Origin of the sequence: Janthinobacterium psychrotolerans, assembly GCF_001677885.1 — a bacterium.
In the GTDB taxonomy this organism is placed as follows: domain Bacteria; phylum Pseudomonadota; class Gammaproteobacteria; order Burkholderiales; family Burkholderiaceae_D; genus Janthinobacterium; species Janthinobacterium psychrotolerans.
This window is the reverse complement of the sequence record NZ_LOCQ01000058.1, coordinates 225,656-281,183: the sequence shown is the minus strand read 5'-3', so window position 1 is coordinate 281,183 and position 55,528 is coordinate 225,656. Positions and strand designations below refer to the sequence as shown.

Annotated in this window: 50 protein-coding genes and 1 pseudogene (2 of these 51 cut by a window edge); 16 read left to right on the top strand and 35 right to left on the bottom strand. The window is 63.6% G+C overall.

Annotated elements, in window-relative coordinates; all coding sequences use genetic code 11:
- The 3 genes in view from ASR47_RS18120 to ASR47_RS18110 are tightly spaced (at most 10 nt apart) and all read left to right on the top strand, a layout consistent with a single transcriptional unit that may run on beyond the window.
- Positions 1-1,180 carry the 3' portion of a porin family protein gene (locus tag ASR47_RS18120; protein ID WP_245714397.1) on the top strand. It extends 62 nt beyond the left edge of the window, so the window shows 1,180 of its 1,242 coding nt (coding positions 63-1,242); its start codon lies off the left edge, out of view; the stop codon is at positions 1,178-1,180.
- A 10-nt stretch (positions 1,181-1,190) separates the two neighbouring features.
- Positions 1,191-1,622, top strand: coding sequence for a type 2 periplasmic-binding domain-containing protein (locus ASR47_RS18115; protein WP_065309282.1), 432 nt, complete (start codon positions 1,191-1,193; stop codon positions 1,620-1,622).
- Complete coding sequence (locus ASR47_RS18110) at positions 1,622-3,505, top strand: sensor domain-containing diguanylate cyclase (protein ID WP_065309174.1); 1,884 nt, start codon at positions 1,622-1,624, stop codon at positions 3,503-3,505. Before ASR47_RS18115 ends, ASR47_RS18110 begins: the two co-directional genes overlap by 1 nt.
- A gap of 26 nt (positions 3,506-3,531) precedes the next feature.
- Here the strand turns inward: ASR47_RS18110 and ASR47_RS18105 are convergent, their stop codons facing one another.
- Both ASR47_RS18105 and ASR47_RS27120 read right to left on the bottom strand, forming a co-directional pair.
- A complete protein-coding gene (locus ASR47_RS18105) occupies positions 3,532-5,814 on the bottom strand; it encodes a TonB-dependent receptor (RefSeq protein WP_065309173.1) in 2,283 nt (760 codons plus the stop codon).
- On the bottom strand, positions 5,814-6,146 hold the full coding sequence (locus tag ASR47_RS27120) for a hypothetical protein (RefSeq protein ID WP_150127864.1): 333 nt from the start codon (positions 6,144-6,146) through the stop codon (positions 5,814-5,816). Before ASR47_RS27120 ends, ASR47_RS18105 begins: the two co-directional genes overlap by 1 nt.
- Before the next feature lie 144 nt (positions 6,147-6,290).
- Here ASR47_RS27120 and ASR47_RS18100 point away from each other — a divergent pair, with 144 nt between their 5' ends.
- The gene (locus tag ASR47_RS18100) at positions 6,291-7,694 is read left to right on the top strand and encodes an HD-GYP domain-containing protein (protein ID WP_065309172.1); all 1,404 of its coding nucleotides are present in this window, start codon (positions 6,291-6,293) and stop codon (positions 7,692-7,694) included.
- Between the two features lie 6 nt (positions 7,695-7,700).
- On the opposite strand, the gene ASR47_RS18095 is transcribed toward ASR47_RS18100, so the two are convergent.
- On the bottom strand, positions 7,701-7,913 hold the full coding sequence (locus tag ASR47_RS18095) for a hypothetical protein (RefSeq protein ID WP_065309171.1): 213 nt from the start codon (positions 7,911-7,913) through the stop codon (positions 7,701-7,703).
- A gap of 72 nt (positions 7,914-7,985) precedes the next feature.
- A complete protein-coding gene (locus ASR47_RS18090) occupies positions 7,986-8,429 on the bottom strand; it encodes a DUF2939 domain-containing protein (RefSeq protein WP_065309170.1) in 444 nt (147 codons plus the stop codon).
- A 109-nt stretch (positions 8,430-8,538) separates the two neighbouring features.
- On the opposite strand from ASR47_RS18090, the gene ASR47_RS18085 reads away from it, so the two are divergent.
- Positions 8,539-9,378, top strand: coding sequence for a hypothetical protein (locus ASR47_RS18085; protein ID WP_065309169.1), 840 nt, complete (start codon positions 8,539-8,541; stop codon positions 9,376-9,378).
- A gap of 115 nt (positions 9,379-9,493) precedes the next feature.
- Complete coding sequence (locus ASR47_RS18080) at positions 9,494-10,042, top strand: thymidine kinase (RefSeq protein ID WP_065309168.1); 549 nt, start codon at positions 9,494-9,496, stop codon at positions 10,040-10,042.
- Positions 10,043-10,119: 77 nt separating this feature from the next.
- Here ASR47_RS18080 and ASR47_RS18075 read toward each other — a convergent pair whose 3' ends face one another.
- Positions 10,120-11,715: a methyl-accepting chemotaxis protein gene (locus ASR47_RS18075; RefSeq protein ID WP_082989004.1), complete on the bottom strand. Its 1,596-nt coding sequence runs from the start codon at positions 11,713-11,715 to the stop codon at positions 10,120-10,122.
- Positions 11,716-11,871: 156 nt separating this feature from the next.
- Between ASR47_RS18075 and ASR47_RS18070 the strand changes: the two genes are divergently transcribed.
- Entirely contained in the window at positions 11,872-12,444 is a 573-nt protein-coding gene (locus ASR47_RS18070; protein WP_065309166.1) for a TetR/AcrR family transcriptional regulator, read from the top strand.
- Between the two features lie 53 nt (positions 12,445-12,497).
- Here ASR47_RS18070 and ASR47_RS18065 read toward each other — a convergent pair whose 3' ends face one another.
- A complete protein-coding gene (locus ASR47_RS18065) occupies positions 12,498-12,770 on the bottom strand; it encodes a putative signal transducing protein (RefSeq protein ID WP_065309165.1) in 273 nt (90 codons plus the stop codon).
- A 57-nt stretch (positions 12,771-12,827) separates the two neighbouring features.
- Complete coding sequence (locus tag ASR47_RS18060) at positions 12,828-14,798, bottom strand: methyl-accepting chemotaxis protein (protein ID WP_065309280.1); 1,971 nt, start codon at positions 14,796-14,798, stop codon at positions 12,828-12,830.
- A 563-nt stretch (positions 14,799-15,361) separates the two neighbouring features.
- On the opposite strand from ASR47_RS18060, the gene ASR47_RS18055 reads away from it, so the two are divergent.
- On the top strand, positions 15,362-17,629 hold the full coding sequence (locus ASR47_RS18055; protein WP_065309164.1) for a carboxy terminal-processing peptidase: 2,268 nt from the start codon (positions 15,362-15,364) through the stop codon (positions 17,627-17,629).
- A gap of 268 nt (positions 17,630-17,897) precedes the next feature.
- Complete coding sequence (locus ASR47_RS18050) at positions 17,898-18,743, top strand: hypothetical protein (protein WP_065309163.1); 846 nt, start codon at positions 17,898-17,900, stop codon at positions 18,741-18,743.
- Positions 18,744-18,770: 27 nt separating this feature from the next.
- Here ASR47_RS18050 and ASR47_RS18045 read toward each other — a convergent pair whose 3' ends face one another.
- Positions 18,771-19,694 carry a LysR family transcriptional regulator gene (locus tag ASR47_RS18045; protein ID WP_065309162.1) on the bottom strand — a complete coding sequence of 308 codons (924 nt, stop codon included), beginning with the start codon at positions 19,692-19,694 and terminating at the stop codon, positions 18,771-18,773.
- A gap of 119 nt (positions 19,695-19,813) precedes the next feature.
- Here ASR47_RS18045 and ASR47_RS18040 point away from each other — a divergent pair, with 119 nt between their 5' ends.
- A complete protein-coding gene (locus ASR47_RS18040; RefSeq protein ID WP_065309161.1) occupies positions 19,814-21,043 on the top strand; it encodes an MFS transporter in 1,230 nt (409 codons plus the stop codon).
- Between the two features lie 167 nt (positions 21,044-21,210).
- Here ASR47_RS18040 and ASR47_RS18035 read toward each other — a convergent pair whose 3' ends face one another.
- Positions 21,211-21,894: a pentapeptide repeat-containing protein gene (locus tag ASR47_RS18035; protein ID WP_065309160.1), complete on the bottom strand. Its 684-nt coding sequence runs from the start codon at positions 21,892-21,894 to the stop codon at positions 21,211-21,213.
- A gap of 305 nt (positions 21,895-22,199) precedes the next feature.
- Here ASR47_RS18035 and alaC point away from each other — a divergent pair, with 305 nt between their 5' ends.
- Entirely contained in the window at positions 22,200-23,420 is a 1,221-nt protein-coding gene (gene alaC / locus ASR47_RS18030; protein WP_150127863.1) for an alanine transaminase, read from the top strand.
- Positions 23,421-23,611: 191 nt separating this feature from the next.
- Here the strand turns inward: alaC and ASR47_RS18025 are convergent, their stop codons facing one another.
- The 13 genes and pseudogenes from ASR47_RS18025 to araD form a co-directional block, all read right to left on the bottom strand.
- Positions 23,612-24,373 (bottom strand): TSUP family transporter, encoded by a 762-nt coding sequence (locus ASR47_RS18025; protein ID WP_065309159.1) that lies wholly within the window; start codon positions 24,371-24,373, stop codon positions 23,612-23,614.
- Between the two features lie 13 nt (positions 24,374-24,386).
- Positions 24,387-26,411: pseudogene (locus ASR47_RS18020) on the bottom strand (alpha-glucosidase); the annotation flags it as partial.
- A gap of 16 nt (positions 26,412-26,427) precedes the next feature.
- Positions 26,428-27,843: a porin gene (locus ASR47_RS18015; protein ID WP_065309157.1), complete on the bottom strand. Its 1,416-nt coding sequence runs from the start codon at positions 27,841-27,843 to the stop codon at positions 26,428-26,430.
- 108 nt (positions 27,844-27,951) lie between these two features.
- A complete protein-coding gene (locus ASR47_RS18010) occupies positions 27,952-29,406 on the bottom strand; it encodes an NAD-dependent succinate-semialdehyde dehydrogenase (RefSeq protein ID WP_065309156.1) in 1,455 nt (484 codons plus the stop codon).
- Between the two features lie 30 nt (positions 29,407-29,436).
- Positions 29,437-30,222: an SDR family NAD(P)-dependent oxidoreductase gene (locus tag ASR47_RS18005; RefSeq protein ID WP_065309155.1), complete on the bottom strand. Its 786-nt coding sequence runs from the start codon at positions 30,220-30,222 to the stop codon at positions 29,437-29,439.
- Positions 30,219-31,151: an SMP-30/gluconolactonase/LRE family protein gene (locus tag ASR47_RS18000; protein ID WP_065309154.1), complete on the bottom strand. Its 933-nt coding sequence runs from the start codon at positions 31,149-31,151 to the stop codon at positions 30,219-30,221. Before ASR47_RS18000 ends, ASR47_RS18005 begins: the two co-directional genes overlap by 4 nt.
- Positions 31,144-32,040: an aldose 1-epimerase gene (locus ASR47_RS17995; RefSeq protein WP_150127862.1), complete on the bottom strand. Its 897-nt coding sequence runs from the start codon at positions 32,038-32,040 to the stop codon at positions 31,144-31,146. Before ASR47_RS17995 ends, ASR47_RS18000 begins: the two co-directional genes overlap by 8 nt.
- A gap of 3 nt (positions 32,041-32,043) precedes the next feature.
- Positions 32,044-32,874 carry a carbohydrate ABC transporter permease gene (locus ASR47_RS17990; protein WP_065309152.1) on the bottom strand — a complete coding sequence of 277 codons (831 nt, stop codon included), beginning with the start codon at positions 32,872-32,874 and terminating at the stop codon, positions 32,044-32,046.
- A complete protein-coding gene (locus tag ASR47_RS17985) occupies positions 32,871-33,785 on the bottom strand; it encodes a carbohydrate ABC transporter permease (RefSeq protein WP_065309151.1) in 915 nt (304 codons plus the stop codon). The genes ASR47_RS17990 and ASR47_RS17985 overlap by 4 nt, the downstream gene beginning before the upstream one ends.
- A gap of 73 nt (positions 33,786-33,858) precedes the next feature.
- Positions 33,859-35,118, bottom strand: coding sequence for an ABC transporter substrate-binding protein (locus ASR47_RS17980; protein ID WP_065309150.1), 1,260 nt, complete (start codon positions 35,116-35,118; stop codon positions 33,859-33,861).
- Between the two features lie 43 nt (positions 35,119-35,161).
- Positions 35,162-36,265: an ABC transporter ATP-binding protein gene (locus tag ASR47_RS17975; RefSeq protein ID WP_065309149.1), complete on the bottom strand. Its 1,104-nt coding sequence runs from the start codon at positions 36,263-36,265 to the stop codon at positions 35,162-35,164.
- Positions 36,266-36,326: 61 nt separating this feature from the next.
- A complete protein-coding gene (locus ASR47_RS17970; protein WP_065309148.1) occupies positions 36,327-37,139 on the bottom strand; it encodes an HpcH/HpaI aldolase family protein in 813 nt (270 codons plus the stop codon).
- A gap of 43 nt (positions 37,140-37,182) precedes the next feature.
- A complete protein-coding gene (gene araD / locus ASR47_RS17965) occupies positions 37,183-38,919 on the bottom strand; it encodes an L-arabinonate dehydratase (protein ID WP_065309147.1) in 1,737 nt (578 codons plus the stop codon).
- A 285-nt stretch (positions 38,920-39,204) separates the two neighbouring features.
- Between araD and ASR47_RS17960 the strand changes: the two genes are divergently transcribed.
- A complete protein-coding gene (locus ASR47_RS17960) occupies positions 39,205-40,239 on the top strand; it encodes a LacI family DNA-binding transcriptional regulator (protein WP_065309146.1) in 1,035 nt (344 codons plus the stop codon).
- Positions 40,240-40,616: 377 nt separating this feature from the next.
- Here the strand turns inward: ASR47_RS17960 and ASR47_RS17955 are convergent, their stop codons facing one another.
- Positions 40,617-41,201 (bottom strand): hypothetical protein, encoded by a 585-nt coding sequence (locus ASR47_RS17955; RefSeq protein ID WP_150127861.1) that lies wholly within the window; start codon positions 41,199-41,201, stop codon positions 40,617-40,619.
- Between the two features lie 251 nt (positions 41,202-41,452).
- Here ASR47_RS17955 and ASR47_RS17950 point away from each other — a divergent pair, with 251 nt between their 5' ends.
- Genes ASR47_RS17950 through ASR47_RS17935 form a run of 4 tightly spaced genes read left to right on the top strand, consistent with a single transcriptional unit; the run spans position 41,453 to position 44,734 of the window.
- A complete protein-coding gene (locus ASR47_RS17950; protein WP_065309144.1) occupies positions 41,453-42,643 on the top strand; it encodes an acyl-CoA dehydrogenase family protein in 1,191 nt (396 codons plus the stop codon).
- 17 nt (positions 42,644-42,660) lie between these two features.
- A complete protein-coding gene (locus ASR47_RS17945) occupies positions 42,661-43,806 on the top strand; it encodes an acyl-CoA dehydrogenase family protein (protein ID WP_065309143.1) in 1,146 nt (381 codons plus the stop codon).
- Positions 43,803-44,279, top strand: a complete 477-nt coding sequence (locus tag ASR47_RS17940) for a MaoC family dehydratase (RefSeq protein WP_065309142.1) — start codon at positions 43,803-43,805, stop codon at positions 44,277-44,279. The genes ASR47_RS17945 and ASR47_RS17940 overlap by 4 nt, the downstream gene beginning before the upstream one ends.
- The gene (locus ASR47_RS17935; RefSeq protein ID WP_065309141.1) at positions 44,279-44,734 is read left to right on the top strand and encodes a MaoC family dehydratase; all 456 of its coding nucleotides are present in this window, start codon (positions 44,279-44,281) and stop codon (positions 44,732-44,734) included. Before ASR47_RS17940 ends, ASR47_RS17935 begins: the two co-directional genes overlap by 1 nt.
- A gap of 6 nt (positions 44,735-44,740) precedes the next feature.
- Here the strand turns inward: ASR47_RS17935 and ASR47_RS17930 are convergent, their stop codons facing one another.
- The 12 genes in view from ASR47_RS17930 to ASR47_RS17875 are tightly spaced (at most 55 nt apart) and all read right to left on the bottom strand, a layout consistent with a single transcriptional unit that may run on beyond the window.
- Entirely contained in the window at positions 44,741-45,313 is a 573-nt protein-coding gene (locus ASR47_RS17930) for a prepilin-type N-terminal cleavage/methylation domain-containing protein (protein ID WP_065309140.1), read from the bottom strand.
- A gap of 55 nt (positions 45,314-45,368) precedes the next feature.
- Complete coding sequence (locus ASR47_RS17925; RefSeq protein ID WP_065309139.1) at positions 45,369-46,103, bottom strand: hypothetical protein; 735 nt, start codon at positions 46,101-46,103, stop codon at positions 45,369-45,371.
- Positions 46,103-46,849, bottom strand: a complete 747-nt coding sequence (locus ASR47_RS17920; protein WP_245714395.1) for an ABC transporter permease — start codon at positions 46,847-46,849, stop codon at positions 46,103-46,105. Before ASR47_RS17920 ends, ASR47_RS17925 begins: the two co-directional genes overlap by 1 nt.
- A gap of 17 nt (positions 46,850-46,866) precedes the next feature.
- Positions 46,867-47,580, bottom strand: coding sequence for a prepilin-type N-terminal cleavage/methylation domain-containing protein (locus ASR47_RS17915; RefSeq protein ID WP_065309137.1), 714 nt, complete (start codon positions 47,578-47,580; stop codon positions 46,867-46,869).
- Entirely contained in the window at positions 47,577-48,272 is a 696-nt protein-coding gene (locus tag ASR47_RS17910; RefSeq protein WP_217270585.1) for a hypothetical protein, read from the bottom strand. The genes ASR47_RS17915 and ASR47_RS17910 overlap by 4 nt, the downstream gene beginning before the upstream one ends.
- Positions 48,269-48,661, bottom strand: a complete 393-nt coding sequence (locus tag ASR47_RS17905; RefSeq protein ID WP_065309136.1) for a hypothetical protein — start codon at positions 48,659-48,661, stop codon at positions 48,269-48,271. The genes ASR47_RS17910 and ASR47_RS17905 overlap by 4 nt, the downstream gene beginning before the upstream one ends.
- Complete coding sequence (locus tag ASR47_RS17900; RefSeq protein ID WP_065309135.1) at positions 48,658-49,323, bottom strand: hypothetical protein; 666 nt, start codon at positions 49,321-49,323, stop codon at positions 48,658-48,660. Before ASR47_RS17900 ends, ASR47_RS17905 begins: the two co-directional genes overlap by 4 nt.
- On the bottom strand, positions 49,320-50,891 hold the full coding sequence (locus ASR47_RS17895) for a hypothetical protein (protein WP_065309134.1): 1,572 nt from the start codon (positions 50,889-50,891) through the stop codon (positions 49,320-49,322). The genes ASR47_RS17900 and ASR47_RS17895 overlap by 4 nt, the downstream gene beginning before the upstream one ends.
- An 18-nt stretch (positions 50,892-50,909) precedes the next feature.
- Positions 50,910-52,115, bottom strand: coding sequence for a type II secretion system F family protein (locus ASR47_RS17890; protein WP_065309133.1), 1,206 nt, complete (start codon positions 52,113-52,115; stop codon positions 50,910-50,912).
- Positions 52,115-53,818: a GspE/PulE family protein gene (locus ASR47_RS17885; protein ID WP_065309132.1), complete on the bottom strand. Its 1,704-nt coding sequence runs from the start codon at positions 53,816-53,818 to the stop codon at positions 52,115-52,117. The genes ASR47_RS17890 and ASR47_RS17885 overlap by 1 nt, the downstream gene beginning before the upstream one ends.
- 7 nt (positions 53,819-53,825) lie before the next feature.
- A complete protein-coding gene (locus tag ASR47_RS17880) occupies positions 53,826-55,187 on the bottom strand; it encodes a tetratricopeptide repeat protein (RefSeq protein ID WP_065309131.1) in 1,362 nt (453 codons plus the stop codon).
- Positions 55,184-55,528, bottom strand: partial view of a type II secretion system protein GspD gene (locus tag ASR47_RS17875; protein WP_065309130.1) — the 3' end only. Its footprint extends 1,611 nt past the window's final position; the window shows 345 of its 1,956 coding nt (coding positions 1,612-1,956); its start codon lies beyond the right edge, outside the window; the stop codon is at positions 55,184-55,186. The genes ASR47_RS17880 and ASR47_RS17875 overlap by 4 nt, the downstream gene beginning before the upstream one ends.

Below are 55,528 nucleotides of genomic sequence, written 5' to 3'. Positions count from 1 at the left end.
CCTGGCCATATCCGGCACTGCGGCGCAGGCCGCGTCATTGCCTGAATGGACCTTGGGCGGCTTTGGCACGGCCGGCCTCGTGCATTCGAGCGAGCGGCAGGCCGATTACAGCGCCAATGTGATCAATCGCGGTGGCGCCGGCAGGACGGACCGATGGAGTGGGTCGGTCGACAGCCGCCTCGGCGCGCAGCTCGGGGTGGAATTCACGCCGCGGTGGTCGGCGGTGCTGCAGGTGATTGCCGAGCACAACCTGCAAAATTCCTGGCTGCCCGTGGTGGAGTGGGCCAATCTCAAATACCAGGCGACACCGGAGCTGAGCCTGCGGCTGGGACGGATCGCCTTGCCGATTTACCTGGCGGGCGATTATCGCAAGCCCGGCTATGCGCTGGAATGGGTACGTCCGCCGGTCGAGGTGTACGGTTCGCTACCGGTCAGCAACAGTGATGGCGTCGACGCCAGCTACCGCTGGCAGGCTGGCGCGACCAATAACCTGACCCAGGTTTTCTATGGACACACCAGCATCGAAACCGATGACGGCGGCAAGCGGGCCAGGGGGCGCCAGCTGGCCGGCTTGTCCAATACCACCACCTATGGCGCGCTGACCATCCGTGCCAGCGCGCTGACGGCCGAGCTGACGGTCGATCTGGTGCGGCCGCTGTTTGACGCTTTCCGGCAATATGGCCTGCGGGGCGGACAGATCGCCGATCGCTACGACGCCGACCACAAGCGTGTGGCAATTGCCAACCTGGGCGTCAGCTACGATACCGGTGACTGGTTCCTGCAGGCCGAGGGCAGCCGCTTGAATACGCGTTCGTTTCTCGGCGACAAAAGCAGCATGTATCTCGGCGGCGGCTACCGGCTCGGCGCCTGGACGCCGTATGCGACCTATGCCAAAGTGAAGGCCAATGTGCCGAACCGCGATGCGGGCATCGACAGCGCGCAGCCCGGCGCCGCCTACCTCAACGGGCAACTGAACGCGCTGCTGCAACGCATTTCTTCGCAGCACACCATCAGCACGGGCGTGCGCTGGGATTTTTTGCCGGACCGCGCCGTGAAGCTGCAGTACGACCGTCTGCGCCCGACGGGGGCCTCATCGGGCACCCTGGTCAATGTGCAGCCGGGCTTTCGCACCGCCCATCCGATTCACGTCGTGAGCATTGCGCTCGACTTTGTGTTCTAGGATGGCCGCCATGCCGAGACATACATTGCCGAGCCTGTTGCTGGCGCTGGCCTGCTGCCAGCCCGCCTGGGCCCTGAGTGGCGAGATGGTCGTGATCGTTTCCGCGCGCAATGCCACCGATGCTTTGCGGGCCGACCAGGTGGCCGACATTTTTCTCGGCCAGAGCGGGCGCTTCCCGGACGGCGCCCAAGCCAGTGCCGTCGACCAGCCCATCGGTGCGGCGCAGCGCGATGCGTTCTACCTGAAGGTGGCGGCCAAGTCGCCGGCGCTGCTGAAAGCCTACTGGACCAAGATGATCTTTACCGGGCGCGGCCAGCCGCCACGGGAAGTGCCCGACAGCGCTGCGGTGCGCAGGCTGGTGGCCGACAATCCCGGCCTGATCGGCTATATCGACCGCGATGCGCTGGACGCCAGCGTCAAGCCGGTGCTGGTGGTGCGCTGATGCCTTTCCAGACCGTCACGCCGGACACGCCGCGCGCACCCGCAAGTCGCTTCGGCAAACTGCTGCGCCTGAGCACCGACACGCATTTTTCGCTGCCACTGTTCGTGCTGTTGCTGCTGGCGGCCATCTGGGGCAGCACCTTGCGCATCATCGGCGCCGAACACGTGGGCGCCAAAAAAGCGCTGCACGACTCGGTGCGTGAATTGATGGATACCTACGAGGCCCAGGTGGCGCGCAATATCGGCGATATCGACCAGACCCTGAAAGTGGTGGCCTATGCCGTCAGCCTGAAGGGCGCTGACGGCGCATTGCCCGAATTGAAACGCCAGGACTTGTTACCGCCGGCCATGATCTTTACGGTGGCGATTGCCGATCGTAGCGGGCGCGTGATCGCCAGCAGTCCTGCGGCAGTGTCCAGGTCGCTTGCCGGCCAGGATTATTTCCAGCACCACGCCACGCATCCCGGTGACAGGACCAACGTCAGCGCGCCGCTGCCAGACCGTGCCGGTGGTGCACCGGTGCTCCATTTCACGCGGCGCCTGGACGACGCCGCCGGCCGTTTCAACGGCATCGTGATGGTGCAGGTGGACCCGGCTTACTTTACCAGCGGCTATGAGCGCTCGCGCCAGGGCGAGCATGGCTTGCTGGCCATCTATGGCGCCGATGGACGGGCAAGGGCCTTTCGCGTGGGCGCACGCGAGGGCTGGCAGGGCGCCGCGCCGTCGCTGGCCGGTCTGCGCGCGCAGCCGGCCTGGGATGGCGTCGCGCGCGAGACCCTGGTGCAGCCGGCGCTGGGCGGACGGCTGAGCGTGGTGGTCGGCCTGGGGCGCGAGGAGCAGATGGCGCAATTCATGCATCACCGGCAAGCCAACGTGGTGCTGGCCGCCGCCGCCAGCGCCGTGTTGCTGCTGTTTGCCACCATGGCCTGGGCCTGGCTGTGGCAGCGCGCCAAGGCGCAGCGCCTGATGCGGCGCGCCCAGGCAACCTATGCCGCGGCCGCCGAGGCCAATCTCGATGCCTTTTTCATGCTGCACAGCCTGCGTGACAAAGAGGGCGCGGTGATCGATTTCCAGGTCACCACCGCCAACAGCCGCGCCGAATCGATGACGGGCAAGAGCAAGCTGGAAATGCAGGGCGCCAGCTTGTCGCGGCTGCTGCCGCTCAGCCTCAGCAACGGCCTGTTCGACCAGCTCAAACGTGTCACCGAGGAGCGCGCCGTGCATGAGGAGGAGTGGGAAAACGACCGCGCCGAAGCGCATGCGCGCTGGCTGCACCTGCAGCTGGTCGGCGTGGAAGACGGCGTGGTGGCGATCGTGCGCGACATTACCGACCGCAAGCAGGCCGAAGCGCGCATCCTGACCATGGCCATGTACGATGGCCTGACGGGTTTGCCCAACCGCAGCCTGACCATGCAGCGCCTGGAACTGGCGGTGGAACAGGCGCGTGACAGCGGCGGCACGCTGCTGGTCTGCTTCATCGACCTCGACGGCTTCAAGCAGGTCAACGATGGCCTCGGTCACCAGGCCGGTGACGAGTTGCTCAAGATTACCGCTGGCCGCATGCGGCAATGCGTGCGCCAGCACGATACGGTCGGCCGCCTGGGCGGCGACGAGTTCGTGCTGATCCTGCCATGGCGCCGGGACGACACGGCCGCCGCCCGCGCGCTGCTGGGCCAGCTGCTGGCCGCCGTCACCCAGCCCTTGACACTGGCCGGCCAGCAGGCACAGATCAGCTGCAGCATCGGCGTGGCCATGTATGAGCGCGATGGCGACAGCGCCGACAAGCTGCTGATGCATGCCGACGCCGCCATGTACCGCGCCAAGTCGGCGGGCAAGAACAATTTCCAGTTTTATGAGGCCGGCGTCGGCCACAGCGGCAAGTAGCCGGGCCGCGCCAGCGCCTCACGCCATCAGAACGTCGCCTTCAGCTGCACGCCATATGTGCGCGGCTCGTTGATGATGCCCGTCAGGTTGTCAAAATCGATGGCGCCCAGCGACTGGATCTGGTTGGTGATATTGCGTCCGTACGCGGACAGCTCGTAGCGGTCCCATTTGTAGCCCACGCGCAGGCCGCCTTCGAGCAGCTCCTTGGCCTTGTATTCCTTCGCTTGATACAGAAAGAAGTTGTAGCTGGTGCGGTAGGCCCAGTCGGTGTACGCATAGAACTCGCCATTGGCCAGCGGAACGCTGTATTTCAGGGTGAAATTGCCCTGCCATTCGGGCGCGCGCGGCAGCGGGTTGCCGTCGATGTAGGCGGTGCCGCGAAACGGTCCCACCGGGTCGGTGACGGTGCAGCCGCTGGCCGGGTTGTTCTGCGCATTGCCGCAGCTTTGCACGAACAGGCTCTTGTCCTTGATTTCCGTGTGGTTGTAGCTGCCGCCCAAGGTCATGCTCAGCGCATCGCTGAGGTTGGCCTGGAAGTCCAGTTCGACGCCGCGGCCGATGGCCTTGTCGGCGTTGATCAGCTGGTTCATGTTGACGGCGCCGCTGCCGGCGGTCAGCTGCTTGTCTTTCACGCGGTATTCGAACACGGCCAGGCTCAGGCGGGCGCGCTTGTCGAACAGGTCCTGCTTGATGCCGGCTTCGACCGACAGCGCTTTTTCGGCGCCGGCGAACGACGGCCGGTCGGCCAGGCCGTTCAGGCGGCCCTGCATCGACGGCGCGCGGTAGCCGGTGGCGACGCGGGCGTAGGCGTTGGTCGATGGCGTGAGCACATAGGTGCCGCTCAGGTCCCAGCTGATATTGTGCGAAGTGTCGCTCAAGGGGAAGGGGCCGGCCGTGGTCGCTTCCACCCTTTTGGCCGAAAAATCTTTCTCGTCGCGCGTGTAGCGCACGCCGGCGCGCAGTTTGAGCGCGTCAGACACCGTGTAGTTGAGCGAACCAAACGCCGCGTACGACTTCGAGCTTTGATTTTGCGTGGCGTAGTTCGGGCTTTGCGGGTTGCCTGGCGACAGGCTGTCGAAGCTGATGCTGTCGATCCGGATATCTTCCTTGAAGTAGAACAGCCCGCCTATCCATTGCAGCGGGCCTTTCGCGCTTGATTCCGCGCGGAACTCCTGCGACACCTGCTTGTGATTCGGAATCACGTCGGCCGTTTCCACCACGAAGGGGATGAAGCCGGGTCCCATCGGTGGCGCATACACCGCGCCATAGCCGCCGTCGACGTCGGCGCGGCTGAAGAAATCGAGTTTTTCGTAGCCGGTGATCGAATGCAGGGTGACGCCCGGCAAGTCCCATTTCAGGCGCATGCTGCCGCCCTTGGTCTTCAGGTGCTGGCGGTTGATGCCGTCGGTCGGATAGTTGTCGTAGTCAAAGCCGTCGACCAGGTCGTTGGTGCCTTGCTTGAGGATATTGGCGCGGAACAGGGTGGCGGTGCCGTCGAGGTTGCGCGCATGCACATTGAACAGGGCGCTGAAGTCGCGCGTCGGCTTGACCAATACCTGCAGGCGGCCGGCGCTGTCTTCATAGCCTTCGAAGTCGCGCGTGCCGGTCGGGCGCGGATTGTGCACGCGGTCGTCGCGGCGCTGGGTCTGGCCCGAAAAGCGCAGCGCCACCGTATCGCTGACGGGCACGTTGAAAGCGCCTTCCACATTCCTCAGGCCATCCTTGCCGAAGCCGCCGCTCAGGTAGCCTTCGGTCTTGAAGACCGGCTTGGCCGAATCGAACTTGATCACGCCGGCCGGCGAATTGCGGCCGAACAAGGTGCCTTGCGGGCCGCGCAGCACTTCCACCTGGTCGACGTCGAATACGGGAAAACCTTTCAGCATCGCGTTTTCCATCACCACGTCATCCATCACCAGGCCGACCGGCTGTGACGCGTTCAGGTCGAAGTCGGTATTGCCCAGGCCACGGATATAGAAGCGCGGAAAGGTGCGGCCATAGTCGGACTCGACCGACACGCTGGGCGAGCGGCTGTTCAGGAAGCGGATGTCGGCGCCGCCGGCCGTCAGCACGTCGAGCTTGTCGCCCTTCAGCGTGGCGATCGACATCGGCACGTCCTTGATGTTCTCGGCGCGGCGCTGGGCGGTGACGATCACGGTTTCCAATTGGCCCGCACTGGAGGTGGTCGTGGCGGCGGGCTTCTCGGTGGCTGCCGGCGCGGTCTCCTGCGCCATGGCCTGCAGCGGAAAGGCGGCGGTAATTGCCAGGGCGATCAAGGTGCGGCGCACCATGCCTGCATGCTGTGTCATCATCAACGACTCCTGTTGGTCTGGTTTTGGGAAAAGGAAGGCGGGCTAGCACCGTCATTGAAAGTCATGCTAGCACGGAAAGTTTTGCCATTCGGACCATTTTGCTCATCGTCTGATTCATAGCGATTTCCTCTGAATCCGCCAATAAAATCGTATTTGTCGTCTTTCACAGGCTGCGGCATAGTGGGGAGCCAGCGCGTTCGCGCCAGCCCCGGCAAGCAGGCTGTTTGCCCCTTGCCAGCCCAGCGGTCAGCCAGCTGCACCCGATTGCGCAGCGGGAAAACAACAGCCCGGGATGCTGGCAGGCCAGGTGTGGCATGTTGTTGCAATGCCACATGCTCTCGTCTTGAAAGTCGTCGCTGCCACGGCGTTCACTCTGCCGTGTCAGGACAGGGACCAGACAGTCGGGACTCGTGCAGCACGGCAACACATCGCGTAGAATATTAAATAATTTCACTCAAGAAATTTTTATTTCTATCATGTCAATCTCAAACGCCACACCGCTCCCTGCCAGCAGCATCAAGCTGTCCGAACTGATCGCCGCCCTGAGCCAGGCGCTGGACATCACCGAAGGGCAGCCGGAGGGGCACTGCATCCGCTGCTGCTGGATCGGCATGCATCTGGGCCGCGAGATCGGCATGAGCGACGCAGACTTGTGGAATCTGTACTACACCTTGCTGCTGAAGGATTTGGGTTGCAGCAGCAATGCGGCGCGCATCTGCGAGCTGTACCTGACCGATGACCTGGCCTTCAAGCAGGATTACAAGACGGTCGGCGACAGCCTGCCGCAGGTGCTCAAGTTCGTGCTCAAGCACACGGGATTGAAAGCCGGCCTGGCCGAGCGTTTCCGCGCCGTCATGACGATCCTGCGCGACGGCCCGCGCATTGCCCAGGAACTGGTCGCCACGCGCTGCCAGCGCGGCGCCGATATCGCGCGCCTGCTGCGCTTTCCTGAAAGCGTGGCGGCCGGTATCTACAGCCTTGACGAGCACTACAATGGCCAGGGCAAGCCCGACAAACTGGCGGGCAACGATATTCCCCTGTTCGCGCGCATCGCGCTGATGGCGCAGGTGATCGATGTGTTTCACACGGCCGACGGCGCCCGGGCGGCGCGCGCCGAGGTGCGCCATCGCGCCGGCAGCTGGTTCGATCCGCAGCTGGTGGACGCGTTCGAGCGCGTGGCCGAGTCAGGCGAATTCTGGTCCATGCTGCGCTCGGAAACCATCGGCGCGGCGGTCGCGGCGCTGGAGCCGGCCGCGCGCATCGTGCCGGTCGATGAAGATTACCTCGACGATATCGCCGCCGCCTTTGGCCAGGTGGTCGACTCGAAAAGCCCGTACACCAGCGGCCACAGCGAACGGGTGGCGCTGTACACCGACATGATCGGCGAGGCGATGGGGCTGTCGCTGGAACGCCGGCGCTGGCTCAAGCGCGGCGCCCTGCTGCACGATGTGGGCAAGCTCGGTGTCAGCAATAGCGTGCTCGACAAGGCAGGCAAGCTCGATGCCGACGAGTGGCTGGCGGTGCAGCTGCATGCCGGCTATACGGAAAAAATCCTGTCGCGCATCGACGCCTTTGCCGAGCTGGCCATCGTGGCGGCCGCCCACCATGAGCGGCTCGACGGCAAGGGGTATCCGCGCGGGATTGCGGGCGACGCCATTGCGCTCGAAACGCGCATCATCACCACCGCCGACATTTTTGATGCGATCACGGCTGACCGGCCTTACCGCGGCCCGATCCCGATCCCGAAAGCGCTCGACATCATGGCCGAAACCGTGGGCACGGCCATCGATGCGCAATGCTTCGACGCGCTCAAGGCGGCGCTGGCGCGCCTGCCTGAACTGGAGACGGCGCCGGCCGTGCCGGCGGCGCTGGCCGCTTGACGGCAGTTAAATAGGAAAGGCGCCGGCGCCCGAGACATTCAGGCAAGCCACCTTGTCGCTGGAAAAATACTTGGTTTGTCCCAGGCCGATGGCGTAGCAGCCATTGGCCAGTGGCGAAATCGGCCCCGTCAGTTTTTCGCCATTGACCAGTGTGACCACCCACGGCGTGCTCGCCGACTTGCCCGCGTGGGCCAATGCTTGTTGTACCAGATCCGACATGCTGACTCCGATGCAAAGTTGAAAATCAGATCATAGCAGCGCGCCGTCATTTCATGCGTCGGCCAGCCAATATCACAAATCGGCAGGCAGGGACAGGTCCGCCAGTTGCCACTCCCACATGCCGCGCCGGCGCAGCATGAAGCCGCTGGCGGCGTCACCGGCGCCGGCGCGGCGCAGCTCCACCTCGTTCCAGGACCGGTAGGACAGGCGGAAATCGTGGCGCTTGCCATCACTGCCTTGCTTGCCGTGCATGATCAATAACGTCAGGCCGGGCGGCGAGACGATGGCGCCGAGCATTTGCTCCAGTTCTTCCGCGTTGCCCGCTACACCGGCCGCGCGCAGTTGCCTGGCCACGCTGGCACGCAGGGCCGGCAGGTCGGCCTGCCGCGCCAGGCTGGACGTGTTCACCGAGCGGGCCGCCATGCTGATACGGTACATGGCGATATACGGGCTGGCATAGGTGATGCCAACGGCGGCAACCGTAAAAATCGCCGCGACAGCGTGCTTTCTTTTCATGTCTCGATACCGGGATGATGGGCGCGGCCGTGATTTTACCCGGTGAGGCCCGGCAGATGGTGTAGCATGCGTGCCGGCGCGCGCCAAGCGCCGCACTACCGGGGACAATATGAATATCATTATCAATCAGGTGCTGCAGTCGTATGTCGACCCGCTCACCGAGAGCGAATACGCCGCGCTCGAGCGCAGCCTGCTGGCCGAAGGCTGCCGCGATGCGCTGGTGCTGTGGAACGACGTGCTGATCGACGGCCACAATCGCTACGCCATTTGCCGCAAGCACCATATCGCGTTCAGGACCATCCAGAACACCAGCTTCGAGTCGCTCGACGACGTGATGCTGTGGATGATCGACAATCACCTGGCGCGGCGCAGCGTGTCCGACTTCCAGCGCGGCGTGCTGGCGCTGCGAAAAAAGGAAATCGTCGCCGCGCGCAGCCCGGCGCCTGTGGCGGCGGATGATGCGGCCGATGGCGAAAGCCTTGCCAAGCCTGCCATGAGCACGCGCGAAGACGTGGCCAGGGCCGCGCGCCTTTCCAGCAACCAGATCAGCCAGATCGAAAAAATCCAGAAGGCCGCCACGCCGGAGCTGGTCGAGGCCGTGCGTTCTGGCACCATTTCCATCAATGCGGCGGCGACGGTGGCGTCCTTGCCGCAGCACGAGCAGGTGGCGGCCGTGGCCGGTGGCAAGAAGCTGCTGCGCCAGGCGGCCAAGGAAATTCGCGAGCAGCGCGCCGCCACGCGCACGCCGCGCGAACCGAAGACGCCGCATGTGTCGCAGGATACGCCGGAGACCGGCAACGAACCGTGGGCCGAAAACGCCGCGCAGGCGCCGAGCGAAGTGGAGCGTTTGCGCGGCGAACTGGCCAGCATGAAGCAGCGCGTAGCGCAGCTGCAGGCGGAAAATGTGGAGTTGAATCAAAGGATTGCGGCGTTGATCGACGGCTCCTGATTTCACCGCCATGCCAGCATCGCCACTTCAAGAGAGGCTGTCGCAACGCTGTCAGGCGAATTATAATGGCGCCTCGCAGAACGTGATAAATCGATACCAGACAGGGCAGGCGGCAGTGGCAAAACTTTATTTCCGGTATTCCGCAATGAACGCGGGCAAGTCGACGGCCTTGTTGCAGGTCGCGCACAACTATGAAGAGCAGGGCCAGCAAGTGCGCCTGTACACGGCCGCCATCGACAGCCGCTACGGCGTGGGCCGCGTCACGTCGCGGCTGGGGCCGCAGCGCGTGGTCGATATTTTCGACGCCGACACCAATTTCCTGGTCGATATCCCGCAAGTGGCCTGTTTGCTGGTCGACGAAGCGCAGTTCCTCAGTACGCAGCAGGTGCAGCAGCTGCACCAGCTGGCGCAGGTGAAGGGCGTGCCCGTCATCTGCTATGGCCTGCGCACCGACTTCAAGGGCGAGCCGTTCCCCGGCTCGGCCTATCTGCTGGCGCTGGCCGACGATATCGAAGAGCTGAAGAACATCTGCACCTGCGGCAAGAAGGCGACCATGAATATCCGCGTCGACGAGCAGGGCCGCCGCATCAAGGAAGGCGAACAGATCAGTATTGGCGGCAATGAATCGTACCGCCAGGCGTGCGGACGCTGTTTCTATTCCTAGGTCCGCTTACCTCCGTTCCAGCGCTCGGGAACCTTCGCCCGGTGAACATGGCGTATGTGTTCGCGCACGCGACCAGCTTAGTTGAGCAGGGCCAGTGCCTGTGGCTTGTCCAGCGTAGCAACCGTGAAACGCGCCACCGTGGCGCGCAGACCGGCGGCCTGATTGGCCAGGGCATGTGCGGCGGCGGTGGCTTGTTCGACCAGGGCGGCATTTTGTTGCGTGACGTCGTCCATGCTGATGATGGCGGAGTTGACCTGTTCGACGCCGGCACGCTGCTCGACCGAGGCCGTCACCACTTCACGCATGATGCCGCTCACGCGCGAGATCGATTGCGTGATCTCGGCCATGGAGCGTCCGGCTTCCTGCACGGCCACCGAGCCGATATCGATGTCGGATGCCGACCCCATGATCAGGCCGCGTATCTCCTGTGACGCCGCAGCGCAGCGCTGTGCCAGCGCACGCACTTCGCTGGCGACCACCGCAAAGCCACGTCCTTGCTCGCCCGCGCGCGCCGCTTCGACGGCCGCATTGAGCGCCAGGATATTGGTCTGGAAAGCGATGCCTTCAATCGTGGCGATCACCTCCGTCATGCGTTTGCTGCCATTGGACACCTTGCTCATCGCGGCAAGCACCCGCTGCACGACTTCACCGCCGCTATTCGAGTTGTGCAATGCCTGTTCCGCCACGACCTGGCCTTGCAGCGCGTTGTTGCTGTTGTTGCCGATGGTCGACGTAATTTCTTCCATGCTGGCGGCGGTTTCCTCCAGCGAGGCGGCTTGCTCTTCGGTACGGCGCGACAGATCGTTATTGCCTTCGGCGATTTCACCGGCGGAATTGGCGATGGCGTCGGCCGAGCCTTTGATCTCGGCCACCATCTGGTTCAGGCTGATGCGCATCTGCTCCAGCGAGGCGATCAGGCTGCCACTGGGCACGTTCAAGGTATGGACGGAAAATGCCAGGTTGCCGGCAGCAATTTCGCGGGCAATGGCCTGCGCATCATCGGGGTCGCCACCGAGCTGTTTCATGGTACCGCGCGTGAGACGGATGCTGACGATCACGCTCACCACCAGGGCCGCGAGCGAGAGCAGCAATATCGTCGAATAGGTGGTCGAGGCATTGCTTTTCGCCGCGACGCTGGCCTGTTTGTTCAGCGCGATTTCCATGTCCTTCAGCGCAACTGCGGCGCCTGTCCATTTGCGTTGTTGTGGCCGCAGCTCGGTAAGCGCCAGCTGCACCGCCCGTTCGACATCATTTTTCACTGCCGCTTCCAGCACCGCATTGAATGCGGGCAGCGCCGCGGTCTCATATTCGCCGAGCTGCGCAAACAGGCGCTTTTCTTCTTCGCTGGTGCCTGGTTCATGGGCGAACATCTGGCCCAGCTTCTGATACGCGTCGCGGTAAATCGCTTCCTGTAATCTGATGCGTTCAACTTCCTGCGCCACCAGTTGCGGATCGGTAAACAGCATGACATTGCGCACCGCAATCAGGCGATCCTGGATGGAGACCTGCAATTGCACGGCATACAGCATCTCGGGGTTATTGATCTCGAGCGTATCGATCATGTTCTTGTTGAGCCTTTTAACGCCAGCAATGCCGGTCGCGCCGATCAACAGTGACAGCAAGGTCAATAATCCCAGGCTCAGCATTAAGCGGCTTTTTAACTTCAATTTCATTTCCTTACCTTCTTTAACTATACTGTACGTATAGTACACTGTTAACCAAAGGAAATGATAGTTGCATGCTGTTCAAACATATTGTTGCCTTCCCTACCGTTGTTCGGCAGCCGCATGCATAGTAGAATCACGTACGACCACTTGCCTACTAGATAAATGATCACAGCTCATGGCGCGCGTGCCAGCAATCGCGATGCGCTTCTGGATGCACTGGAATTCATCATTTCCGAAGGTAGCGTGCATGACGTCACCCTCGATGGCGTCGCCGCGCGCGCCGGCCTTACCAAGGGCGGGCTGATCTATCACTTCAAGTCCAAGGAAGTCTTGCTGCACGCGCTGGTCGAGCGCATGCGTCTGCGCTTGCACGCCTATTGCGTCGATCCGACGCTCGATGCCCGCATGGCGCTCAAGAAATTCTTGATTGCCCGTATCCATTACGCTTTTGCCATGGGGCCGCAGGAAAAGAAAATCATGGCCAACCTGTTGGCGGCGGCATCGACCTACCCCTCCTTGATGGAGCCGGTCAGGACCATGTATGACAGCGGCCTGGACGGCCTGGCGCGCGTGGCCGACACCGCCGGGCTGGCCTTGTGCGTGTGGACCGCGCTGGACGGCTTTGTGCTGCTTGAAATGCTGGGCGTGCGCCATTTCTCGGCGCTGGAAAAGGAACAGATGCAGGCAACGCTGCTGCTGCTGGTCGAGCAGCAGTTTGCCGCAGCTGCCAGTTGATGGAAAGGTGACGCGGGCGCCGCGTCAATGCAGGCAGGGCTGCACACCGTGTTTCATTCGGCCAGCGGCGCGCCCACATCGGCATCATCGGCCAGCGCCAGGTCGCCGCGCTCGAACGCGGCCAGGATTTCATTGGCGCGCGCCACATCGTGTTCGCGCACCAGCACGCGCGCGCCGCCGATGGCCGCGGCCAGCAGCATGTCGGCCTGCATGTGCTGGTCGTCCGTCAGCAGCACGTCGATGCCGGCGGCGGCCAGGCAGCCGCGGATGACGTGGGCGTCGGTGGGGATCATCAAACGGGCAATCAGAACGTAATCGTCGTGCATGGGGTCTCCCGGCGGTGGCTGTTTTTTCATCTTAGCACTGCCGGGCCATGGTGGTGCTTACAGCTTGAACACGCCGACGACTCTTTCCATTTCATGCGCCTGTTCCTGCAGCGCATCGGCCGCCGCCGCCGCTTCTTCCACCAGCGCCGCGTTCTGCTGCGTTACCTGGTCCATCTGGGCAATGGCCTGGTTGACCTGGTCGATACCGCTGCGCTGCTCTTCGCTCGCTTGCGCCACTTCGGCCATCAGGGCGCTGACCTTGTGCACGCTGTCGACCACGTTTGCTATCGTGGCGCCGGCCTGGCTGACCTGGGCATGACCGAGGTCGACCGTGCTGGCCGAGGCCTGGATCAGGTCCTTGATTTCTTTTGCCGCCGCGCTCGAGCGGTGCGCCAGGTTGCGCACTTCGGTGGCGACCACGGCAAAGCCGCGGCCCTGTTCGCCGGCGCGCGCCGCCTCCACCGCCGCGTTCAGGGCCAGGATATTGGTTTGAAACGCGATGCCGTCGATCACGCCGATGATGTCGGTGATCTTGCCCGAGGAACTGCGGATCGCTTCCATGGTGCTGGTCACTTGCGCCACGGCCGCGCCCCCCTGGGCGGCCAGGTCGGACGAGCGTTGCGCCAGGCTGCTGGCCTGCTGCACATGCTCGACGTTCTGGCGCACGGTCGAGCTCAGTTCTTCCATCGAGGCGGCGGTTTCTTCCAGTGAACTGGCCTGCTGCTCGGTGCGGCTCGACAAATCGAGGTTGCCGCTGGCGATTTCACCGGAGGCGGTGGCGATCTGGCCCGAACTGCTGCGCACCTGGCCGACCACTTTCGACAGATTGTCGCTGATATGGTTCAAGGCATGCAGCAGGCGGCCAATTTCGTCTTCGCTGGTGGTGTCCAGGTGCACCGTCAGGTCGCCGCCGGCGATCTGTTCGGCGGCCGTTTCAGCCAGCGCCAGCGGACGCGACACCAGTTTGCGCACCAGCAGGTACAGCAGTGCGGCAAACAGCAGCAGGGCGATCAGGCCCGCGATCGCCAGCTGGTTGCGCATCTGGCGTGCTTCGACCGTGATTTCATCGGTGTAAGTGCCGCCGGCAATGATCCAGCGCCATTCCTTGAACTCGCGGAAATACAGCTGCTTTTCGCGCGCGGTGGCGGCGGTCTGGCCAGGCGCGGTCCAGGTGTAGCGCATGGCGCCGTTTTTCTGCTTGATCATGTCCTGGATAAACGGGCGGCCGTCGCTGGCCTTGAACTCCAGCGCGCTCTTGCCTTCGCTGTTCGGGTGCAGCACCAGCTGGCCGTAGTTGGCACCCGGCGCCGTGTCGACGATATAGATATAGCCGGTCTGGCCGATCTTTATCTGGCGAATTTTTTCCTTGAGCATGGCCAGGTTTTTGCTGATGTCCAGGCCAATGAACAGCACGCCGACCACCTTGCCGGCGGCGTTACGCACCGGGTCGTATTGGGTGATGTATTGCTTGCCGAACAGGGTTGCCATGCCGACGTAGCTTTGGCCGGCGCGCAGCGGCGCATAGCTGGGGTGGCTGTGGTCGAGTTCGGTGCCGATCGCCCGTTCGCCGTCCTGCTTTTTGAGCGAGGTGCTGATGCGGACGAATTCATCGCCGTTGGCGGCAAAAATGGTGGCGATGACGCCGGTTTGCGTGGTGTAGCGGTCGACCAGGGCGGTATCGAGGTTCAGCACATTGACGCCATTGGACAGTTGCGGCGTGGCCTTGCCGGCCACCGCCACCATAGTGGCGCTATCGACCGTGAACGGACCGGGAAACTCGGCGGCGAACAGGCGGGCAAAGCTGGCCGCTTCATTGACCATGGCCGTATTGAACACCTCGGTGGTGGTCATGACACTGTTGAGCTCGCTGGTAACGGCCGCTTCCGCGCGCTGTTCCAGCACGTGCGAGGTGCGCAGGCTCGTCAAGGTCGTCAGGCTGGCCAGGATCAGGCTGACCAGGGCAAATGTAAACACGGTGATCTTGCCGCCGACACTCCAGTGCCGGGGATGAATGGAAAATTTCTGCATAAATTGTAGGATCAAAAAGTCAAAATGGCTGCGCGCGGCGCACGCACGATGGGCCTTGCCGATCAAAAAACAGGCAATGGCGAGCGGATGAAACGCAGGTGCAAGTGTCGCTGAATGCTGGATAAAAGCGGTGGGGCCGGCCGGTGGCTGTGTAGACAGGCCGGCGAACAAGCGGTCATGATATCACGATAAGCACAATTTGTTTCCGCATGGAATGATTTAAGTCAATCAATACAATAACTTGTGATAAATATTGACGAGCTTGCCATGCCAGGTTCTGAGCGAAAACCAGCCTTATGACAGGCGATATTCCACGCCACACCCGTTTGCGAATGTTTCAGTTTGTAATGATTCCGACATCGTGTTTAACGCGCGCTTAAGCTTCCGGGAAGAAACTGACGTTCCATCGGAGACTGGCTCTGTGTATCCTGTAGAATTATAGCCAGACCAGTCGTGACATCCCCCTTTTTACAGTCTTTCAGGCTGACGCGAGATCCGTGTGCACACCGTCACCGATCAGGCGCGCCGCCAGTAAACGATTCAACCAATTTTCGGAGAAGCCGATGAAGAAGCAATTAATCCTGGTCACCCTGGCGCTTGCCCTGTCAGCCCACGCTGGCGCAGCCCAGACCGACAAGAGCGCCGCTCCTCCGCCCGTCATGAAGCCATTGGCCCAGCAAACGCAAGCCGCCCTGTGGGCTTCGCGCGTGCTGTCGCGCTATCACTACAAGGCTACGCCGCTTGACGACGCGATGTCGGAAAAAATCTTCGACCGCTATTTCAAGTCGCTCGACGCCGAAAAACTGTTTTTCGTGCAGGCCGATATCGACCGCTTCGCTCCCTTGCGCACCAGGCTCGACGACGCCATCAATGGCGAAGACCTGACGGCGCCGTTCGCCATCTACAATCTGTACCAGCAGCGCTTCGATGAACGCATGGCGTATGCGCGCGAGCTGCTGAAGAGCAAATTCGATTTCTCGGCCGATGAAAGCTACCAGCTTGACCGCGAAAAGGCCGCCTGGCCGAAAAATGAAGAGGAAGTGCGCGACCTGTGGCGCAAGCGTGTCAAGAACGACTGGCTGCGTCTGAAACTGGCCGGCAAGGAAGACAAATCGATCCGCGAGACGCTCGACAAGCGCTATGAAAGCTACACCACGCGTTCGCGCAAGCTCAACAATGAAGATGTATTCCAGATCTTCATGAACGCCTATGCCATGTCGATCGAGCCGCACACCAATTACCTGGGGCCGCGCGCGTCGGAAAACTTCGATATCGCCATGCGCTTGTCGCTGGAAGGCATCGGCGCCGTGCTGCAGACGCGCGACGAATACACGGTGGTGCGCGAAGTGGTGCCGGGCAGCCCGGCCGGCCTGTCGGGCAAGCTGAAAGTGGGCGACCGTATCGTCGGCGTGGGGCAGGGCGACAGCGGCCCCATCGTCGAAGTGCTGGGCATGCGCATCGACGACGTGGTGCAGCTGATCCGTGGCGCCAAGGATTCCACCGTGCGCCTCGATATCCTGCCGGCCGACGCCGGCCCGGACGCCAAGCACACCATCGTGCCGCTGGTACGCAAGAAAATCAGCATGGAAGAGCAGGCGGCGAAGAAGTCGATCATCGAAGTGCGCGACAACGGCGTCAAGCGCCGCATCGGCGTGATCGCCTTGCCGACCTTCTACCAGGATTTCGAGGCGCGCCGCCGTGGCGACAAGGATTTCAAGAGCGCCACGCGTGACGTGACCCGTCTGCTGGGCGAGCTGAAGAAGGACAAGGTCGACAATGTGCTGATCGACTTGCGCAACAATGGCGGCGGCTCCCTGAATGAAGCGGTCGAGCTGACCGGCCTGTTCATCGACAAGGGTCCGGTGGTGATGCAGCGCAGCGCCGAAGGCAAGGTCGATATCGAAAGCGATACCAACGCCGGCCTGGCCTGGGACGGTCCGATGGGCGTGCTGATCAACCGCGGTTCGGCCTCGGCATCGGAAATTTTCGCCGCCGCCATCCAGGATTACGGGCGCGGCCTGGTGATCGGCGAAGGCAGCTTCGGCAAGGGCACGGTGCAGACCCTGATCAATCTCGACCGCTTCGGCGGCAGCGAGAAGGCGCGCCTGGGCGAGCTGAAAATGACGGTGGCGCAGTTCTTCCGCATCAACGGCGGCACCACCCAGTTGCGCGGCGTGACGCCCGACATCAAGCTGCCGGCCATGTCGGACACCGACAACTTCGGCGAATCGAGCTATGACAACGCCTTGCCATGGGTAGCCATCAAGCCGGCGCCGTTCACGCCCACCGGTGACATGAAGGAAATCGTGCCGCTGCTGGACAAAAAGCATGAAGTGCGCGTGGCCAGGGACAAGGACTTCCAGTACCTGCAGGACGACATCGCCCTGGTCGTCAAGCAGCGCAAGGAAAACCAGCTGTCGCTGAACGAAACCGTGCGCCGCAAGGAACGCGATGCCCAGGAAGCGCGCACCCGGGCCCGTGAGAAGCGCCTGATCGCGCAAATTTCGAACCCGGCCGACGACCTCGTGGTGATCCAGGATCCGAAGGACGTGTTGAAAGGCGCGAAAGCCGCCGCCAAGACGGCCAAGCAGATCGCCGCAGTCAAGGGCGCCTTGCGCACCGACGATGGCCTGCAGGGCGACGAACGCGCACTGAGCGCCGAGCTCGATGCGGAGTCGGCTGCCAAGAGCGCGAAAGACGTGCTGCTGAACGAAACCGTGCGTATCCTGGCCGACGAAGTGGCGCTGATCAAGGGCGATACGCGCCTGGCGGCCAAAGTGCTGCCGTATGGCGCCGATACCAAGGCCACACCGGTGGCGGCGACAAAATAAGCGTTGAGCCGGCCCCCGGCAATGCCGGGGGCAGCGCAGGCAATCAGTTATTTGTAAAACATATTTCTATCATTATCACAATCAATTGGCATAATATGCCGCGATGCAGCATACTTCATTCGTCTCCTCTATTCTCCTCCAAGAAAATAGATTCAGCCCGCTCTTGCAGCGGGCTTTTTTTTGACTTTTTTCAGCGGCAATCGAATCACTCTTGCGAAAAATATAATTCCCATGCTAGCGTACGGTTCCCTTTCTTTGGAGACACTTCATGATCCGTCGCACTGCCTTGCTGTCCGCCATGTCCCTGAGCCTGCTGCTGGGCGCCTGCAGCAAGAATGAAGAGCCGGCCGCCGCCGAAGACAAGCAGGCGCAAGCTGCCGAAGCGTCGCAGGCGGCCGAAGCGCCCGCGGCAGAGACTGCGCCCGAGCGCAAGCTCGATTACTGGAAAACCCTGGGACCATTGCTCGCTGGCAGCTACAACAGCTCCTGCTTGCGCATGCCCGACGGGCGCAAGATGGATGCCGTGGTCACGGTCGGCGCCGACGGCAAGGTGGCGTCTGGCGACATGCAGCTCGATTTCCATGCCGCCAAAATGGCCATGCTGATGCGCACGCGCGACGAGAAGGGCCAGTACAGCACCCTGGGCACGATTTCCATTGACGATGGCAAGACCGGCATGCTGTCCTTACTGTCCAGCCCGGCTGGCAAGGAAAGCAGCATCAGCCTGTCGAGCGGTGATATCGGCCTGGTGTGCAGCAACACCAGCGCCATTGGCAGCTTCAATAACCAGGCCTTGTTCCTGACCGCAGCCAAGCTGGTGGACGGCAAGAAGCAGAGCATCAACTGCCTCGACACCAAGAATCTGCTGGTCAAGCGCAAGGTCGATGTCGAGGTGGTCGACGGCGTGATCAGGATAGGCGACGACGCTTTCGACATGAAGGCGGCCGTCAGCGAAGGCTTCATGGTGACCGATGGCGGCAGCTCGCTGATGCTGACCGTGGTCATGCCGCAGGAAAAGAGCATCAATGTCGCCTATGACGGCGCGGGCAAGCTGGTCAACGTGCAGGCGCGCGACAAGCAGGAAAGCACGCATTACTGTACTGCCGAGAACTAAGCCACTGGCGCCATCGGATCGCCGGCCTCAGTGCAAGTCGGGTTGCTGCACATCGTCTTGCTGCGCCAGCAGCGCCGTCAGCCAGGCGGCGAACGCCTGCACCTTCGGCACGGCCAGCCGCCCTTGCGGCGCCAGCAGCGAGATCGGCATCGGCGTTGGCGGACAATCTTCCAGCAGCGGCACCAGCGCGCCGCTGGCCAGGTGCTCGCGCGCCTGGTAGACGGCCAGCTGGCCCAGCCCCATGCCCTGCAGCACGCAGGCCAGGTTCGCTTGCGCATCGTTGACGGACACCATGCCCGTCATGGCGACCCGCACCACTTGCCCTTGCTGCACAAAATCCCAGTCGAAGGCGCGCCCCGTGCGGCCTGAAAAATGCATCACGCCACAGTGGCGCGGCAGGTCGGCCAGCGTGGCTGGTGCGCCATGGCGCGCCAGGTAGGCCGGCGCCGCGCACGTCAGGAAACGCATGTTGCCGATGCGCTTGCCGATAAAGGCCGAATCCTGCAATTGCCCCACGCGCAAGGCACAATCGATGCCTTCCTCGGTCAGGTCGACCAATCGATCCGTCAGGCTCAGGTGCAGCTGCACGGCCGGATAGGCTGCATGGAATTTCCCGATATGTGGCATGACCAGGGTGCGCCCCACGGTACCGGGCAGGTTGACCCTCAGCATGCCGCGCGGCTTGTTGGCGTCGGGACCGCGAAACGCCAGTTCGGCCGCATCGACGGCGCCCAAAATCGCCACGCACTGGCTGAAATAGTCGGCGCCATCGGGCGTCAGCGACAGGCGGCGCGTGGTGCGTTGCAGCAGCTGCGTGCCGAGATAGGCTTCCAGTTTCTGCATGGTGGCGGTCAACGCCGCGCGCGGCAGGTTCAGCGTTTCGGCCGCCTTGGAGAAGCTGTTCGCTTCGACGATGCGCACAAAGGTCTGCATGGCCTTGATCTTGTCCATAAAAAGCAGGGCTCCTTGATTGTTCATCTAATGTGAAATGTGTAGAGCGATTATGCACTAATTATCTTCTTCGCCAAATTCCCTACAATGGCCTTACTTTATTCAACCGAGGAAATAACATGAACAAGGCCTCCAACCATTCCGCCCTGGTCGGCGAGGTGCCCGATATCTCGTCCGGCATGATATTGCTGCTGGCAATCGCGTCCGGCTTGATCGTTGCCAACCTGTATTACGCGCAAACCCTGGTCGGCCCGATCAGCGCCTCGACCGGCCTGTCGGCCAAGGCCGCCGGACTGATTGTCACCCTGACGCAAATCGGCTATACGCTCGGCTTGCTGTTCGTGGTGCCGCTGGCCGACTTGCTGGAAAACCGCCGTCTGATCATTACGGGCCTGCTGGTCACGGCCGCTGCGCTGATCGCCGCTGCGATCAGCACCGGACCGCTGGTGTTCCTGGCCGCCGCGCTGGCGATCGGCCTCGGCTCGGTGGCGGCGCAGGTGATCGTGCCGTTTGCCGCCCACCTGTCGAAAGAAGCGACGCGCGGCCAGGCCGTGGGCAAGGTGGTCAGCGGCTTGTTGCTGGGCATTATGCTGGCCCGTCCGGCCGCCTCGCTGGTGGCCGATCATGCCAGCTGGCATGTGGTGTTTGGCGGCGCCGCCGTACTGATGCTGGGCCTGGCCATGGTCTTGCGCCGCGCCTTGCCGGTGCGCCGGCCGGTATCGAAGATCCGCTATGCAGCGCTGATGGCTTCGCTGTGGCATTTGCTGGCGGGTACGGCCGTGCTGCGCCGCCGCGCCGCTTATCACGCCGGCCTGTTTGGCGCCTTCAGCCTGTTCTGGACCGTCACGCCGCTGGTGCTGGCCAGCCCCGCGTTTGGCCTGTCGCAAACCGGCATCGCCATCTTTGCCCTGGTCGGCATGGCTGGCGCCGTGGCCTCGCCGATCGCCGGCCGCCTGGCCGATGCGGGCCATACTCTGCCGGCCACGGCCGCCGCATTGATGCTCGGCATGGTGGCGTTTGCCTTGCCGATGTTCGCACCGCAATCGCCGCACCTGGCGCTGGGCTTGCTGGTAGTGGCCTCCATCGTGCTTGACATGGGCGTGGCCGCCAACCTGGTACTGGGCCAGCGCGCCATCTTCAGCCTGGCCCCGGAAGTGCGGGGCCGCCTGAACGGCCTGTATTTTGCGCTGTTCTTTGCCGGTGGCGCAGCCGGTTCGGCCATCGGCGGCTGGATCTACGCCAGTTATGGCTGGCAGGCGACCTTGTTGACAGGCATGGCCTTCCCCTCGCTGGCGCTGCTGGTCTGGCTCGGTGAATTCATGACGAGCCTGTCACGCCGCACCGCCTGAAAAGCGAGCGTTCGCCCGGTTATCATGAAAACGTATTTCTATCATCATCAATGACAATTGGTTTTTTATGCCGCGATGCAGCATCATTCACCTGTCTCCTCTAACTCCTTAACGGAATTAGATTCAGCCCGCTCCCGCAGCGGGCTTTTTTTTGCCTGGATTTTTCTCTAGATCACGGAAATGCCCAGCTCGCGCACGAAGTTGGCCGCTTGTGCATGGGTAATCACCGCACCCTTGAACAGCGCCGCTTCCGTCAGCTTGAAGCCGTCGATATCGGCGCCGCGCAGGTCGGCGCCCTGGAACTTTGCCAGTTTCAATACGGCATTGCGCAGGCTGCCGCCTTCGAAGACGGCGTCGCGGAAATCGCAGCCGGCCAGGTAGGCTTCGGAAAAATCCAGTTGCTTCAAGATGGCCTTGCGGAAGGAAAAGCCGCGCAGGTCGGCGCCGATCAGCAGGCTGTCTTCGAAGCTGGCACCCAGGTGCGCCACTTCCTCGAACGAGGCGCCGGTCAGCTTGCAGCCGCGCCAGGACACGGAAGCGAGCTTGGCGCGCCGCCATTTGGTGTTGTTCAGGTCGCAGCCTTCGAAGCTGGCGTCGACGGCGTCGACGGATTCGAAGTCGGCGCCGCCAGCCCGGCAGCGGCGCCAGGTCGTGCGCGCCAGCTTGCAGGCGAACAGGTTGGCGCTGGTAAAGGTGCAGCGCTCGAAGGCGCAGCCCTGCAGGTCGAGCCGGGCCAGGTCGGCGTCGTCAAAGGCGCAGCCCTGGAAGGTACGCACCGATTGCGCCAGCAGTTGTTCGAGTTCGGCGCGTTCCAGTGTGAGATCGGTTGCCGTGGTGTCGTGTATTGCCATCCGTTTATTTCCTCGTAAAGGCGGGGGAGGGATGGCGCGGCGGGAAGCATGCACGAACCATAACGCTACCCCCGACTGGTGTAACAGCCAGGATCAGCGTCGTGGGTCCGCGTGGGGCGGGAGCATGTTGTAGTTCAACACGTACCGGGTTACCAACCGGTTTGCTCATTTTCGACCAGGCGTCCATTGTAGCGTTTCAATCGCGCTCTTGCCAGCCTGAACGGCGCCGGGTTAGTATGGCTGCAGGCGCACCCATTGCGCCAGCGTCGCTCGGACGGATCCGGGCGCTTACGTACAGAGATATCATGACCGACAGCCAAACTCCGCGCAGCTTTTCGCGCATCAATCGTCTTCCCCCCTACGTTTTCAATATCACCGCCGAGCTCAAGATGGCCGCGCGCCGCCGTGGCGAGGACATCATCGACATGTCGATGGGCAATCCCGATGGCGCCACGCCCAGCCATATCGTCGATAAACTCATCGATACGGTAAAGCGGCCCGATACGCACGGCTATTCCGCCTCCAAGGGCATCCCGCGCCTGCGCCGCGCCATTTCCCACTGGTACAAGCAGCGCTACGCCGTCGACATCGATCCCGACAGCGAAGCCATCGTCACCATCGGCTCCAAAGAGGGCCTGGCCCACTTGATGCTGGCGACGCTGGACCGTGGCGATACGGTGCTGGTGCCCAACCCCAGCTACCCGATCCATATCTGGGGCGCGGTGATTGCCGGCGCCGATATCCGTTCGGTGCGCATGGGCCCCGGCGTGGATTTTTTTGCCGAACTGGAACGCGCGATCCGCGAAAGCTATCCCAAGCCCAAGATGATGGTGCTGGGCTTTCCGTCCAACCCCACCGCGCAATGCGTGGAGCTCGAGTTTTTCGAGCGCGTGGTGGCGCTGGCCAAACAGCACGACATCCTGGTGGTGCACGACCTGGCCTATGCCGACATCACCTTTGACGGCTGGACAGCGCCCTCCATCATGCAGGTGCCGGGGGCGCGCGACGTGGCCGTCGAATTTTTTACCCTGTCGAAAAGCTACAATATGGCGGGCTGGCGCATCGGTTTCATGGTCGGCAATGCCGAGCTGGTGGCGGCCCTGGCGCGCATCAAGAGCTACCACGACTACGGCAGTTTCACGCCGGTGCAGGTGGCGGCGATTGCCGCGCTGGAAGGCGATCAAAGCTGCGTGACGGCCATCTGCGCGCAATACCAGCGCCGCCGCGACGTGCTGGTCAAGGGATTGCACGAAGCGGGCTGGATGGTGGAAAAGCCGAAGGCCTCGATGTATATCTGGGCCCATATCCCGCCAGCGTATCGCCACCTGGGTTCGCTGGAATTTGCCAAGCTGCTGCTGGAAAAAGCCAGGGTCAGCGTGTCGCCCGGCATCGGTTTCGGCGAGTATGGCGACGAGTACGTGCGCTTTGCCCTGATCGAAAACGAGGCGCGCGTACGCCAGGCGCTGCGCGGCATCAAGAACATGCTGCGTGCGCCGGCGGCGGGGGAAGGGCAATCGTCGAAATAATGCTGCATGGAATCATTGATTGCCACTGTTATCACGAAATCGCATTTCCCATATCATCAATATAAAGTGGTTTTATGGCTTGCGATCCGGCATGATGCTTCTGTCTCCTCTACTTCCTCACAGGAATTAGATTCAGCCCGCTCCCGTAGCGGGCTTTTTTTTGCCTCAGCAAATGCGGTCTGGCAAACGCATCAAGCGAGCAACGCCAGCACCGGCGGCAGCACCAGTGCCAGGCCGGCGATCAGCAGCAGCACGAATACGGCGCGCCTGACCTGTTGTACCGGCAGGCGGGACGGATAACGGCGGGCCAGCCAGGTCAGCCCCATCACCACCGGCAACGCCTCGGCGGTCAGCCAGACGGCGGTCATGCTGAACTGGCCGTGTGCCAGCACCAGTATCAAGCGCAGCACGGCGTTGGCGGCGAACAGCACGATCAGCGAATGGCGGATCATGTCGGCCGGCCATGGCTGGCGGTACAGCTGATACACCATGGGCGGGCCGGCGCTGGCGAACAGGCCGCCCATTACGCCGGATACCCCACTGAAAAACAGGAACGAGGGCAGGCCGGACTGGCTTGCGCGGGCGCTGGCGCGCAGCACCAGCAGGCATGCGCAGACGATGATGGCGCAGCCCAGCAAAAAACGCAGCAGGCTGACCTGCTGCGCGCTGAACCAGCCCAGCAGGGCCACGCCGGCGCCGACGCCCACCAGGCTGCAGGCCAGCGAGGGCGCGAACACCGGCCAGGCCAGCTTGGGCGTGCTGCGGCCGAAGGTGACGGCCGCATTGACCAGCACCAGCACGCTGACCACATTGGCGACGTCGCCCAGGCTGGCCAGGTGCAGCACGGCGGTAAGACCCAGCAGGATCAGGCCGAAGGCAAAGCCGGTCAGGTTCTGCGCATAGCTGGCCAGCGCCACGCAGGCCAGGAACAGCAGATGCGCGCCGATGCTCATCCACGCATCCCCATCAATTTGCCAGCGACAGGAAAAACACCTGCTGCGCGCAGCCCTGGCGCACGAACACCGGCGGCTGGCCGATGGGCGCCGCCACTTCCACGCGCTGGCCGCCGTCGAACACGGCGCCGCTCCACAGGTGGACCCAGGCGTGGCCCTGCGGCAGGTAGGCGCTCCAGCGCGTGGCGCCGGCCGCATGCACGGGTGCGACCAGCAGGTCCGGGCCGAACAGGTACTGATCCTGGATGGCGTAGGTGGCGCGGTCGTGCTCGTAGTGCAGGAACAGCGGGCGCTGCAGCGGCAGGCCCAGCGTGACCGCCTCGTCGGCCAGGGCCGCGATGGTGGGCGCCAGCGCCACGTGCAGGCGCGTCATGCGGGCAAAGTGGGCAAACACCTGGTCGTCCTGGTAGAACTGGAAGTTCTCGTCCGGGCGGTTGCCTTCGTGGGTGCGCATCATCGAGGTAAACACCGCCATTTCCGTCCAGCGCTGGAACAGCTCGGCCGTGCGCAGGTTGCCGAACAAGCTAGTGTAACCGCCGATATCGCTGTGGTGGTAAGCATTGCCGAGCAAACCGGACGACAGCGCCCCGCAGATCACCGTCTGCAGGCCGTCGTGGCGGCTGAAGTCGACCGACTGGTCGCCGGCCCACAGCAGCGGGCAGTGCGCCTGCACGCCCGTGTAGCCGGCGCGCATGAAGAAGGTGGCGTCGCCGGTCTTGCCGCTGGACTCGATGGCGCGCGCGTTGACTTCGGCCCACAGGGTCGGCCAGGCGTTGTGCATCAGGCGCGCGTCGACGCCATTGTGCAGGCGCAGGTCGATCGGCAGGTATTCGCCGAAGTCGGCCATCCAGCCGGACAAACCAAAATCGAGCATTTCCTGGCGCAGCACGCGGTCCTCGAACCATTGCGCGGCGGCCGGATTGGTGAAGTCGACCACACCGCAATCGAATTCGCCGAAGTCGACCAGGTAGGCGCCACCGTCCATGCTGGTGGCCAAAAAGCCCTGCCGCAGCGCTTCCTGATACAGCGTGCCGTCATTGCACAGGTAAGGGTTGACGTAGCCGAGGAAGCGGATATTTTCCTTGCCCAGGTCGGCGATCCAGTTTTTCAGGTCCGGGTAGCGTTGCGGCTGCCAGCGCCAGTCCCAGAACAGGCGCTTGCCGAACGAAGTCTGGCGCAGTCCCACCCAGTCTTCGCACCACAGGGCGCTGACGGCCAGGCCATGCTGTTTCGCTTGCGCGAGGATGCTGCGCGCATGCTCTTCACCGCCTTTCAGGCCCAGCATGGCGCCGTTCTGCAGCCAGGCGGGCAGGCGCGGCTGGCGGCCGAAACGTGCTGACACCACGCCGACCAGGTCGATGAAGGAGTCGGCCAGCATGAATTCGAGCCGCTCCGGCATGGCCCAGAACTGCAGCTCGTGAAAGTCGGCATGGCGGAAATCGAAATCGGCATAGGCCGTCGTTTCGGCATGCAGGCAGTAGCGCTGCGACGAGATGAAGCTCGGCTGCGGATAGTTGGTGTGGTAGTAGTCGCCGCCCGATTTGGCCGTCACGTCCGCCTGCCAGGTCAGGTGGGTCGACTTGTCGCGGCCCACGCCCGGCTCCGAGGTCCACAGCGGGAAGTGGCGCCCGCGCAGGTCGAAGTAGGACATCTGCTCGCCGCAGCCCCACACGTGTTCGTCCTGTTCGGCCGGCAGGCGCAGCCACAGCCGGTTCCAGCCCGGCGCGGCGTGTTGCACCAGCAGGTGCACGCCGTGCGGCTGCGCTTGCACCCGCAGCACCAGCTGCGGCGCGTCGCCCACATGGCGCGCGAACGTCAGCGTGGCGCCCTGTTCGTCCTGGGTCAGCGCCAGATGGCGCAGGGCGGTGCGTTCTTCGACATAGTCCTCGATGTCGAAATTGCCGCGGTACATATCCATGCGTTCGCGGCCCTGGCCGACGAACACGCACGGCGCCTGCGCAGCGTGGCGCAGCAGCAAACGTCCCGCGCAGCGCAGCGCAAGGCCGCCGTTTTCCTGATCTAGTGAGAACTGCATGTGGGGCGACTCCTGATGATTAAAAGACGAAGAACATGCCGGCGGTCAGTTCGACCGGGCTGTAGCCAAAAAAGTTATTGTCGCCGCGGAACTGCAAAACGCCCAGCTTGGCGTGCTCATTATTCCTGATGCGCGTGGCGTAGGCATAGAACGACAGGGTCGGCTGGAAGTTGTACAGATAGCCCAGCGAATAGGCGGTCGACTTCGGCTTGCCGACGCCGTCGCCCGTGTTGGCGCCAAACGCGCCACGGCTGTTGACGCCGTCATAGCTGATCTGCGCCAGGCTGCCTTCGATGCGGTGCTTGCCCAGGTCATACGCGCCCGACACGCCAAACGCGTCGGCGCCATAGCCGCCCGCGTTCGAGACGCGATACGAGGTGTAGGAGCCGCCGAGGGTGAAGTCGTTCCACTTGTAGCGCGCGCCGACGATGTCGGTGACTTGGTTGCGCTTGACGAAGTTGGGCGTGCCGGCCGTGCTGATATCGTTGCTCTGCTGATAGTCCATATGGGCGTAGCCGAGGAACAGATTGTCCTTCTTGTACAGCACATTGGCGGCCCAGCTGCGGCCGTCGTCTTCCAGGTCGGTGGCGGAAGAGGCCTGCTGGCCGGCCGAATACGACACCTCGGCCGAGAAGTTGTTATAGGTCGGGCTGCGGTAGCGCAGGGCATTGCCGTAGAACAGGGCGGTGCCCGAGTTATTGCCGGCCAGGCTGGTGGTCTTGCTGGCGTTGCCGGTGACGGGGTCCTTCAGGTAGCGGCCCAGGGATTCGGGGCGCGTGAGCGAAAACAGGGCGCTGAAGTCGTTGGCGCCATAGTTGTGGGCCGAGGCCAGGTCGGCGCCCAGCGAGACCCAGAACGGCGCCATATACATGGTGCCGCCTTCGATCGAGCCCCAGGTGGTCGAGGCAAAGCCGACGGTCGAGCCGCGATTGAACAGCACGGAAGAGCTGGTGTTGTTCTGCGTGCCGCCGCCGGCGTTGCCGTTGAACAGGTTCAAGCCCGTTTCCACGCCGAAGATGGCCTTGTATTCGTCGCTGAAAACCCAGGAACCGGTGAGGCCCAGGCGGCTGGCCATCTCGCCTTGGTTCAGGCGGTGGTTGGTCAGCTGGCGGCCGCTGGCGTCCTTGCCGCGCGACACCGTGTAGCCGATATCGCCGCGGCCATACAGCTTCCAGTTAAAGCCGGTGGCGGACTTTGCCGGCGCGGCCGCCGAGGTCGCCACCGCCGGCGCCATCGCGGTGGTGGCCGGGGCTGGCGCTGGCGCCGGCTGGGCCGCTTTCGCTTCCATTTGCGCGACGCGCTCCTGCAGCTGGGCCAGCATGGCCTTCATGTCGCTCAGTTCGTCGGCATAAACGTTAGCGCTAACAAATGGCGCCGCAAAGAAGACGGTAGTGATGGCCGTGGCCAGGGTGGTCTTGCGGATGGTGGTTTGCATGATCTTGTCTCCTGTATTTTTTATATGGATGGTGCTGGTGATCCCTGCCTGCTGCGGTACTGCCGCCGCCCCTGCGGGCGGCGCTATATCAACTTAAATCAAATCAAATCAAATTCCTCCCATGCACAGATATTTGATATCAAGAAAATCGTCCATGCCGTAGTGCGAGCCTTCGCGGCCCATGCCCGAATGCTTGACGCCGCCGAACGGCGCCATTTCATTGGCGATCATGCCCGTATTGATGCCGACCATGCCCACTTCCAGCTCCTCGGCCACGCGCCAGACGCGGCCCAGGTCGCGGCTGTAGAAATAGCCTGCCAGGCCGAACTCGGTGTCGTTGGCCAGCGCGATCACTTCCTCTTCCGTGCTGAAGCGGAACAGGGGCGCGAGCGGGGCGAAGGTTTCCTCGCGCGCCACCAGCATGGTGCTGTTGGCCTCCAGCACCACGGTCGGCTCGAAAAAGCTGCCGCCCAGCGCATGGCGCTTGCCGCCGATGGCCAGCTTGCCGCCCTTGGCCAGCGCGTCGGCCACATGCTGCTCGATCTTGCGCACGGCGTTCTCGTCGATCAGCGGCCCTTGCGTGACGCCCGCTTCCAGGCCATTGCCCAGTTTCAGCTGTTCCACCCTGGCCACCAGACGGGCCGCAAAATCATCGTAGATGCCGTCCTGCACGTAGATGCGGTTGGCGCACACACACGTCTGGCCGCTGTTGCGGTATTTCGACATCAAGACGCCCTCGACGGCCGCGTCGATATCGGCGTCCTCGAACACGATGAAGGGCGCATTGCCGCCCAGTTCCAGCGACAGCTTCTTGATGGTGCCGGCCGCCTCGCGCGACAGCCAGGCGCCCACTTCGGTCGAGCCGGTAAACGTGATCTTGCGCACCAGGTTGTTGTGGCACAGCTCGGTGCCGATCGCCTGCGCGGCGCCCGTCACCACATTGAACACGCCCGGCGGCACGCCGGCGCGCAGCGCCAGTTCACCGAGAGCCAGGGCGGACAGCGGCGTTTGCGAGGCCGGTTTCAGGACCATGGCGCAGCCGGCGGCCAGCGCCGGTCCCGCCTTGCGCGTGATCATGCCGTTCGGGAAATTCCACGGCGTAATCGCCGCGCACACGCCGATCGGCTGCTTGATGACGACGATGCGCTTGTCGTTCGACGGCGGCGCGATCACGTCGCCATAGGCGCGCTTGCCTTCCTCGGCAAACCACTCCAGGTAGGCCGCGTTCGAGACGATCTCGCCCTTCGCTTCGGCCAGCGACTTGCCCTGTTCGCAGGTCAAAATCAGCGCCAGGTCGTCGGCGTGCTGCAATATCAAGGCGTGCCAGGCGCGCAGCACGGCGGCGCGCGTCTTGACGGTTTCCTTGCGCCACAGCCTGAAGGCCGCGTGCGAGGCGGCGATGGCGCGCCGCGTCTCGGTCGCGCCCATGCGCGGCACGGTGGCGATAATGTCGCCGGTGGCCGGGTTGGTCACCGCGATGGTGGCGCCGTCATCGGCGTCGCACCACACGCCATCGATCAGGCATTGCTGTTTCAACAGGCTTGCGTCTTGCAGGTTCAACATGAGAAATCTCCTTGAAGGGTGGGATGCGGCTTAGCCGGCGACGGATACCTGCGCCAGGCCCGCGTCGACGATGATGTTCTGGCCGGTGATGCCGTCCGAATCGTCGGCCGCCAGGAACAGCGCCGTGCGCGCCACGTGGCCGGGGTCGAGCCGGTATTTCAGGCATTGCAGTTCGATGAAACGACGGTCTTCTTCCGGATCGCGCCACAGGGCTGCCTGGCGGTCGGTGGCGATGGCGCCCGGGGCGATGGCGTTGACGCGGATATTCTGTTCGCCCAGTTCGCGCGCCAGGGTGCGCGACAGGCCGGCGATGCCCGCCTTGGACGTGGTGTAGCCGACCAGGTTGGGCCGCCCGCGCATCCACGAGATCGAACCGAGGTTGATGATGGCGCCGCCGCCGGCCGCCGCCATGCCGGGCGCCACCTGCTGGATGGCGAACACATGGTGCTTGAGGTTCAGCGCCAGGCAGTTGTCCCAGTAGTCCGGGGTCAGTTCGGCCAGGGTGTGGCGGTCGTCGCGGCCGGCGTTGTTGAGCAGCACGCGGATGGCGCCGAAGCGCGCCTCGACGTCCGCCAGGCTGGCCTGGTAGGCGGCAATATCGCGGATATCGCTGTAGACAAAATACGGCGCATGGCGCGACAAAGGCGCCAGGCGCGCGGCCAGCGCCGCGCTGGCGTCGCGGTCGATATCGCAGAAAGCGACCTGCGCGCCCTGCTGCGCGAAGTGTTCGACCAGGGACGCGCCGATGCCCGAGCCGCCGCCCGAGACAAAGACCACGCGGTCCTGCAGGCTGGGATAGAGAGTGATGGTGTTCATGACAGTTCCTTGTGCGTAGGTGCATCGCGGTACAGCGGTTCGGGACGGCCCGCCACGTCCAGGCGCACGGCAAAGATGCCGCCGGCCTGGGGCTGGCGCGCCAGTTCGTCGTCAGGCGCGCCTTCGCGCGCGCTGGTGATATACAGGGTGCGCAGGTCGGCGCCGCCAAAGGCGACCATGGTCGGGCGCAGCACGGGCAGGTGCACCACGCCGATGATCTCGCCGCCGGGCGAGAAGCGCAGCACGCGCCCGCCCTCGTATTGCGCGCTCCAGTAGCAGCCCTCGGCGTCGATCGCGGCGCCGTCGGGCCGGCCGCCATACACGGCTTCTTCTCCCTTGGCCGGCAGGCGCGCAAACACGCTGCGCTCGCCCACGTGGCCGCTGGCCGCGTCGAAACCGAAGCGATAGATCACGTGATTCGGCGTGTCGGACTGGAACAGCGCGCCGCCGTCCAGGGTGAACGCCAGGCCGTTGCTCACCTTGACGCCCAGGCCTTCCTGCGGACCCCAGCCCAGGCACACCGAACCGCCTTCCAGGCAGTACATGGCCGCCTGTTCGCTGGTGCGCGGCTGGTACATGGCGCCGGCCCAGAAGCGGCCGGACGCGTCGCAGCGGCCGTCGTTGAAGCGCGTATCAAGCGTGTCATACGGTGCGTCGGCCAGCTTGTGCAGGCGTGATTGCTCCGGATAAAACCGGTAGAAGCCGTCGCGCAGGGCCGCCACCAGGCCGCCGCCATCGGCCAGGGCGATGCAGCCCGGCTCGCACGGCACCCACCAGACGCGGTCGAGGCCGGTCGCGGGATCGTAGCGGTGCAGGCGGCGCCCGGCGATATCGATCCAGTACAGGCATTGCTCGGCCACGCTCCACAGCGGGCATTCGGCCAGTTCGGCGCGCGCGTCGAGCACGAGTTCGGCTTGCCATTCACGCATGGTGCAACTCCCCGGTTTCTTCAACCGCCAGGCGCATGGCGATCGACAGGGTTGCGCCTTGTACCAGCAGGCGCATGCCGGTGTCTTTGGCGCCGCGCGCGGCCAGCGCAAACGCATTGTTCGCATGGGTGACCGGTTCGATGGCGATAAAGTTGCGCTCGTCGTTGGGGGCAAAGCACACCAGGTGGCGGCAGTTGTCGCTGGCCGACATGCGCAGCACGTAGTCCGGGTAGTGCAGGCTGGCGCTGCCGCTCCAGCCGCTGTAGCAGTCGTCGGCCTGCCAGCCGGCCACCGGCTGTGGCGTGGCAAAGGGCGAGCTTTGCGAATGCGGCGCCAGGTCCATTGGCAGGCGCTCGCCGCCGGCGCGCCAGAGGCCATCCCACTGGGTTGCCAGGCGCAGGCCCGGGGCCAGCGGAAAGTAGGGGTGGAAACCCAGGCCGGCCGGCATGGCGCGCGCGTCGTCGTTGGTCACCGAGAGGCTCAATCGCAGCCCAGCGTCATCCAACGCCACGCTTTGCCGCACCGTGCAGGCATACGGCCAGTCGGCGTCGCCCGCATGCGCCAGCAGCAGTTCGGCGCTGTCATTGGTGCGGCTGGTCACCTGCCAGGCGCGCTGCCAGCCAAAGCCGTGGATGCTGTGCGGCTCGGGCGCGAAGTTGGCGCGCAGGGCGTGGCGCTGATCGGGCGCCTGCAGCAGCGCGTGGCCGATGCGGTTCGAATACGGCGCCAGCGGATAGCAGGCCATCTGCCGCACCGTGGCGTCCTCTGGCGCCGGGCGCAGCAGGTCGCGCCCGCGCCAGCGCCAGCAGGCGAGGGCGCCGCCGGTGGCCGGGTGCAGCTCGGCGCGGCTGTCGCCGTGCGCGAGCGTGATGGAAGACAAGTGGTCCATCAATCAGCCTTTCAAGCCGCCCGAGGTCAGGCCGCTGACGACCTTTTCCTGGAAGATCACGATCAGCACGACGATGGGCACGATGGCCACCACCAGCGCCGCCGAAATGATCGGCCACGGGAAGGCGAACTCGCCCTGGTACAGCTGGATGCCGACCGGCAGGGTGCGGTAGGCCACGGCCGAATTCATCGACAGCGCCAGCAGGAATTCATCCCAGGAGTTGACGAACGCCAGGATGGCGGCCGTCGCCACGCCCGGTGCGGCCAGCGGCAGCACGATGCGCCACAGGGCGCTGATGCGGGTGCAGCCGTCGAGCATGGCCGCGTTCTCGATATCGCGCGGAATATCCTGGAAAAAGCTCACCATCATCAGGGTGCAGATCGGCAGGTTGAGCACCGTGTAGGGCAGCACCAGCGCCCAGTACGAATTGAGCAGGCCCAGGCTGCGCATGATTTCGAACAGCGGCACCATCAGGGTCACCAGCGGGAACATCGACACGCCGATAATGGCCGTGAGGATCAGACCACGGAAACGCAGGCGCAGGCGGGCGATCGCATAGGCGGCCAGCGCGCTGATAAAGAGGCTCAGCAACGTCGACAGGCCGGCCACGATCAGGCTGTTGGTCAAAAATGTGAGCAGCGGCTGGTCCTGGAAGGCGGAAATAAAATTGCCGATGGTCGGTTCGTGCGGCCAGTAGGTGATCGGCTTTTGCGTCAGCTCGTTCTCGGTTTTCAGCGAGGTAAACAGAATCCACAGGGCGGGAAAAACGCCATTGAGGATGACGATCGCGGCGGCGAACCAGCGCAGGCGCTTCGATGAAAACAGGCCGCTCATTCTTTGTCTCCTCTGACATATTTCAAGTACACGAAGGTGGTGGCCATCGACAGCAGGAACATGAACACGGCCAGGGTCGAGCCATAGCCCACGTCGAGGTAGTCGACGGTATTGGACTGGATATACATGGCCAGCGTCTTGGTCTCGTCGCCAGGGCCGGGCATGTTGTAGGGAATATCGAACGACTGGATGGCCGTCAGGGTGCGGAAGATCAGCGCCACCAGCATCGACGGCACCAAGAGCGGCAGGGTCACTTCCGTAAATTGCTTCCACTTGCTGGCGCCGTCCACTTCGGCCGCTTCGTACAGCGAGGCGGGGATGGTCTGCAGGCCGGCGAGCAGGATCAGCGCCATGAACGACGAGGTTTTCCAGATGGTGGTGATGCAGATGGCGGCCATCGTCAGCGCCGGCGAATTGAACCAGATCTGCGGCTGCCAGCCCAGGGCCGGGAACAGCAGGTCGATGCGGCGGATAATGTCGTTCACCAGGCCGTATTCGCTGTGGAAGAACCACGCGAAGATCAGGCCGACGAAGGCCAGCGGCAGCGCCCACGGCAGCAGCAGCGCCAGGCGCACCGGCCAGCGGTATTTGAACGGCATATTGGCCAGCATGGCCAGGCCCAGGCCCGCCACCAGCGCGCCGGGCACCGTCACCACCGTGATGATGATGGTGTTTTTCAGCGACTTCCAGAACAGGGAGTCTTCCAGTGCCAGCTTGTAGTTCTCCAGCCCGACAAAGCTGGGCATGCCGCCACCGGAGAGGCGGATATCGAAAAAGCTGTTGTAGATCAGTTTGCTGACCGGGTAGGCCACGATCAGCAGTAAAAAGAGAATTGCCGGCGTCAGCAGGACCCAGGCCAGCGTGGTTTCGCTGGGGTCCGTGATGCGGCTTTTCAGGGAGCGTTGCCTCATGTTTTCCTCGACTGTTGCGGTGCGTATGCTAGTCCGGCACGGGCCGCGCGGATGGCGGCCCGGCTCGAACCGGTTAGCGCAGGATGCGCTTGACCCGGTTTTCGATCTCGGCCACGCCGGCCGCCGGCGTCTTCACGCCCGCCATCACCGAATTGGTATTGACCCTGATCGCTTCCGACACTTCGCTGTAGCGCGGCGTGACGGGGCGCGAGCGGGCGCTTTGCACCACCGGCAGCGCGTCGGCGAACCAGCCGTTGACGGCCAGCACTTCCTTGTCCTGGTAGACGGCAGGGTAGACGGGCAGGTTGGACGCCTTCAACGCCAGCTGTTTCGATACTTCCGGGCTCGACAGCCAGCGCACCAGCTTGGCCGACGCTTCCTTGTTCTTCGAGTACGAGGACACGGCCCACTGCCAGCCGCCGATGCAGGAAGCCGGTTTGCCGCCCGTCATGGCCGGCAGGCTGACCACGCCGACTTTATCTTTCACGCCGCTGTCGCCTTCCTGGAAATGGTTCCAGGCATAGCCCCAGTTGACGGCGAACAGCACATTGCCCGCCTGAAATTCCTTGCGCGTGTCGTCGGTCGCCACTTCGGCGATATTCTTTTTCGCCACGCCCTGGTCGACCAGCTTGCGCCACATGGCCAGGCCCGCTTCGGCCTTGGGCTTGTCCATGCTCAGCTTGCCATTGGTAATCAGCTCGCCGCCCTGGCTCCAGTACGGCAGCAAAAAGGTGCAGACGGCGCCTTCGATGGCCTTGCCCTGGAAGCTGATGCCCTGCAGTTCCGGGTTCTTTTCGCCGGCCTGGATGGTGCGCGCCACGGTGGCCAGCTCATCCCAGGTTTTCGGCGGCGCCAGCTTGTACTTCGCCAGCAGGTCCTTGCGGTAGTAGAGGAACATGGCGTCGGCAAAGGCGGGCAAGGCCACCACCTTGTTGTCGACCATATTGGCCTGCTTGTAGGCGGGCAGGTACTGGCCCATGATCTTGTCGCGGTCGGCGCCCAGGTATTTGTCCAGGCTTTCGATCCAGCCGGCCGACGCATACTGGGCCGGGCGGATGATATCGATCAGGAACACGTCCAGGGTCGAGTCGCCGGCCGACAGCACGGTGTTCAGGTATTTCTGCTGCAATTCGGAGGTGGCGCCGCCCGTTTCCAGGTCGATCTTGACACCGGGATTGGCGGCCATGAACTTGGCGAACAGTTCGCGCATGACTTCGGGGCGCTCCTGGCCGCCGACAAACACTTTTACGGTTTGGGCGTGGGCCGCAGTGGCAAGACCGTTGGCAAGAACGAAAGTGGCGCCTAGCGCCAGGACGAGGGATTTGATACGCATGTTGTTGTCTCCTGTTGGGTTTGTATGCCGGACTGTGCCGAGCTTATTTGGATGGCAGCACCGCGCCGCCTTGCGGGTCGAACAGATGGAATTTTTCCATATCCAGGTAGACCGTCGCCTGCTGGCCCGGCGCCAGCGCAAAGGTCGGCGGCAGGCGCGCCGTCAGTTCGCCGCCGTGGCACTGGAAGATCACCAGCGTTTCGGCGCCCAGCGGCTCGACCACCACCACCGTGGCCGTCAAGGGCGAGCTGGCCGGGCCGGCGGCTTCCAGGGTGATGTCTTCCGGACGGATGCCGAATTCCACCTGACGGCCGTCGAGCTTGCCGCAGGCGGCTTGCGCGGCGGGCGGCAGGGCCAGGCGCGCCGTGCCCAGCACGATGTCCACCTGGCCATCGCCGCCGCGCGCGACCTTGGCGCCAAGGAAATTCATCGGCGGCGAACCGGTGAAACCGGCAACGAATTTCGACACCGGTTCGTTATAGATCTGGTCTGGCGTGCCGACCTGCATGATATTGCCACCCGACAGCACGACGATGCGCTCGGCCAGGGTCATCGCTTCGACCTGGTCGTGCGTCACGTAAATCGTGGTGGCGCCGATGCGCTGGTGCAGCTTCTTGATTTCCGTGCGCATTTCCGAGCGCAGCAGGGCGTCGAGGTTGGACAGCGGTTCGTCGAACAGGAATAATCTCGCCTGGCGCACGATGGCGCGGCCCATGGCCACGCGCTGGCGCTGGCCGCCGGACAGGGCGCGTGGCTTGCGCTCCAGCAAGTGCTCGATCTTCAGGATGGCGGCGGCGGCCCGCACGCGCTGTTCGATCTCGGCCTTCGGAAAATTGCGCAGTTTTAATCCAAAACCGAGGTTGTCGAACACCGATTTATGCGGGTACAGCGCATAGTCCTGGAACACCATGGCGATATCGCGTTCGCGCGGCGGCAGGTCATTGACCACTTGCCCCTCGATCGAAATGGTGCCGCCCGTAATCGATTCCAGCCCGGCCACCATGCGCATCAGGGTCGATTTGCCGCAGCCCGACGGGCCCACGAACACGACGAATTCGCCTTTCTTGATTTCCAGGTCGATGCCATGAATGACTTCGACGCCGTTGTCATATTTCTTGACAACCTTTTCCAGTTTTACACCTGACATGCTCGTCTCCAAAGAATGCGAATGACGCGTCTGAGCGCGCTCCATATGCTGTTACAAAAAATCAGTACACGCCCGTCTCGACGGTTTTCGCCAGCGACGGTTTGAGGGCCGCGATAAAGGCATTGGCCTGGCGCATCATCATGCCCATGTCCGAGGCGATGGCGACAAAGTCGTAGCCGTAGCCGATAAACGTTTGCAGCATCTCGGGCGTGGGGCCGACGATGCCGATCGGTTTGCCGATGGCGCGGGCGCGGCGCGCCGCGTCGGCGATCGCCGCCTGTACTTGCGGGTGGCCGATATTGCCGATATGGCCCAGATTGGCCGACAGGTCGCCGGGGCCGACAAACAGCGCGTCGACGCCTTCCACGGCGGCAATGTCTTCCAATTGTGCCAGCGCGGCCGGGGTTTCCAGCTGGATGATGGAAAACACGGCGCCGTTGGCGCGCGCCGCATAGTCGGGCACGGTGCCATAGCGGCTGGCGCGGTGCACGGCGGCAAAACCGCGCGTGCCCGGCGTCGCCTGGCCCGGCATCGGATAACGGGTGGCGGCCACGGCGCTACGGGCTTCCCCGGCGTTTTCCACGAACGGGAACATCAATGTCTGGGCGCCGATATCAAGCGCGCGCTTGATCTGCACCAGGTCGTTCCAGGCCAGGCGCACCACCGGCGCGGCTGGCGTACCACCGAGCGCCTGCAGGATCTGGTAGGCGTCCTGGTAGTCGATGGGCACGTGTTCCATGTCCAGCACCAGCCAGTCGAAGCCGGCGCAGCCCATGGCTTCGGCCGTGACGGGGGTGCCGGCCATCAGCCAGCTGCCCAGCGGTACCGCCGCTTCCGCCAGCAGGGCGCGGAAAGGGTTGTTCAAAATATCCATGGTGATCCTCTGTTCTCTATCTATGTTGGGAAGGCCGGCGCAATCAGAATATCGGCGGCTCGGGCGTGGCCGCGTTGCCCAGCAAGAAGTCGAGATCGCAGCCCTGGTCGGCCTGGGTCACGTGTTCCATGTACAGGCGCGTGTAGCCGCGCGCATATTTCTGCGCCGGCGCCTGCCATGCGGCGCGGCGGCGCGCCAGTTCTTCTTCCGGTACATCCATGTTCAGGCTGCGCGCGGCGATGTCGAGCTCTATCATGTCGCCGGTGCGCACCAGGGCCAGCGGACCGCCGACGGCCGCTTCGGGCGTGACGTGCAGCACGCAAGTGCCGTAGTGGGTGCCGCTCATGCGTGCGTCGGAAATGCGCACCATGTCGCGCACGCCTTGCTGCAGCAGTTTTTTCGGCACCGGCAGATTGCCCCATTCCGGCATGCCGGGCGCGCCGATCGGGCCGCCGTTGCGCAGGATCAGCACGGTGTTTTCATCGATGTCGAGGTCGGGCGCATGGATCTGCGCCAGCATCTCGGCGTTCGAATCGAACACCAGCGCGCGGCCACGGTGCCTGGCAAATTTCGGATTGGCGGCCGACGGCTTGATCACGGCGCCGCCCGGGCACAAGTTGCCGCGCAGCACTGCCAGTGCCGCGCCATCGGCCACCGGCTGCGCCACCTTGCGGATCACGCTGTCGTCCAGGCAGACGGCGTCGGCAATATTTTCACCCAGGCTGCGGCCGGTGACGGTCAGCGCCGTCAGGTCCAGCTGCGGCGTGATTTCCTTGAGCAGCGCGGGCAGGCCGCCGGCATAGAAAAAGTCTTCCATCAGTTTGTCGCCGGACGGGAACAGATTGGCGATCACCGGCACTTTTTGCGCCATCGCATCCATTTCGTCGAGCGACAGCGCCATGCCGGCGCGCCCGGCAATGGCGATCAGGTGGATCGCCGCATTGGTCGAGCCGCCGAGCGCCATATACGCCGCCACGCCATTCGACAGCGAGGCGCGGGTGAAAAAGCGCGATGGTTTGAGGTCTTCCCACACCATGCCGACGATGCGCTCGCCGCATTGCGAAGCCATGCGCACATGGTTGGCGTCCATGGCCGGGATGCTGGTCGCGCCGGGCAGGGTAAAGCCCATGGCTTCGACGATGGACGTCATGGTCGAGGCCGTACCCATGGTGTTGCAGGTGCCGGGCGAGCGGGTCATCTTCGCTTCGAGCTTGATCCACTCGGGCTTGGCGATATCGCCGGCCACATAGTCGTCCCAGAATTTCTTGGTATGCGTGCCCGCGCCCACGCTCTGGCCACGGTAGCGGTCGTTGAGCATGGGGCCGGCGGGGCAGAAGATGGCGGGAATATCCATGCTGATGGCGCCCATCAGCATGCCCGGCGTGGTCTTGTCGCAGCCACCGAGCAGCACCGCGCCGTCGATCGGCAGCGAGCGCAGCAGTTCTTCCGTTTCCATCGCCAGGAAATTGCGGTAAATCATGGTGGTCGGCTTGACCATCACTTCGCCCAGCGACAGGGCCGGCAGTTCGACCGGGAAGCCGCCGGCCAGCAGGATGCCGCGCTTGACGGCCTCGGCCCGCTCGCGCAAATGCGAATGGCAGGGCGACAGGTCGCTCCAGGTATTGATGATGGCGATCACGGGGCGGTCGAGGAATTCTTCGCGGCGCAAGCCCATTTGCTGCAGGCGCTGGCGGTGCGCGAACGAGCGCATGTCGTCAGGGGCCAGCCAGCGCTGGCTGCGCAGCGATTCCAGCGTGCGGCGGGAGGTGGCGGAGCTCAATGTGTGTCCTTTATCGTGTGCCTGGCAAGCTGCGTATGGCTGGCCAGTGGCGCTGTCTCGGGTCTTGCATGTCGTCTTTGTTAGCGCTAACATTGCAAGCACAGCGAAATATAATTTGAATCGAACCCCGTTGTCAACCGATTTGATGACGCTACAATGCGCGCCGTGTGCTGCCGCAGGCGGACAGGCATTACACTATCGGCATGATTTCTTTTAACTAATTTCCATATCGGAATTTATGCACATGCAAAACCGGGCGCTCACACGCCAGAGCAGGCAGTTTCCATGAACGAGCCCGTACGCAAGCGCCGTGGCCTGGGCCGCAGCACCGTGTTCGACGTGGCCAAGCTGGCGCAAACGTCGGCCATTTCCGTGTCGCGCTATTTCAAGGAACCGGAGCGCGTGTCGCAGGAAACGCGCGAACGCATCAGGAGTGCCATCGACCAGCTCGGCTATATCCGCAACGAGGCGGCCGGTGGCCTGGCATCCACGCAGGGGCGCATCGTCGGCGCCATCGTGCCCAGCGTGTCGAATTCCATCTTTGCCGAAACCATCCAGGGCCTGTCGACGACCTTGTCGAAACATAATTACCAGCTGTTGCTGGCAACCCACGATTATTCGGTCGAAACGGAAGAAAAAGTGGTGCGCGCCTTTCTCGGCTGGTCGCCGCGCGCGCTGGTGCTGACCGGCGCCGACCATAGCGCGGCCACCGAAACCCTGCTGGCCGGCCTGCAGATACCGGTGATCGAAACCTGGGACGTACGCACCGAGCGGCCGTATCCGCAGATCGGCTTTTCGCACCGCGCCACCGGGCGCGACATGACCTTGTACCTGCATGGCCGGGGCTACCGCAAGATCGTCTATGTCGACAGCGGCATCGGCAGCGATTTCCGCGCCCGCAAGCGCGCCGAGGGCTATGAGGAAACCATGCGCGAGCTGGGCCTGGCGCCGCACATCGTGCAGGCCGACGCCACGGCGCCACTGGACGCCGGCGCCGAAGTGTTCAGCGCGCAGATGGCGCGCGCCGACCGGCCCGAGGCCTTGTTTTTTGCCAACGACAATATGGCCGCCGGCGCCATCTACGAGGCGGCGCGCGCCGGCATCCGCATCCCGGAGCAGTGCGCCGTGGCCGGCTTCGGCGACTTTCCGTTTTCCGAAAAACTCACGCCCGCGCTGACCACCATCCGCGTGCCGCGCTATGACATTGGCCGCCTGGCGGCGCAGGCGATCTTGTTACGCCTGGGCGAGCTGGAGGAGGGTAGCGCTGTGCTGGCGCCAGAACCCTTGCCGTATGAGCTGATCGCGCGGGCCAGTGCCTGATATGCGGCAAAACCAGATATAGGTTTTGCATATCGGCATCATAGGAAAACATGATTGGCTAAATATGCTGCGATGCGGCATCATGCACCTGTCTCCTCTACTTCCTCACAGGGATTAGATTCAGCCCGCTCCCACAGCGGGCTTTTTTTTATCTGATGCTTTGTCGGCATTGTTTGCGCAAGCACCATTTCCCTCCTCTGTCGCATCGACCGGGGCAGCAGATATTCAGATATAGCCTATGCCTATTTCTATCATCACAACTGATCATTGGCATTGCGTGCTGCGATGCGTCATGATGCACCTGTCTCCTCTAACTCCTCACAGGAATTAGATTCAGCCCGCTCCCGCAGCGGGCTTTTTTTTAGTTCGAAGGCCGCTTATTTACCGCCCTGATTCCAAAGATACTTGTCAAAAATTCTCTCCGCAAACCATTTTTGATTTACCACCTCAAAAAATTCCGCACGTCCTTCGGGAGGGATCACGGTGCAGTCGACCTGCTCAATAAGTTTCAAGATGGCACTTTGTATTTGCAGTTCAGACAGCTTGTATTCAGCCTTCCACAGAGCGCAATAGTCGTTATAAGTACCATTTTTAAATTTAAGGGCTTTTGCGGCGCGGCTATCAAGAATTTTTACCGGATTTTTGCTGTGGAACCATAAAAGTTTTGAGGCCGCTGACAGCAAATTTTGCTTGCTACCGAGTTTTTCTTTCCACTGCTCTACAATCTGGACATAGGTGGTGGTAGTCAACTTCTTCTGATTATCGAGTTCGTATGCGATTTGTTGCCATTGTTTCGAATTGCGCCCACCAGGAATGCTACGAATGACGCTATATGCCACCGCGATGTCCGGCAATACAGCGCTCATGCCACCGGTTTCCTTCATGCGTTGAAGAAGCAGGCGATCTTGCTTCCACCACAGATTTGCGTAACCAATAGCAGCATGATTATATAAATGATCCATCTTGTCATTTCCTCCATAAAGTATTGCAGCATAGCATTAAAAATGGAAAAAAATACCACAAGGACGTTTCATTTACGGTGGCAGAGATGATAGCCAAATCATGTTGAACACCATCTACCGGCGCCTTCTCAAACTCGAAAGCGATGGTGCCAAGCTTATTCTGTTGTACAATCCTTGAGAACGGTCGTGCTTTTTTTGTGCGCTGAGTCCTTGCGCGCATCCCGATTGCGACACATTACAAGGAGACAGCCATGGATTTACAGTACACGCCCGAGGACAACGCGTTCCGCGACACGGTGCGCGCCTTTCTCGACAGCCACTTGCCGGGCGAGCTGCAGCGCAAGGTGCGCGCCCACTTGCGGCTGAGCCGTGACGACTACGTGCGCTGGCACAAGATTGTCGCCCAGCAGGGCTGGGCTGCGCCCAACTGGCCGGTCGAACATGGCGGCACGGGCTGGACGCCGATACAGCGCCATATCTGGGAAGACGAGTGCGCGCGCGCCGCCACTCCGCCGATCCTGCCGTTCGGCGTCAATATGGTGGCGCCGGTCATCATGGCCTTCGGCACCGAAGCACAAAAAGCCCATTATTTGCCGCGCATCCTCAATTGCGACGACTGGTGGTGCCAGGGTTACTCCGAGCCAGGCGCCGGCTCCGACCTGGCCTCCCTGAAAACCACGGCCGTGCGCGATGGCGATGACTATATCGTCAACGGCCAGAAAACCTGGACCACCCTGGGCCAGCATGCCGACATGATCTTTTGCCTGGTGCGCACGGATACGAGCGTGCGCAAGCAGGAGGGCATCAGCTTCTTGCTGATCGACATGAAAACGCCGGGCATTGCCGTGCGTCCCATCATCATGCTCGACGAAGACCACGAGATCAACGAAGTGTTTTTCGACAATGTGCGCGTGCCGGTGGCCAACCTGGTCGGCCAGGAAAACCGTGGCTGGACCTACGCCAAATACCTGCTGGGCCATGAACGCACCGGCATCGCCGCCGTCGGCCGCTCCAAGCGCGAACTGGCCTTCCTGAAACAACTGTCCATGCAACAACTGAAAAAAGGCGAGCCGCTGCTGCGCGACCCGGCCTTTGCTGCCAAGGTGGCCGGCGTGGAAATCGAATTGATGGCGCTCGAAATGACGGTGCTGCGCGTGATCAGTGAGGAAGGCAAGGGACCGGGGCCGCAGGCGTCGATGCTGAAAATACGGGGATCGGAAATCCAGCAGCAACTGACGGAACTGATGGTCGAGGCGCTGGGTCCGCAGGCGCTGCCGTTCGATGCGGCCTACCTCGACGGCGAACACGAGCACAGCGCCGGTGGCGACGATCTCGGTGCGCCGCTGGCCGCCTGGTATTTCAACTACCGCAAGACATCGATCTATGGCGGCTCGAACGAAATTCAGAAAAACATCATCACGCAGATGATCCTGGGCCTGTAGGGTAAAAAGGAGACGATATGGACTTTACTTTCAACCAGGAACAGCAGCAGTTTGCCGATGCGCTGCGGCGCTGGGCCGACAAGGATTACCGCTTCGAGGCGCGCCAGGCCATCATGCACTCCGATAGCGGCGTGTCCGACGCCGCCTGGGCCACTTTGACCGAGCTGGGCATGACAGCCTTGCCGCTGCCGGGAGAGCAGGGCGGCTTTGACGGCACGGCCGTCGACATGCTTCTCGTCATGCAGGAACTGGGCCGCGCGCTGGTGATCGAGCCGTACTTCGCCACCGTGTTTGGCGCGCAATTTTTAAAGCTGTCCGGCAGCCACGGCGATGTGCTGCGGCAAGTTGCCGACGGCGGCGTCAAGCTCGCCTGCGCGCTCGGCGAAGCACAGTCGCGCCACGACCTGCACGATATCGCCACCACCGCCACGCGCAGCGGCGACGGCTTTGTGCTCGACGGCACGAAAACCGTGGTGATTCACGGTGCGCAAGCCGCTTATCTGATCGTCTCGGCGCGCAGCAGCGGCGAACAGCGCGGCACGGACGGCATTTCGCTGTTCCTGGTGCCGTTTGATGCGCCCGGTGTGACCGTGCGCGACTACCGCACCATCGACGGCCAGCGCGCCGCCACCGTGACCCTGGTGCAAGTGGTGCTGGGCAGCGATGCGCTGATCGGCGACGCCGGCAATGGCTGGGATGTGCTTGACGCAGCGACCGATTATGGTGTGACCCTGTTGTGCGCCGAAGCCGTCGGCGCCATGGACGCCATCTTTGCCGCCACCCTGGAATACCTGAAAACGCGCCAGCAGTTCGGCGCGCCGATCGGCAAGTTCCAGGCCTTGCAGCACCGCATGGCCGATATGTTCATCCACCTGGAACAGGCGCGCTCGATGGCCATGCTGGCGGCCGCCAAGGTCGATACCGCAGAGCCTGTGGAACGGCGCCGCATCGTTTCGGCCGCCAAAGCCAGGGTGGGGCAGGCGGCGACCTTTGTCGGCCAGCAAGCCGTGCAATTACATGGCGGCATGGGCGTGACCGACGAATTGCCTGCCGCCCACCACTTCAAGCGCCTGACCATGATCGGCCTGAGCCTGGGAGACGCCGGGCATCATATCGAGCGCTTTATCGCCCAGCCGGGCTTTTTGCCATCGGAGCATGCATGAGTACCACACCACAGAGCTACCGCTACTTCGAGGACTTCACGGCCGGCCAGGAAATTTTCCTGGGCCAGCGCCATGTGACGGAAGCAGAAATCATCGCCTTTGCGCTTGATTTCGACCCGCAGCCGTTTCATGTCGACCACGACGCGGCGGCACAGACCATCTTCCAGGGCGTGATCGCCAGCGGCTGGCATACCTGCGCCATGATGATGCGCCTGGTGGTCGACAAGCTGCTGAAGCATTCGTCGAGCATGGGCTCGCCGGGCCTCGACAGCGTGCGCTGGTTGAAACCCGTGCGCGCCGGCGACACGCTGAACCTGGTCTACCAGGTCAGGGAAGTGCGCGCCTCGACTTCCAAACCCGACCGCGGCATCGTCATATCGATCTGGTGCGTGAGCAACCAGCATGGCGAAGTGGTGGCCACCGTGGAAGGCATGGGCATGTTTGGCCGCCGCCCGGCCGGCGAGGCGGCCTGATGCGCGAGATCGCCGGCATCGCCGGCTTTCAGGCCCTGGCCGGCCAGCATGTGGCCATTTCCGAGTGGATCACCATCACCCAGCAGCGCATCGACACCTTTGCCGACGCTACCTCCGACCATCAGTGGATACATGTCGATGCCGAACGCTGCGCGCGCGAGTCGCCCTACGGCGGCACCGTGGCGCACGGTTTCTTGACCCTGTCGCTGCTGCCGGCCATGCTGCAAAACGCGCTCGACATGGCGGGCATCGGCATGGCCATCAACTACGGCCTGAACAAGGTGCGCTTCCCGGCGCCGGTGCCGGTCGGCAGCCGCCTGCGTGCGCGGCTTGATATTGTGTCGGTCGATGCCTTGGCCGAAGGCGCCCAGGTGAGCTGGGCGGTGACGATGGAGCGCGAGGGGGATGTGAAGCCGGTGTGCGTGGCGGAGTTTTTGATGCGCTGCTACCCCTGATGCAGCTTAGAAGAAGACGGCGGTACGCGCAATGATCGCCCCCGTATTGCCATACGGCTGGGTCGCCCGCACCGAACCCGTGTTGGCGATGCCATCGTCGAGCTTGCTGTCGATCTGTTCGGCATAGCCTTCGGGCAGGTTGTCGAAGCGGATGCCGTTGCCGGCGCGGCCGGCCACTTCGTCGTTGTACAGGTAGACGGCGCCGCCCTGGGCGCTGGTCATGAAGTCGCTGGTGCCGTTGAAGGAACCGGTGATAAAACCACCGAGCGCCAGGTGTTGCGGGGCGAGGGTGAATTCGCGCGGCTGGCCATCACCGATCTGGCCGTCGCCGTTGCCATTGCCGGCCGAGTTAGGCACATGCAAGGTGCCTTGCAGGTCGTCGCCGGGCAGGGCACGGAACTTGTCCTGGTAGGCGTTGACGGCGGCCGTCAGCGAGTTCGATTGCTGGATAATGTTCTTCACCTTGGCGCTGTCGATCAGGCCCTGGCCTTTCAGCACGCCACCGAGCAGCAGGCCGATAATGACCAGGACGATGGCGATTTCTACGAGCGTGAAGCCTTGCTGGCGGTGTGGTGGCATGGGTGTTCCTTGTTATTGCGCCGCCCGTTGATGTGCGGGCGGCTGGTGGTGAAGTTTACTGTAAATGCGTGTTGCCGGGAATCGCGATTTTCTTTCTTGCAGCCATTTCCTCCAGCCTGCGGCTCATAAAGGCCAGCTCATGCGGATCGCTGATCTGCCCGCTGGCGATCAGCCCGCCGAGGACGATCTGCGCGCTCTCGAACTGGTCCATGTCTTCCAGCACAAACGCTTCCATCTGCCGCACCCAGGCCGGCACGTCCTTGCCCGTCGCCTGCAGGCGCAGCTGGCGCGCCAGCTGCAAGGCCAGCGGCAGGTCGTGCAGCTGGTGTTTTGCCACCAGGGCCGCTTGCGCCATCGCCGGCCAGCGGCGCGCCGGGTCAGCGGCAAAGCTGGTGCTGACGAACCGCAGCATGCGGCGCGCGCGTACCGGGTCGGCGGCCCCTGCATAGACTTCGCTGGCGGCCACCAGCGCATAGCGGCTGCGCGAGTCCAGCAGCTGCGCCGTGTCCAGCCAGAGCGCCAGATTGTCGTAGTCCAGCGCGCGCCACGGCAGGCCGACACCGGCTTGATCCTCGAACGATTGCAGGTACAGCAACATGGCTTTCGACATGGCCTGCGGCTCGCCCAGACTGGCCAGCCGAGCGATGGCCGCCGGCAGTGGTGGCGGCAAGGGCCGCGCCTGCGGTGGCGCTTGCCGCTGCGCCAGTTGCCAGCCCAGCTGCAGCAGCAGGGCCAGGACCAGGGCCAGCCATAGCGGGCGCGGCACGGCGGACAATGGTTTCGGCTGCATCAAAAACTCTTGCGATAAAAGTCGCACAGCGCGCAGACCGCCAGCAGGCCGACGTAGATCGCCGTTTGCGCGGCCACCAGGCCCAGCGCCTGCCAGTTGCCGGTGGCATATAAAAGCCATTCGCTGCTTGTAAAATGGTCCAGGTTCGGCAGCAGCAGGGCCAGCGTGTCGATGGCGTGGGCGATGGCTTGCCGGCTGCCATCGTGTGCAGCCGTGCCATGCGCCAGCAGTTGCAGGCTGCCCACGCCGCGCGCCAGCACATAAAAGCCGGCGCTGGCCGCCAGGGCAGGCAGCGCATGCGGCAAACTCAGCGCGCATAGCAGGCTGAAGGCGGCCATGATCCACAGTTCACCGAGCAGCGAGATGGCCCACAGCGCGCTTTGCGCGGGCGCTGCCCACAGGGCCGTCAGCAAGCCGAACAGCAGCGCCGGCAGCAGGGCCAGCGCACCGAAGCCGGCCAGCTTGCCCAGCACATACACGGCGCGCGGCATGGCCAGTGCAAGCAGCAGTTCCTGGCCCTTGTCGGCCGCTTCGCGCGCCAGGCTGGTCACGACAAAGCTGACCAGCAGAAATACGGCCACCAGGCGCAGCAAGGCCGAGACGATGGCCGCCTGCGTGGCGCCGCTTTCCGTCAGCGCCAGTTGCTGCAGGAAAGCGGCCAGCGCCAGCCCGGCACAGCCGGCCAGGACGAACAGCCAGGGCAGCTTGCTGCGCAGCGCTTCGAGCAGCGTATAGCGTGCAATCATGAGGCCGGGGCGCCACATCAGCGCGGCAACCTTTGCGCCGCCACCATGCGGTTGAACAGGATATTGGGCGAGAGCCAGCTGACGATATCGTCATAGCTGCCGCCGGCTTGCCGGCCTTCGCTGGCGGCGCGGCTGATAAAGATATTGTTGCTGACCGCATTGCTGCGTTCGTCGACATTATTACCCTGCGCGCCAGCATGGCGCTGGCCCTGTTCGCTGATGGCGCCAAAGCCGTTCTTGCCATGCGACATGATCATCGCGGGAATATCGTTCAGGGCGCTCGCTTGCACCAGCGCGCCGCCATTGCGCGTGACGATGCTGATATCGCGCGGCGTGTTCAGTGAAAACAACTGCTCGCTGTCGCTGAAGGCCGGTGTCACGCTGTAGCGGAACAGATTGTTCCAGCTGTCGCTCTTGCGCAAGCCCAGTGTCGCCCAAGGCAGGATGCCAACCCGTTTTTCGCCGTTGCAGCGCGCGCCGCGCCGGTCTTCCAGGCCGTTCATGCTGGAGACGGCCGGACAGGGCAGGTAGCCGTGCAGCACGGCGAAACCGGCCAGCGCCTCTTTGGCCTCGTCGAGTGCTTTTTGCGTTTCAGTCACTTTGCGCTGCTCCAGCTGCACGCTCAAAGGCGTGACCAGGCCGCCTATCATCAGGCCGACGATGACCAGCACGATGGCGATCTCGATCAGGCTGAAGCCGTCCTGGCGGCGCGGGTGAAAACGAGGTGTCATGGCAAGGTCCGCGCCGCGCGCATGCGCTGGTACAAAGCCGGCAAGGTGATCCAGGCCAGCATGTCGTCCGCGGTATTGCCGGTCACAAATGAAGTCGTGGCGACATCATTGGCGGCCTCATCGATACTGCCGCGTCCGCTCTTGGCCAGTTTGATGCCGCTGGGCGCCGTGCCGTCGCCTTCCTTGCCTTGCGAAAAGATGACGACGGGCAGGCATTGCGCGCTGACATCGCACTGGGCCTGGCCTGCCACATAAGCCAGCTCGCCTTGCGCCTTGCGCCGCAGCACCACGCGGTTGGCCACGGCGGAGACCGACGCGATGGGGGCGCGTGACATTTCCGGCGTCACGCTGTAGCGCAAGACCTTGCCCCAGGCGTCCAGGCCGGCCACGCCCAGCGCCACCCATGGCAGGTAGCCGCTGCAGTCCGCGTCACTGGCGCACTCGTCCTTGCGTTCGCGGCCATCGACGGCCGAGCCGGCCGGGCGTGGCAGGCGGCCGTTGGCGGCGGCAAAACCGATCAGCGCTTCGCGCGCCTGCGCCAAGGCGGTCAGCGTACGCTGCTGGCGTGCCGTTTCGGCGCCATTGCGGCTGAAGGCGTTCATCAGCAGCGACGCCGCTCCCAGGCCCAGCACGGCTACCAGCAGCAGCAGGGCCGCACCACCTTGCGGATTCATAGCCTGCGCGCGCTTCATGGCCGCGCTTCCATCACCGTGCCGCTGGCCGGGTCGTATTGCTGGCCAGGCTTGAGCACCACCACCTGGCCATTATTGAGGCGCAGTGTCAGCTGCCCGTCGTGCATCAGCTGGTTATGCGGTTCCTGCTGCGGCGCCTGGTTCAGCCACGCGGTGGAGCGGCCGCTGCTGCGCTGGACCAGGCCATTGAGTTCCACGGGCGGACCGGGCGGCGGCGGTGGCGGTGGTGCCGGAAGTGCCTGAGTCGTACTGGCCGGCGGCGTGCCGCTGCGCACCGCGTCGAGCTGGCTCCTTTCCTCGGGCGAGGAAAACAGCCGCCCCAGCTGCGGTGGCTGCGCCTGGGCAAGGCCTGCCACGGCGCAGCACAGGAGTAGCCAGGCGCGCTTCATGGCTGTCCCTGCACGGCAAGCGGCCGGTTGCCCAGCGTCAGCCACAGCAGGGTGCAATCGGCGCTCAGGCTGGCGGTCTGGCCAGCGCTGGCGGCGGCGCCGCCACGCTTGAGGGCACAATCCTGCACGGCAAAATAGCCGGACTGGCGCAAGTCGTCAAAAAAGTTCAGCAGATCCATTTCGTGCAGCAAATCCATGTGGAGCTGCATTTTACTGCCCCGCAGCTGGTACTGGCCCATGGTCAGGGGCAGCGGCACCTTGAGCACCTGCTGGGCGTTGATCTCATAGCTGAGCGGCAGCAGATGGCGCTGTTGCTGAATCAGCCGTATCGCGTCGATCCAGGCCAGGCGGTTTTCCTCGCCGATCAGGCCGCGCCGTTGCAAGGCCCGGAAGCGCGGCGCAAAGGCGCGGATTTCCAGCTTTTCCGTTTCCACCTGGTTGAAGCGGGCGGCGGCGGCGCGGCGCTCCTTTTGCGCCAGATCGAGCCGCTGGGCTTGCCGGTCGCGGTAATCGCTGGCCAGCTGCAGGGCGAGCAAACTCAGCAGCAAGGTCGCCGCGCAGCACAGCAGGGCGCGCCGCACCAGATGCAGTTCGCCCAGCCAGGTCGGCAGCGCACGCGTGGCGGCGGGCTTTTTCATGCCCGGGGTAAAAGATGGCTTCATGGCTGCCACACCAGCAGCACGGTAAAGCGGGCCTGGCCGTCTTGCGCCGGCGACGCGCTCTTGCCAGCCAGGGTGGCGCTGGGGCGCAAGTCCAGCGGCGCTTCCTCGATCGCCACCACCAGGCGCGGGTTGCGCGCCAGCGACTGGGCAAACGCCGTGATGGCGGCCAGGGCGCCACGGTAATCATTGCCCGGCATATCGACGTCAAGCTCCAGGCGCAAGGCCTGCGGCGGCGCGGACGGGATGCCGGCGTCCAGGCTGGTTGGCACTGCGGCATGGGCCTGGCTGGTCTGGGCAGGCGGCGGCTGCGAGCCGCTTGCGCGGTCCGGCGGCGGGCCGGCATTCCAGTGCAATTGCGCCAGTTTTACTTGCGGCGCCTGGCCGAGCGCGGCGCTCAGCAGGGACAGCAAGCGGCCAGGTTCGGGCGCCTGCGTGGCGATCATGTGTTCCAGCGTCACGGCGGCCTTCATGTTTTGGGTTTTCGCCGGCGCCGGCGGCAGGCTGGCCATCACGTTGCGGTAGCGCTGCTGGTAGACGGCCGTTTCCTGCTGCAATTGCGCCAGGCCCGCTTCATCGTCCAGCCCGCCCAGCAGCATGGCCGCGCACCACAGCAGAGCCGAGGCGCCGATCAGCGCGCTGGAGCCATATAGCGCCTTGCGCGCGCGCTGGTAATGGTAATAGCGGGCCAGGCCGCCGGGCGGGTAATGGCTGGCGGGCGGATGCCTGGCCAGCAGGGTCAGCAGCAACTGGTCGGCCAGTTCAGGCGTGTGCCGCAGGCCCACCCTTGCGCTGGCGAACTGCATGTCGATAAAGTGATACGCCACTTCCACGCCGTTATCGCACAGCAATTCGAGTCTGGGAATTTGCGCTTGCGGCGCCAGGATCACGGTGTTGAGCACATCGCCGCGCTCGAGCATGCGCGTGCTGGTGAGAAACTGCCGGGTTTTTTCCGTCTCCAGCGCAATATTGACGGCCACGCCGTCGAGCGCGATGGCCGCCGTCTGGCGTGAAAAGCGCAGCTGGCCGCCTGCATAATAACTTTGCCGCAAGCCGCCAGACTGTTGCGTCACCAGCAACAGGTGGCCATGTGCGAGCGCCAGCTGTTTTACCAGCGCGATGCCGAGCAGGCTGGCCGAATACAGCCCCGCCACAGGTATTTGCAGTTGTTCCAGCAGTTCCGTCCACGGTTGCAGCAGGGAAGGATTGGTCAGCGCAAAGAACAGCATCTGGTCATCGTGGCGGCCGGCGCTGTCGCGGCCCAGCACGGTGCTGCCGCGATAGGGCGTGTCGCGGTAGAGCTGTCCCAGGCGCCGCGCCAGCAGGTCGCGCCCGGCCTTGCCGCGCACATGGGGCAGCAGCTGGCGCTGGAAGTCTTCCTCGATCAGGTCGGCCAGCAGATAGGCGGGCACGTCCCGGCGCTGTTCGGCAGGGTCTTCCAGCCAGGCGGCAAACGCCTCCAGTCCTGCCGCGCTCGCATCAAAAGCCTGGCCCGCGCCCAGTTCTCCGTGGCGCCAGTCATAGGCGCACAGATGGTCACTGCTTATGTAGAACAATTGTTTGCGGAACACGGCGGTCTCGGTTTCAGGTCAGGTTTTGATGGTGCTGATGGTGTCGTAAATCGGCCCCAGTACCGACAGCATGATCCAGCCCAGCAGCAGACCCAGGATCACGGTCATGGCTGGCTCTATCATGGACTGCGCTTTCTCGATCAATTCCTTCACTTCGCGATTGTAGAAATAGCTGACGTTGCGCAAGGCCGTGTCGAGCGAACCGGTCGCTTCGCCCACTTTCAGCATGCGGATCACCAGCGGCGGGAAAATGCCCGTGTGCTGGAAGGCGCTGGTCACGCCATGGCCTTCGGCAATCAGCTGGGCCGCGCGGCGCAGGCCGGCCGCCACCACCCGGTTGCCGGCGATGCCTTCGGACAAGCGGATGCACTCGAGGATGGTGATGCCCGAGGCGTACATCAGCGCAAAAAAAGTGGCGAAACGGGCCAGGATGATTTTATGCAGCACCGGCCCGACCAGCCACAGCCGCAACTTGACGCCGTCGAACAGGTAGCGCGCCGCCTCGCTGCGCTTGAGCCAGGCTCGCAGGCCCACGTAGCCGACCAGTGGCAGGGCCAGCAGCGCGGCCCAGTAATCGATAAAGATATTCGACACGACAATCAGCGCGCGCGTATGCAGCGGCAATTCGCCGCCCATGTTGCGGATAAACGCCGTCAGTTGCGGCACCAGGTAGATCATCAGGAAAAATGTGACGGCGGCCACCACGATGGCAACGACCACCGGATACATGATGATCTTGCGTGTCTGCGATGCGAGTTCGTCCTGCCATTTCAGGCTTTCCGACAAATTCCTGAACACCTCGGCGATCCTGCCACTCTGCTCGCCGGCAAGGATCAGGCTGGTGAACGTGGCGTCGAAAATGTCGCCATGCTGGGCCAGCGCGCCAGAGAGCGGCAGGCCGCCTTCGATGCTTTCGATCAGGTCGGTCACCACTTCGCGCAGGCGCGGGTGATCGGTGCTTTCACGCAGATCGTTCAGGCCATCGAGGATGGGCACGCCGGCGCCCGTCAGCTGCTCCATATGGAAACAGAAGTTGATCAGGTCGCGCCGCTGGATCACGCGCTTGCCGAACAGCACCAGATGCTGGCCCGTCAGCTTGCAGTCGATCAAATCGAGCTGCATGCGGTGCAGCCGCGCTTCGAGGTCCGGCACATTGGCCGCTTCCATGCTGCCGGGAATCAGTTCCCCAGCGGCATCCATGGCCCGATAAACGTATTGCGCCATCAGGCCAGCCTGTCCGTCAGGTCGACCACGCGCGCCACCTCTTCCAGGGTGGTGGTGCCGTCGCGCACGCGGCGCAGGCCATCGTCGACCAGTGAGTGAAAGCCGCCGGCGCGCGCCGTGCTTTTCAGTTCGCGCAGGCTGGCGCGGCGCGATGTCAGCTCATCGAGTTCCGGCGTCATTTTCAGCAATTCCATGATCGCCAGGCGGCCCTTGTAGCCCTGGTGGGCGCAGCGCTCGCAGCCGACCGCATGGCAGACCTGGGCCGGCGGGTCTTCCTGCCCCAGGCCCAGCAAGCGCCGTTCGATGTCGTCGGCCACCACGCTTTGCTTGCAATGCGTGCACAGTTTGCGCACCAGGCGCTGGGCGATAATGCCGATGATATTGCCGGCCATAATGTCGGGCAGCACGCCGATATCGAGCAGGCGCGGCAGCGAACCGATGGCCGAATTGGTGTGCAGGGTGGAATACACCTGGTGGCCTGTCATGGCGGCGGCAAACGCCATCTCGGCCGTTTCGCGGTCGCGGATCTCGCCCACCAGGATGATGTCGGGGTCCTGCCGCATCATCGAACGGATGCCGTCGGCAAAGCCCAGTTTCACCGATTCGTTGACGGAAGTCTGCCGTATCATGTTCATCGGATACTCGACCGGGTCTTCGAGCGTCATGATGTTGACGCTTTCCGTGTTGATATGGTTGATGATCGAATACAAGGTGGTGGTCTTGCCGCTGCCGGTCGGGCCGGTCACCAGGATCACGCCGTCGGGGCGCGCGATCATCAGTTTCAGCAGGTTCAGCTCGCGCTCGGCCAGCCCCAGCGAATCGAGCGGCACGATGCCTTTTTGCCGGTCCAGCACGCGCAGCACGAAGTTTTCACCATGCGTGGTCGGTTGCGCCGAGGCGCGGAAATCGATTTGCCGGCCCGAAAAACGGATCGAGATGCGTCCATCCTGCGGCGCGCGCGCTTCGGCGATATTCATGTTCGAGATCACCTTCAGGCGTACCGCCATGGCCGGCCAGTACGATTTGTGCAGGCTGCGGATCTGGCGCAGGATGCCGTCGATGCGGTAGCGGATGCGCAGGAACGACTGTTCCGGCTCGAAATGGATGTCCGAGGCGCCGTTCTGCACCGCGTCGGCCAGCAGCGCGTCGATCAGGCGCACCATGGGCTGGCTGTATTCGTCGGACGGCGAGGCCATGCTCTGGTAATTGACTTCGCCCGTTTCGATCTCGTGCAGGATGCCGTCGATCGACAGCTCGAAACCGTAGTACTGGTCGATGGCGCGCGAAATATCCGATTCGTTGACCAGCACGGTGGAAATCGTGATGCCCTTGACCAGCATGGCGCTGATCTGGTCGAGCGCAACGATATTGCTGGTGTCGGCCATGGCCAGTATCAGGTTGTCGCTCTGCCGCTCATAGACGATGGGAAACACACGATAGCGCTTGGCCACTTCCTTGGGAATCAGCTTTAATGCGATCGCGTCCACCACCAGGCTAGCCAGGTCGGCGCTTTCCTGTTTCAGGTTTTCGCTCAGCGCCATGCGCACGGTCGCTTCCGTGACAAAACCGAGCGAGATCAACAGCTTGCCCAGCGGCTCGTTGCTGCGTTTTTGTTCGATCAGCGCGATGCGCAACTGGTCTTCGCTGATCACGCCTTTCTTGATCAGCAATTTGCCCAGCGGAAGTTTCGTTTGTTCTGCCATGCGCTGCTTATTCCTTGATGATCACGATGCCCGCGTCGGCCGGCGCGCCCAGTTCGGCCAGCCTTTGCTGCGCGCCGGCGCGGTCAAATGCAGCCGGGGTCGTCTGCGCCAGACTCAGGGCGCGCTGGTAATAGGTGGCGGCCAGGCGGGGCTGGTTCAGCCGGTCCAGGCCGACCGCCAGGTTGAACGCATAGTCGGCATTGCCGGGCACGGCGCTGTAGGCGCGGAAAAATTGCTGCTGCGCTTCGGACCAGCGGCGTTGCTGGGCGTAGACATTGCCGAGGGCGAACAGCACCGGGCCGCTTTCGGGCGTGCGCGCCAGGATGGCTTTCAAGCGCGATTCGCTTTGCGCCAGGTCGCCCTGGCGCAGGCCGATCAGGCCGGCGACCGCCACGCCATCGTCCGGGTTGATCTCCAGCAAGCGCAGATACAGCGAGGCCGCCTGCGCCCCCTGTTGGTCTTGCTGAGCCACCGCCGCCAGGCCCAGCAGGGCGTCGCGGTTGACGGGGTCCTGCTGCAGCACGGCTTCGTATTGCTGGCGCGCAGCGCCCAGCTGCCCGCTGGCCAGCGCCTGGTAGGCTTGCTGCACGCCGGGATTGATCTGCGGTGTGGCATTGTTGCGCACCACCTGGATCTGCTGGTTGTGGGGCGCGGTCACCGGCGGCAGCGCAGGCGGGGCAGGTGGCGGCATCTGCGCCAGCTGCGCCGCCACCGCCTGCTGCACGGCGGCCTGTATCATCGCCTGCTGTTCGGCCGCGCTGCTGGCCTGCCGCTGGTCGCGGCGAGGTTCCGGCACGGCCTCGCTGAATTGTTCCGGCGCCGCCGCAGCGCCGGCCGGCGGCACGATCACCATCGGCCCGGCATTGCCGACCGTGCCCGGTGCGTCGGTCAGCGGCATCGGCACGCCGGGCAGGTTGGCGCCTGCGCCGGGGCTGCTGCTGGCGCGCCAGTACCAATAGGCCATGGCGCACACCACCAGCAGCAGGATGCCCAGCAACACCACTAGCCGCACGGTGGCCGGGTCGACGCTGACCGGGGCGCGCGGCGGCGTGCGCTTGCGGCTGGCGCCGGAAGGGGGGGGAGCCGGTGCCGGGCGGGGCTTGGGCTGCGGCGTTTCGGCCTGCGGCGGGGACGGTGCGGCTGGCGGCTCCGGCGTGGCAGCCGGCGCGCCGTTCAACGGTTCCAGGCTCAGCCCGGAGGTAAATTCCGGCACCGGCGGGATCGCTGCGGGCGGCGCCAAAGGCGCGTCGGCCGGCGCCAGTTCCAGCACCTGGTCATAGGCCTCGGACGGTTTGTCCTGCTCTTCTTCGTGCAGGCTGTTCTGTTTTGCGCGCTCGGCTTTCTTGAGCGCCTGCATCAGCAAGCTCATGGGGCTTCTCCTTGCACCCTGGCCACCGGGGTTTCCGTGTAAGGCTGGCTGTTCATTGGCGCCTGGCCGGGCAGCAGGTAGCGGTAGTCGCGGAAATCGCCTTCGATGCTGGCGTCCTTGACCACCACCGGGCGCATGAAGATCACCAGTTCCGTCTTGGTGCTCGCTTCATTGCGGTAAGTGAACAGATTGCCGACCACGGGCAGGCTGGACAGGCCCGGCACGCCATCCCTGGTATTGTCGACGGAGTCCTGCATCAGGCCGCCCATCACGGCGATCTGGCCGCTGTCGACCTTCATGATCGATTCCAGTTCGCGCGCCTGTATCACCGGCACGCGGCT

What these genes read in the sequence shown, in the direction of transcription:
- ASR47_RS17975 (WP_065309149.1), bottom strand. Translation starts at nt 36,265, where the DNA reads ATGTCAGGTGTAAAACTGGAAAAGGTTGTCAAGAAATATGACAACGGC.
- ASR47_RS18085 (WP_065309169.1), top strand. Translation starts at nt 8,539, where the DNA reads ATGAATATCATTATCAATCAGGTGCTGCAGTCGTATGTCGACCCGCTC.
- ASR47_RS18040 (WP_065309161.1), top strand. Translation starts at nt 19,814, where the DNA reads ATGAACAAGGCCTCCAACCATTCCGCCCTGGTCGGCGAGGTGCCCGAT.
- ASR47_RS17905 (WP_065309136.1), bottom strand. Translation starts at nt 48,661, where the DNA reads ATGAAGCGCGCCTGGCTACTCCTGTGCTGCGCCGTGGCAGGCCTTGCC.
- ASR47_RS17910 (WP_217270585.1), bottom strand. Translation starts at nt 48,272, where the DNA reads ATGAAGCGCGCGCAGGCTATGAATCCGCAAGGTGGTGCGGCCCTGCTG.
- ASR47_RS18090 (WP_065309170.1), bottom strand. Translation starts at nt 8,429, where the DNA reads ATGAAAAGAAAGCACGCTGTCGCGGCGATTTTTACGGTTGCCGCCGTT.
- ASR47_RS17985 (WP_065309151.1), bottom strand. Translation starts at nt 33,785, where the DNA reads ATGAGGCAACGCTCCCTGAAAAGCCGCATCACGGACCCCAGCGAAACC.
- ASR47_RS17955 (WP_150127861.1), bottom strand. Translation starts at nt 41,201, where the DNA reads ATGGATCATTTATATAATCATGCTGCTATTGGTTACGCAAATCTGTGG.
- ASR47_RS18115 (WP_065309282.1), top strand. Translation starts at nt 1,191, where the DNA reads ATGCCGAGACATACATTGCCGAGCCTGTTGCTGGCGCTGGCCTGCTGC.
- ASR47_RS18095 (WP_065309171.1), bottom strand. Translation starts at nt 7,913, where the DNA reads ATGTCGGATCTGGTACAACAAGCATTGGCCCACGCGGGCAAGTCGGCG.
- ASR47_RS18060 (WP_065309280.1), bottom strand. Translation starts at nt 14,798, where the DNA reads ATGCAGAAATTTTCCATTCATCCCCGGCACTGGAGTGTCGGCGGCAAG.
- ASR47_RS17885 (WP_065309132.1), bottom strand. Translation starts at nt 53,818, where the DNA reads ATGGCAGAACAAACGAAACTTCCGCTGGGCAAATTGCTGATCAAGAAA.
- ASR47_RS17935 (WP_065309141.1), top strand. Translation starts at nt 44,279, where the DNA reads ATGCGCGAGATCGCCGGCATCGCCGGCTTTCAGGCCCTGGCCGGCCAG.
- ASR47_RS18050 (WP_065309163.1), top strand. Translation starts at nt 17,898, where the DNA reads ATGATCCGTCGCACTGCCTTGCTGTCCGCCATGTCCCTGAGCCTGCTG.
- ASR47_RS18055 (WP_065309164.1), top strand. Translation starts at nt 15,362, where the DNA reads ATGAAGAAGCAATTAATCCTGGTCACCCTGGCGCTTGCCCTGTCAGCC.
- ASR47_RS17945 (WP_065309143.1), top strand. Translation starts at nt 42,661, where the DNA reads ATGGACTTTACTTTCAACCAGGAACAGCAGCAGTTTGCCGATGCGCTG.
- ASR47_RS17915 (WP_065309137.1), bottom strand. Translation starts at nt 47,580, where the DNA reads ATGACACCTCGTTTTCACCCGCGCCGCCAGGACGGCTTCAGCCTGATC.
- ASR47_RS18105 (WP_065309173.1), bottom strand. Translation starts at nt 5,814, where the DNA reads ATGATGACACAGCATGCAGGCATGGTGCGCCGCACCTTGATCGCCCTG.
- ASR47_RS17950 (WP_065309144.1), top strand. Translation starts at nt 41,453, where the DNA reads ATGGATTTACAGTACACGCCCGAGGACAACGCGTTCCGCGACACGGTG.
- ASR47_RS18035 (WP_065309160.1), bottom strand. Translation starts at nt 21,894, where the DNA reads ATGGCAATACACGACACCACGGCAACCGATCTCACACTGGAACGCGCC.
- ASR47_RS17960 (WP_065309146.1), top strand. Translation starts at nt 39,205, where the DNA reads ATGAACGAGCCCGTACGCAAGCGCCGTGGCCTGGGCCGCAGCACCGTG.
- ASR47_RS18010 (WP_065309156.1), bottom strand. Translation starts at nt 29,406, where the DNA reads ATGTTGAACCTGCAAGACGCAAGCCTGTTGAAACAGCAATGCCTGATC.
- ASR47_RS17890 (WP_065309133.1), bottom strand. Translation starts at nt 52,115, where the DNA reads ATGGCGCAATACGTTTATCGGGCCATGGATGCCGCTGGGGAACTGATT.
- ASR47_RS18025 (WP_065309159.1), bottom strand. Translation starts at nt 24,373, where the DNA reads ATGAGCATCGGCGCGCATCTGCTGTTCCTGGCCTGCGTGGCGCTGGCC.
- ASR47_RS17980 (WP_065309150.1), bottom strand. Translation starts at nt 35,118, where the DNA reads ATGCGTATCAAATCCCTCGTCCTGGCGCTAGGCGCCACTTTCGTTCTT.
- alaC (WP_150127863.1), top strand. Translation starts at nt 22,200, where the DNA reads ATGACCGACAGCCAAACTCCGCGCAGCTTTTCGCGCATCAATCGTCTT.
- ASR47_RS18100 (WP_065309172.1), top strand. Translation starts at nt 6,291, where the DNA reads ATGTCAATCTCAAACGCCACACCGCTCCCTGCCAGCAGCATCAAGCTG.
- ASR47_RS18075 (WP_082989004.1), bottom strand. Translation starts at nt 11,715, where the DNA reads ATGAAATTGAAGTTAAAAAGCCGCTTAATGCTGAGCCTGGGATTATTG.
- ASR47_RS18065 (WP_065309165.1), bottom strand. Translation starts at nt 12,770, where the DNA reads ATGCACGACGATTACGTTCTGATTGCCCGTTTGATGATCCCCACCGAC.
- ASR47_RS17940 (WP_065309142.1), top strand. Translation starts at nt 43,803, where the DNA reads ATGAGTACCACACCACAGAGCTACCGCTACTTCGAGGACTTCACGGCC.
- ASR47_RS17970 (WP_065309148.1), bottom strand. Translation starts at nt 37,139, where the DNA reads ATGGATATTTTGAACAACCCTTTCCGCGCCCTGCTGGCGGAAGCGGCG.
- ASR47_RS18110 (WP_065309174.1), top strand. Translation starts at nt 1,622, where the DNA reads ATGCCTTTCCAGACCGTCACGCCGGACACGCCGCGCGCACCCGCAAGT.
- ASR47_RS17995 (WP_150127862.1), bottom strand. Translation starts at nt 32,040, where the DNA reads ATGGACCACTTGTCTTCCATCACGCTCGCGCACGGCGACAGCCGCGCC.
- ASR47_RS18005 (WP_065309155.1), bottom strand. Translation starts at nt 30,222, where the DNA reads ATGAACACCATCACTCTCTATCCCAGCCTGCAGGACCGCGTGGTCTTT.
- ASR47_RS17880 (WP_065309131.1), bottom strand. Translation starts at nt 55,187, where the DNA reads ATGAGCTTGCTGATGCAGGCGCTCAAGAAAGCCGAGCGCGCAAAACAG.
- ASR47_RS17925 (WP_065309139.1), bottom strand. Translation starts at nt 46,103, where the DNA reads ATGCAGCCGAAACCATTGTCCGCCGTGCCGCGCCCGCTATGGCTGGCC.
- ASR47_RS17930 (WP_065309140.1), bottom strand. Translation starts at nt 45,313, where the DNA reads ATGCCACCACACCGCCAGCAAGGCTTCACGCTCGTAGAAATCGCCATC.
- ASR47_RS17990 (WP_065309152.1), bottom strand. Translation starts at nt 32,874, where the DNA reads ATGAGCGGCCTGTTTTCATCGAAGCGCCTGCGCTGGTTCGCCGCCGCG.
- ASR47_RS18000 (WP_065309154.1), bottom strand. Translation starts at nt 31,151, where the DNA reads ATGCGTGAATGGCAAGCCGAACTCGTGCTCGACGCGCGCGCCGAACTG.
- ASR47_RS18015 (WP_065309157.1), bottom strand. Translation starts at nt 27,843, where the DNA reads ATGCAAACCACCATCCGCAAGACCACCCTGGCCACGGCCATCACTACC.
- ASR47_RS17920 (WP_245714395.1), bottom strand. Translation starts at nt 46,849, where the DNA reads ATGATTGCACGCTATACGCTGCTCGAAGCGCTGCGCAGCAAGCTGCCC.
- ASR47_RS18070 (WP_065309166.1), top strand. Translation starts at nt 11,872, where the DNA reads ATGATCACAGCTCATGGCGCGCGTGCCAGCAATCGCGATGCGCTTCTG.
- ASR47_RS18045 (WP_065309162.1), bottom strand. Translation starts at nt 19,694, where the DNA reads ATGGACAAGATCAAGGCCATGCAGACCTTTGTGCGCATCGTCGAAGCG.
- ASR47_RS17900 (WP_065309135.1), bottom strand. Translation starts at nt 49,323, where the DNA reads ATGAAGCCATCTTTTACCCCGGGCATGAAAAAGCCCGCCGCCACGCGT.